The following is a 57,671-nucleotide window of genomic DNA, read 5'->3' as shown; positions in this document are numbered from 1 at the left end:
CGCCGACCAGGACCCCGGCCAGAAGCAGCGCCCCGCACCATGTTCCCCGTACGCCTCGCACCATGGACCGAGCATGCCGGGTACGGGGCGTCCCGCGCAGCCGGACGGTCAGGTTCCGTCCCGCACGATTCCGGTGAGCGGGCCCCGGTAGCGCCAGTCCAGCGAGTCGTACAGCGCGAGTCCGTCCGTGGTCGCGGCGAGCACCCCGGTCTCCGCGCCCGCCTGGGCGGCGGCCGCCTCCAGGGTGCGCATGACGTTCGCGCCGAGGCCGCGCCGCCGGTGCTCGGGGGCCGTCTCGATCTGGTCGGCGACGGCGGTGGAGCCGGTCGGGGCGATCTGGCCGCGCGCGGCGAGGGCGCCGTCGGGGGCGACGATCCGGACCCGGATGACGCCGTCCCGGACCTCGGTGGTCCGCGCGTACCCCTCCGGCGGTGCGGGCCGGGCGCCGGGGTCGAGCGGCTTGACCATCATGAAGCCCGGGTCGTCGGGGACCGTCCATCCGTCGGTGATCCACGCGCCCGCGTCCTCGGGGCCCGCCATGATCTTGAGCCAGCTGTACGGGGCGGTGAGCCGGGCGCAGAGAGCGCGGACCGAGGCCTCGTCGGGGGTCGGAAGGACGTGCCGCACGACGTGCCGGGGCAGTCCCACGTCGATCCGGTAGCCCCAGGTCTCGGTGACGGCGGCGGGGGTCCCCCGGGAGACGGTCCAGCCCGACACCCACGCTGACGTAATGGCTGCTATATCCATGGAGGTATTACATCTGCTGGACGGGGCTTCGGGGGAGAGTGATCGCTCAGAGCGAACGAGCGTCCGGGAACATTCATGGGCTCACATGCATTGAGTCGGCATAGCTCAACTTGACTGCCGAAGGGGAGATCATGGCTTCTGACTCCAAGCCGTCCGTGCCGCTCACTCTGCCTGTGCTGCCGCTCGACGACGAGGTCGTGCTGCCCGGAATGGTGGTGCCGCTCGACCTGTCCGACAACGACGTACGGGCCGCCGTCGAGGCCGCCCAGGCCGCCGCGCGACCCGGAGCGGGCAAGCCGCGGGTGCTGCTCGTGCCCCGCGTCGACGGGACCTACGCCGCGACCGGCGTCCTGGGCACCGTCGAGCAGGTCGGACGACTCTCCGACGGCGACCCCGGCGCCCTCATCCGCGGCATCGGCCGCGTGCGCATCGGTGCCGGTACGACCGGGCCCGGCGCGGCCCTGTGGGTCGAGGGCAGCACCGTCGAGGAGACCCTGCCCGACCCGCTGCCCGGCCAGGTCAGCGACCTGGTCAAGGAGTACAAGGCGCTCGCCACCAGCTGGCTCAAGAAGCGCGGTGCCTGGCAGGTCGTGGACCGGGTCCAGCAGATCGACGGCGTCGGCGCCCTCGCCGACAACTCCGGCTACTCGCCCTTCCTCACCGTCGAGCAGAAGGTCGCGATCCTGGAGACCGCCGACCCGGTCGCCCGCCTCAAGCTCGCCACCGCCCAGCTCCGCGAGCACCTCGCCGAGCAGGACGTCGCAGAGACCATCGCCAAGGACGTCCAGGAGGGCGTCGACAAGCAGCAGCGCGAGTTCCTGCTCCGCCGCCAGCTCGAAGCCGTCCGCAAGGAGCTCCGCGACCTCAACGGCGAGTCCGCCAAGGACGCAGCCGACGAGTCCGACGACTACCGCGCCCGCGTGGAGGCCGCCGACCTGCCGGAGAAGGTCCGAGAGGCCGCCCTCAAGGAGGTCGAGAAGCTGGAGCGGTCCAGTGACCAGTCCCCCGAGGGCTCCTGGATCCGCACCTGGCTGGACACCGTCCTCGAACTCCCGTGGAACGAGCGGACGGAGGACCGGTACGACATCCGCGGCGCCCGCGCCGTCCTCGACGCCGAGCACGCGGGCCTGGACGACGTGAAGGAGCGGATCACCGAATACCTGGCCGTGCGCAAGCGGCGCTCCGAGCGCGGCCTCGGCGTGGTCGGCGGCCGCCGCGGCGGAGCCGTACTCGCCCTCGTCGGCCCGCCCGGCGTCGGCAAGACCTCGCTCGGCGAGTCCGTCGCGCACGCGATGGGACGCGAGTTCGTCCGGGTCGCCCTCGGCGGCGTACGGGACGAGGCGGAGATCCGCGGTCACCGCAGGACCTACGTCGGCGCCCTGCCCGGCCGGATCGTCCGCGCCATCAAGGAGGCCGGGTCCATGAACCCGGTGGTCCTGCTCGACGAGATCGACAAGGTCGGCTCCGACTTCCGCGGCGACCCCGCGGCGGCCCTCCTCGAAGTCCTCGACCCGGCGCAGAACCACACCTTCCGCGACCACTACCTGGAGGTCGAACTCGACCTCTCCGACGTCGTCTTCCTGGCCACCGCCAACGTCCTCGAAGCCATCCCGGAGGCACTGCTCGACCGCATGGAGCTGGTCAGGCTCGACGGCTACACGGAGGACGAGAAGGTCGTCATCGCCCGCGACCACCTGCTGCCCCGGCAGCTGGAGCGCGCGGGCCTGGAGCCCGGCGAGGTCGTCCTGGAGGACGCGAGCCTGCGCAAGCTGGCCGGCGAGTACACCCGCGAGGCGGGCGTACGCACCCTGGAGCGGTCCGTCTCCCGGCTGCTCCGCAAGATCGCGGCCCAGCACGAACTGGGCGACCGGGAACTGCCGTTCACGGTCGGTCCCGACGGCCTGCGCGAGCTCATCGGACGGCCGCACCACGTGCCGGAGTCGGCCCAGGACCCGGCGGAGCGCCGCACCGCCGTCCCCGGTGTCGCCACCGGGCTCGCCGTGACCGGCGCGGGCGGTGACGTCCTCTTCGTCGAGGCGTCCCTGGCCGACCCGGAGACCGGCGCCGCCGGACTGACCCTCACCGGTCAGCTCGGCGACGTGATGAAGGAATCGGCGCAGATCGCGCTCTCCTTCCTCCGCTCGCACGGCGCGGAGCTGGAACTGCCCGTCACCGGACTCAAGGACCGGGGCGTGCACATCCACTTCCCGGCGGGCGCGGTCCCCAAGGACGGCCCGAGCGCGGGCGTCACGATGACGACCGCCCTCGCCTCCCTGCTGAGCGGGCGCCTTGTCCGTACGGACGTGGCCATGACCGGCGAGGTCTCCCTCACCGGCCGGGTCCTCCCGATCGGCGGCGTGAAGCAGAAGCTCCTCGCCGCGCACCGGGCGGGCATCACCACGGTCGTGATCCCCAAGCGGAACGAGGCCGACCTGGACGACGTCCCGGCCGAGATCCTGGAGAAGCTGGAGGTCCACCCGGTGACGGACGTCCGCCAGGTCCTGGAGATCGCCCTGTCGCCGGCGGCGGTGCCGGTGGGAGTGGCGGCGGCGTAACTCCCGTACGACGGAGAGACGGAGCGGGGTGCCCTCGACGGGGCACCCCGCTCCGTCATGTCCTGCGCGTGCGCATACCCGCAGGTAATTCGTCACCCGGATGTCAGCCAGGGGTGTCATGCTCGTACGCATGAACGAAGACGCCTTCTGGGCTCTCATCGACGAGTTGAGCCGCCGCCCCGGTGACCTGGACGACCGGACGGAGTGGCTGCGCACGGAGCTGCTCCGGCGCCCGCCCGCCGAGAGCGTGGAGTTCCAGGTGCGCCTTGAGGACGCCTGCGAGGTCGCGGGCACGCGAGCGGTCTTCCGGGCGGCGAACCGGATCGAGAGCGGAGACTGCACGGACGACGGCTTCCACTACTTCACCCTCTGGCTGGTCGGGCAGGGGCGGAAGGTGTACGAGTCGGTGGTCGCCGACCCCGACGCGCTGGCCGACGTGCCGGGGATACGGGCCCTCGTCGGCCGGCACCGGGACGAGTGGGACGACGACGAGTGGCCCGAGTGGGACGGCCTCGACTTCGTGGCGCAGGAGGCGTACGACGAGCTGACCGGCCAGGAGGACGACGAGGGCGAGGAGTTCGCGGATGCCGTCGACGACCTCGCCGAGGAGCTCGCGGACGAGCTCTCGGGGGACTTCGAGGGGGAGTGGGAAGAGGGCGACGAGCCCCGGGGGTCTCGTCCGGAGGGGGTGGCGATACCCCGGCTCACCGCCCTCTTCCCGCTTGCGACGTCCGGCTCCTAGGAGTTTCCCGGTTCCCGAGGGGATCCTGGGACCTCCTTGAACAGGGCCTAGGAGGCGGACGAGTTCCGGCGGCGGCCCAGGAGCAGGCTGCCGCCCGCGAAGGCGGCGAGGGCGCCCGCGCCCGCGAGGGCCATGGGCAGCGGCGAGGTGGGGGTCTCGGCCGTCTCCGCGGAGAGGGCCGGGGCCTGCTCGTCGCCGCCGTGTCCCGCGTGGCTGACGGTGGAGAGGTCGGCGCCCGCCGCGATCTTCGCCTCGGTCGGGGCCTGGGCCTTCGTCGTGGTCGCCTGCGCGGCCGTACCGCCGAAGGTGACGTCCGAGCAGCTGTAGAAGGCCTCGGGGCTGTCGTTGCGCTGCCACACCTTGTAGACGATGTGGCGGCCGGTGCGGGCGGGGAGGTTGCCCGTGAAGTTGTAGTAGCCGTCGGTGGCCGTGCGGGTGGTGTTGTAGACGGCGACGGGGGTCGCGTCCAGGTCCGACCACTTCAGGGGCTGCGTGGGGTCGAAGCCCGGCTTGGTGATGTAGACGGTCATGGTGCCGGAGTGGGCGGCCGTGACCCGGACCTTGAAGTCGAAGGCGCCCGCGGCGACCGCCGTGGCCGGCCAGTCGGTGCGCGCCCAGTCGAGCGCCCGGTACTTCTCTCGGTTCGCCGAGCAGAGCTTGCCGTCCGGGATGAGGGCCTGGTGCTGTCCGGCGGCGTTGGCGATGTTGACCTCGTTCCAGTCGTAGAGCGGCTGGGTGCCGGAGTCGGCGACGAGGTCCTTGCACACCTGCGACTTGGGGGTCTCGGGGCCCTCCGCGTAACAGGCGGCGACGCGGCTCACGGGGTTGAAGACGGCACCGTGGGCGCTCGCGGTGGTGGGGGTGAGGCTGACGAGGGCGGCTGCGGCGGACAGGGCGGCGACGCCGGTGGCGGTACGGCGGGAGGACGGCATGCGGGGGCTCTCTCTCGTGGGGGAGGACGGAACGAGCAACGCGCGCTGAGCGCACGGAAGTTGAATCCCGGGCGATCGCCGTAGAGCTTCGCATTGGTCCATACCAATAGGCAAGGGGATGGGTCGGAAAAGCCGAAGCGGCCCCCGGGGTGCCGCACACCCGGGGGCCGCCCTGCGCTGTCGGGGCGTCAGCCGTTCGCGAGCGCCTGCACCCGCGAGAGGTCGCCGTTGAAGTGGTTGTGGTCGCCGACCGTCGGGCCGGAGGAGGTGTACTGCCACATCGTGTAGTACTGCCAGCCGGCCGGGAGTTCGCCCACCGTCGCGGCGTACCGCGCGATCCACAGCGGGTTGGTCGTGGCGAAGGCGGAGGAGTTGCCGGTGCACTGGGTCCACCAGCTGGTCGCCGTGTAGATGACGGCGTCCCGCCCGGTCCTGGCCTTGTACCGGTTCACGAAGTCGCGGATCCAGGCCACCATCCCGGCCTGGGTCTTGCCGTAGCAGGTCGCGCCGTACGGGTTCCACTCGATGTCGAGCACCCCCGGCAGGGTCCGGCCGTCCGGCGACCAGCCGCCGCCGTTGTTGACGAAGTAGTCGGCCTGGGCCGCGCCGGTCGTCGTGTCCGGGGTCGCGAAGTGGTACGTGCCCCGGATCATGCCGACGTTGTACGAGCCGGTGTACTGCTGGTTGAAGTAGGTGTTCTTGTAGTAGGTGCCCTCCGTCGCCTTGACGTAGGCCCACTTGACGCCGCTGTTCCACAGGGTGGACCAGGCGACGTTGCCCTGGTGGCTGGAGACGTCCACGCCTTCGGTCTGGACGGCCCGGGTGGAGACGCCGCCGGGGGAGGAGCCCTGTCCGTCGTGGGCGAGGACGCCCATGCCCATGCTGGCGGAGCCGCGCGCGGGCAGCTGTCGGGCGGCCGGGTCCTGGGTGGCGCCGGCGGACGCGGCGAGGGGGAGGAGGAGGGCCAGGGCCGCGAGCGCGGCACCGGCGAGGGTCGTTCCGGATCTGTGCACACGCATTGCGTGCCTCCGAAAGGATCGGTGGGGGGAGCGAGGTCGGCGGTCCTGGCGCAGGCCGAGCTGTCCTGGCACCGAAAGGGTCCTGGTGTGGACATGTCAGCAAGGCTGCCGGAGACGACGCTACGCACGTAGACCCGGCCCATGGAAGGGGGCCTGGTTACCGCCGTTGGTCTACGCCTGCGAAATACTGGAGGAGCTGCGGCGATGGCCTCGGCCGAAAGAAACTTTCAGCGACTGGAAGTGGCGCGAAAACCGTCGCCAAGTCGCCGGGGAACGCCTGAGAGGTGCTGACGTGCACACAAGCCGTACGGGAAGTGAAGGCGGGGGCGCCCAGCCCGCCGGCGCGGATCCGCACGCCCAGCCCGCCGGTGCGGAACCGCGCACCTCGCCCGCCGTCGGTGCGGAACCGGACACCTCGCCCGCCGGCACGGAAGCGCACAGCCCGGCCGCCGCCGGTGCCGAACCGCACACCTCGCCCGCCTCCGTCGACCGGGAGTTCCTCGCGCTCGAACGCGAACTCGCCGTCTTCCTGCGCCGCGCCCGCGCCCAGTCCGGTGAGATGGCCCGTGAGGTCCACCCCGAACTGGAGCCCGCCGCCTACGGCCTGTTCGTACGCCTCGACGACGCCGGGCCCCAGCGGGCCACCGAACTCGCCGGGTACTTCGGGGTCGGCAAGGCGACCATGAGCCGCCAGCTCCGGGCCCTCGAAGACCTCGGGCTCGTCGCCCGCGACCCCGACCCCGCCGACGGGCGCGCCTCGCTGGTCCGGCTCACCGAGGAGGGCCGCGACCGCTTCCGGCACGTGCGGGACGCCCGGCGCGAGCGGTACGTCCGCAAGCTGGCCGACTGGGACCGTGCCGAGGTCGCCGAACTCGCCCGCCTCCTGAACCACTTCAACGTCAGATCCGAGGGCTGAGGCCGCGCGGAGCGGGCCCGGGACCCCGAGGACGGGTGCTCAGCGGTCCCGCAGCTCCACCAGCACCGCCGTCGCGTCGTCGTGCGGTTTCCAGCGGCGCGTCCCGCCCGCCGCCCGGTCCGCCTCCTCAAGGACCCGCACCCGGCGGATCAGGCCCAGCGGCCCCTCCTCGCGCAGGACGCCGAAGCAGTCCGTCCAGTCGCCCATGGCGAACAGCTCCACCCAGCGGCTCGCCCCGTCCGTGAGCGCGGCCAGGGACCGTACCTCCGCGCGCGGGCTCGTCCCGGTCACCGCCCGCTCCGCGACCGCCGGGTCGGCCGCCGCGGTGAAGAAGCCGCCCTCCTGGTTCCGCAGCCGGTCCGTCGCCGCGTGGGAGCGCAGGATCTCGTCCGGGACGCGGTCGAGCCGGTCGTCGAGCACGGCCCGTACGGCCCCGTCCGGGGACTCCAGGAGGAGTACGGAGTCGGAGAGGACGAGGTGTTCGACCGAGGTCTCGTCCCAGCGGGCGAGCACGACGGTCGCCTGAGGCGTACGTGCGTGAGAAAGGTCACAGGTGTCCCGGTGGGCGTCCGCGGTGCGCCGGATTGCCAGCGACAGGATCTCGGACAGGGGCATGTCCGGGCGGGAAGCGGACAGTTCGGTCAAAGCCCCACCGAGGCGGGCGGTGAACCACGGCACGGTGTGCACACAACCGTCATCACCGGCGGGCGGGGTGACGCCGTCGAGGAGGACGACGGTCCCGCCGCCGCCCGAGGCGGGCAGAGCTGCGGCCACCCAGTCCTCGTTGGGGCGTTCGGGGCTGCCGGGGAGGGAGGCGACATCGCTGCGCATGACGACCAGTGTGCCCGGACCGGTGACAACTCTTCACCGGACCTGCAAATGCCCGGAAATGGCCTGTACCAACCCTGGGGGAGCGGCGCGCGAGGCGGAGCGGCCGCCTCCGGGGAGCTGCGGGCGGGCATCCTGCCAAAGCCCGCCCGGAAGATCCAACCGGGGGCCCTTCGGAGCCCTGGGGACCGGCCCTGAGAAGTTGTTCGCCAACTCATGAGTGTTGTTCACTCGTTCGGGTGGCGGAGCGGCCGATGCGCGCCCCCTTCCCAGAAGCGCTGGAATGGTCGGAAGCCATACCAGGGGTGGGGGCGCTCCATGTGACCGGCCGTCACCTCTGCTTTGTGGGCGGACGAGTCAAGAATGCGAGCACCGGTGCAGATGAAGCGGCCTCGGAGCAAGAACGGCACGCGGAGCCAGACCCCCGGTGCAGCGTCGACCCCGGACGACGGGGCCGCCACGGCACCCACCGGCAACGCCGCCACCGGCCACCCCGTGCAGCCCCAGGCCCCGGCACAGCCCAAGCCCCCCGCCGGCCGCCCCAAGCGGGTCCGCAACCGTCTCGTCGCCGGCGTCGCGCTCGTCGGCATCACGGTCATCGTCGCCGGAGCCCCCGCGATCCTCGCCGCCTCCGCCGAGCTCAACGACTCCCAGAGCCTGGTCACCCTCGCCGAACTCGACCGGCAGGCCGTCACGCTGGCCCACTCCCTCGCCGACGAGCGCGACGAGGTCGTCGCCTACATCGCCGCCGGCCGCGACGCCCAGAGCGGCAAGAACAAGCGCCAGATCACCAGCACCCGGTCCACCCGCGTCGACCGCCAGATAGACGAGATCCGGCCCGCCGCCTCCGCCGAGCTCCGCCGCGACCTCGCCGGCGTCCCCTCCGTCCGCCGTACCGCCCTCACCGGCAAGGGCACGGCCCTGGAGGCCCACCGGGCCTACTCGGAGGTCATCGCCAAGCTCCAGGCCCTCGCCGACGAGCTCGCCGACAAGACCCCGGCCCGCGCCTCCGACACCGCGCTCACCGAGGCCACCCGCGCCCCCGCCGCCCTCGGCCGCGCCGTCGAACAGGCCTCCGCCACCCGCGGCCTGCTCCTCGCCGCGCTCTCCGTGCCGCAGCCCGAGCCCACCGGGGACGTCCACTACGACCCCGAGACCGGCACCTACGTCCCCGACGTGCCCGAGGGCGCCGCCGAGGCCGACCGCGCCCGCGACACCCTCACCGCCGCCGCCCAGCAGGCCCGGGTCCGAGAACTCGCCGCCCTCGGCGACTTCGACCAGGCCGCCGGAGCCGCCGCCCGCGACTCCCTCGCCGCCACCGTGGCCGGCCCCGACGTCAAGAGCGCCGAGCGGTCGCTCGCCACCCTCACCGACCAGCCCCGGCTGACGGACACCGAGCGCGAGACCGATCCGGCAGGCGTCGAAGCCGCCCTCTCCGCCCGCATCGAGCAGATGCGCGGTGTCGAATCCGCCCTCGCCGCCGAGCAGGTCGAACGCCTCGGCGCGCTCCGCGACGACGACGTCACCGCCCTCGAACTGCGCATCGCCTTCCTCGGCGGCTGTCTGCTCGTCGCGGTCGGCATCTCCACCTACGTCGCCCGCACCCTCACCAGGCCGCTCGCCGTCCTCCGCATCGGCGCCGCCCGGCTCGCCGCCGCCCCCGCGCCGCACACCGAGGAGCCGGTCCGCTTCACCGGCCGCAACGACGAGTTCGCGCAGGTCGTCCGCTCCCTCAACACCCTGCGCGGCAAGCTCTCCGACCTCGCCGCGCAGAACGAGCGCCTCACCGAGCGCCTCACCGACGGCCAGGCCGACCTCACCGCCGCCAAGGAGGCCCTCGGAGCCGAGCTCGCCACCCAGCGGGCCGAGCTCCAGGGCCAGGTCGCGCTCCTCACCGCCGACCTCGAAGGACTCCGCGGCACCGTCCACCACACCTTCGTCAACCTCTCGCTGCGCAGCCTCGGGCTCGTCGAGCGGCAGCTCGGCGTCATCGAGAAGCTGGAGGAGCGCGAGCAGGACCCGGACCGCCTCGCGACCCTCTTCAAGCTCGACCACATGGCGACCGTCATGCGCCGCCACAGCGAGAACCTCCTCGTCCTCGCGGGCCACGAGCACGTCCACGGCCACCCCGGGCCCGTCCCGCTGGTCGACGTGCTGCGCGCCGCCGTCAGCGAGATCGAGCGGTACGAGCGGGTCACCATCCAGTCCCTGCCGCCGCACGCCCAGATCGCCGGCTTCGCCGCGGACGACCTGAGCCACCTCGTCGCGGAACTCCTGGAGAACGCGACCTCCTTCTCGCCGCCCGACGCCGAGGTCCAGCTCTCCGGCTGGCTCCTGGAGTCCGGTGAGGTGATGCTCTCCGTGCAGGACGCGGGCATCGGCATGACCGCCTCCCGGCTCGCCGAGCTCAACGCGCGCCTGGCCGAGGCCGACCCCGCCGCCTTCGAGGGCGAGGGACTCGGCATGCGGGTCGTCGCCCTGCTCGCCGCCCGCCACGGCGTCCGCGTCGAGCTGCGCGAGCAGCAGCCGGGCGGCACGGCGGCCGTCGTGGTCCTGCCGCAGCCCCTGCTGCCCGCCGCCCTGCCCACCACCGTGACGGAGCCCGTACGAGTGGCGGGCGCGGCCCCCACGCTCCACCTGCCCGGCTCGGCCGCGGAGGCCAACTCCAACACGCTGCCGTCCCGGACCCGCGACCCGCTCGTGGAAGCGGCGGAGCGGGCGTTCATGGCGGCGGAGGTGACCGCGGCGAGGGAACAGCAGAACGAGCCGGAGCCGGAGCCGGAGTCGCTGTACGAGCCCGAGCCGGAGCCCGCGTACGAAGAGCCCCGGCAGGCCCACGAAGAGGCCCTGCCCGCGTACGAAGAGCTCCGGCAGGCCCACGAAGAGACCGAGCCCGCGTACGAAGAGGCCGTGCCCGCTCCCGCCGCCCTCGGCGAGTCCGTCTCCGAGACCACGCTCCAGGTCCGGCTGCCCGACCCGCCGCCGGAGCCGGACGCCCACGAGCGCGCCACCGACCTGGCCGCCGCCGAGATCGTCACCGACCTGGTCACCGAGCCCGCGCCGTACGAGGAGCCCTCGGCTCCCCCCGCCCCCGAGCCGGTCTCCGACCAGCCGGTTCCCGGGCCGCGCGCCGCGCAGTGGGAGCGGGTCACCGACAAGGGCCTGCCCAAGCGCACCCCGCAGGTGGTCCGCCCGGCCGGCCCCGCCACCACTCCCCGCCAGGGCGGCGTGGACGCGGAGGCCCTGCGCCGCCGCCTCGGCGGCTTCCACCAGGGCGCCAAGGCCGGGCGACGCGACGTGGAGGCGGAGATGGACACGGCACGGACGGAAGCCGTAAGGACTGCACGTACAGAGGAGATGACGGGGGACACAGTCGAGGAGGCACGCAGTTGACTGCGACGGGAACGTTCGGACTGAGCACGGAAGCCCGCAACCTGCAATGGCTGCTGGGGAATCTGGTGGAGGAGGTGCCCGGGGTCCGCTCGGTCGCCGTCGTCTCCTCCGACGGCCTGATGCTGCTCTCGTCCGACCCGGCCACCCAGCAGAGCACGACGGCCGCCGCCGAAGCCGGCCGTCCCGACGGGCCGCGCGGCTCCAGCGCCGACCTGGCCACCATCGTCTCCGGCATCGGCAGCCTGACCATCGGCGCCGCCCGGCTGATGGACGGTGGCGGGGTCAAGCAGACCATGGTGGCGATGGAGGAGGGCAGCGTCTTCGTGATGTCGATCAGCGACGGATCGCTGCTCGGCGTGCACGCCACGCCCGACTGCGACATGAGCGTGGTGGCCTACCACATGGCGCTCTTCGTGGGCCGCGCCGGTCACGTACTCACCCCCGAAGTCCGCAGTGAGCTGCGCAAATCGATGGAGAGCACCCAGTGACGTCAGTGTTTTCGGGGTATGCGGGACATCACGCCCACCGGCTGCCCGTACGCGGAGACGGGCGCCGCCCCGCGCGCGTCCGCCCGTACTCGCTGACCGGCGGGCGTACCCGCTTCGGCCATGTCCTGCTCGTCGAGACCTTCGTGGCGGCGCTCGAAGCGCCCGCCGTGCGCAAGGTCCTGACGGACGGCGGGCCCGGCGCCCGCGGTCTGATGCCGGAGATGCGGGCCATCGTCGAGATCTGCCGCCGGATGCGGACGGTCGCGGAGATCTCGGCGCTTCTGAAGATGCCGTTGGGGGTCGTCCGGGTGCTGCTCAGTGACCTGGCCGACCAGGGAAAGATCCGTGTGTACGGGACCGGTCACGGCACCGGCCAGCCCGACCGCGCGCTCCTCGAAAGGGTGCTGAGTGGACTCCGTCGTCTCTGACGCCTCCGCCGTTTCCGATGCTGTCTCCGATGCGCCGCCGGTGGCGGGCATCCCCACGCAGCCCCAGGCCCCGCAGGGCGATCTGTTCCAGCGAGATACCGCCGAACCGGCCGCCGCGGCACCCGATGCGGAGGAAGGCGCGCAGGACTGGCAGCTCGACCACACCCGCGCCCCGATCGCGACGAAGATCGTCGTCGCGGGCGGCTTCGGCGTCGGCAAGACCACCTTCGTCCGCGCGGTCTCGGAGATCACCCCGCTGCAGACCGAGGCGCTGATGACCCGGGCCAGCGAGGACACCGACGACCTCACCGCCACCCCGGACAAGCTCACCACCACGGTGGCGATGGACTTCGGCCGGATCACGCTCGACAACGACCTGGTGCTGTACGTCTTCGGCACGCCGGGCCAGCAGCGCTTCTGGTTCATGTGGGACGACCTGGTGCGCGGGGCGATCGGCGCGATCGTGCTCGCCGACACCCGGCGGCTCACCGACTGCTTCCCGGCCCTCGACTACTTCGAGAGCTGCGGACTTCCGTACATCGTGGCCGTGAACCACTTCGAGGGCACCGAGCTGTTCGAGACGGAGGACGTCAGGGAGGCGCTCACCGTGCCCCCGCACGTACCCGTGGTGATCATGGACGCGCGCAAGCGGTACAGCGTCGTCGAGAGCCTGCTCGCGATGGTCGCGCACGCACTCGAAGCCACCCCCGAATAGATCTCCCCGTCACGCCAGGAGCACCACCCATGCGGAAGATACTCATAGTCGGCGCCGGCCAGTCCGGTCTGCAGCTCGCCCTCGGCCTCCAGTCGTCGGGGTACGAGGTCACCCTCATGTCGAACCGGACGGCGGACGAGATCCGGTCCGGCCGGGTCATGTCCACCCAGTGCATGTTCGACACCGCGCTCCAGCACGAGCGGGACCTCGGCCTCAACTTCTGGGAGTCCCAGGCCCCGCGCATCGAGGGCCTCGGCGTCTCGGTCGCCGCCCCCGACGCCGGCCGTGCGATCGACTGGGTCGGCAAGCTCGACGGGTTCGCCCAGTCCGTCGACCAGCGGGTGAAGATGGCCGGCTGGATGGAGACCTTCGCCCAGCGCGGCGGCCAGCTGGTGATCCACGGCGCGGCCGTCGGCGACCTGGACTACTTCTCCCGCAGCTACGACCTGGTGCTCGTCGCGGCGGGCAAGGGCGAGCTGGTCTCGATGTTCGGCCGGGACGACTCCCGTTCGCCGTACGACGCGCCGCAGCGCGCGCTGGCCGTCGCGTACGTCCACGGTCTCGGCCCGCGCCCCGAGCACCCGGACTTCGACGCGGTCCGCTGCAACCTGGTCCCGGGCGTCGGCGAACTGTTCGTCATGCCGACGCTGACGACGGGCGGTCGCGCCGACATCCTCTTCTGGGAGGGCATCCCCGGCGGCCCCCTCGACGCCTTCCAGGGCATCAAGGACCCGGCGGAGCACCTGTCGCTGACGCTTGAGCTGATGGAGAAGTTCACGCCCTGGGAGTACGCGCGGGCCACCAAGGTCGAACTGACCGACGCGGGCGGCACGTTGGCCGGCCGGTACGCGCCGACGGTCCGCAATCCGATCGGCCGGCTGCCCGGCGGCGGTCTGGTCCTCGGCGTCGCGGACGTGGTCGTCGCCAACGACCCGATCACCGGCCAGGGCTCCAACTCGGCGTCGAAGTGCGCGGCCGCGTACCTGGCGGCGATCGTCGAGCACGGCGACAAGCCGTTCGACGGGGAGTGGATGCAGTCCGCGTTCGACCGCTACTGGCAGACGGCCCAGCACGTCACCAAGTGGACGAACGCGATGCTGGGCGTCCCGCCGGAGCACGTCCTGAACCTGATCGGCGCGGCGGGCCAGCTCCAGCCGGTGGCCGACCGCTTCGCCAACGGATTCAACGACCCCGCGGACTTCGAGAACTTCTTCTTCGACCCGGAGAAGACGAACGCGTACCTGGCGGAGGTCGCGGGAGCCTGACCCGCCCCCCCCGATGGCCGGTGCCCGAAGCTCGGGCGCCGGCCATCGGCATGGACAGGGCCGTGAAAAGGGGTCGAGCCGCCGAGCTCCGATCCTCGATCATGTGCTCATGTCTCAGTCGAACACCCTGGCCCGTGTGGATGCCGACCTCGTCGCCGGGCGGGTCCCCATGGCGCGGCAGCGGCTGCGCGGGCTGGTCTCGTCGTTCCCGTACGACCTGACGCTGCGACGTCGGCTCGCCGAGGTGTACCGGCTGTACGGGGACGCGGCCGAGGCGGGGCGCTGGATGTACCTCGAAGAGGACCGGAGCACGGACGAGACCGCCGCCTTCGAGGACCGCTACCGGACTCCCGGTCGGCGCATGAAGGCGCTGGCATGGCGCGGGCCCGAGGCGCTGGCGGCGACCCCGGTCGCCGAGGAGCGGCTCGCGGCGGTGCGGACCGCCTGTGCCGAGCGGCTCGGACACCCGGTCGACTGGGACGACCCGGCCACCTACGCGGAGGACGCGGACGACGAGTACGTGCCGGGAGCCGAGGGGTGGACGCTCGCCGGAGTGATGGTGGGCGCCGGTGTCCTGGCGGGAGTCGTCATCATGGTGGGCGTCTGGGTGCTCGGGATCATCTCCCTCTTCTCGTAGCGCCCGGCGGCCTCCGCCCGGCGGACCGCCCACGGCGTCAGCAGGCCCGTCAGCGCGAAGAGCGCGCCGACGACGTACCAGCCGGGGCGGCCCCAGCCCACGCACAGGGCGATGACGAGGCCGGGGCCCACTGCCTCGGAGAGGCCCGCGCCGAGGCCGAAGACGCCCAGGTACTGGCCGGTGGCTTGGGGCGGGGCGAGGGCGTACGACACCTCGAAGCCGCCCGCCGAGTGCCACAGTTCGCCGACCGTGTGGACCACGACGGCCGCCAGGAGCAGGCCGACCGCCACCGCCACGGGCATCCCCGCCGAGAGCGGGACCAGCGCACAGGAGACCAGGAAGGCCGCTCCGGCGCGGCGGTAGGCGTGGGCGCCCGCGCGCGGGGAGTCGATGCCCCGGCTCGCCCGCACCTGGAGCCCCACGACGATCACCGTGTTGGCGAGCATGGTGCCCGAGACGAGCCAGTGCGGGGCGCTGGTGGACCCCACCAGCCACAGCGGGATCGCCACCGTCAGCACCTTGAACTGGATCGCCATCACCCCGTCGAGCGCGGTGAGCGCGAGATACGGCCGGTCCCGCAGCGCGATCCACCGCGGCCCCCGGGCGACGGGCGCGGGTGCCACCGGCGGCAGCAGGAAGAGCACGACGGCGGAGGCCGCGAAGGCCGACGCGTTCCCGACGACCAGGAGTTGATACGCGTCGAGCGTGCCGACCTGGACCGCCCAGCCGGCGAGCAGCGCGCCGAGGGAGATGCCGACGTTGGTCACGGCCCGCAGATAGGCCCGGAACTCCTGCGGCCGCTCGCCTCCGTAGTGTCGGACCAGCGGCGCGCGGGCGGCCAGGCCGGCCGCCTTCGCCCCGGTCGCCGTCGAGACCGTGAGGACGAACGGCCAGAATCCGTCCGCGAACACGAAGGCCCCCGTCGCCAGCGCCTGCACCAGCAGCGTGGCGACGTACACGCCCCGCGCCCCGAGGCGGTCCGCGAGGTGGCCGACCCCGATGCCCACGGCGAGGGAGAGCATGCCGGCGATGCCGAGCCCGAGTCCCACCGTGCCGGCCGAGAGGTGCACGGCCTGGGTGAAGTACAGGACTCCGGCGGTCAGGAAGAGCCCGCTGCCGACGGTGTTCACGAAGTTCGAGGCGGCGAGGGTGCGTTGGGGGCCGGTGGCCGGCAGCAGCTTGGGCATGACGAGGCTCCGCTTCCGATCCGCGACGAGCGGCAGGTAAGGACCCGTCAAGCTTGTTGCATATTACTTGCAGGAGCAAGAGGTGGGCGGGGAAAGGGACTTCAGGAGCCGTCGGGGCCGTCGGGGCCGTCGGAGTCGTGGGATCGGCCGGAGCCGCCGGGGTTGTCGTAACCCTCGTCGCCGCCCTCCCTCGCCCCCGCCGGAAGCACCGGCGGGGTGTACGCGGCCAGGGCCTCCCCGTCCGGGTCGGGGCGGACGGCCCCGAGCAGCGGGTTCGCCGCGATCGGGGAGACCTTCACCTTGCCGCCGGGTCGCGGAGCCTGCACCACCAGGCCCTCGCCGAGGTAGACCGCCACATGGGTCGCGCCCGGGAAGTACACCACCAGGTCCCCGGGACGGAGTTCGGCGAGCGGCACCCGGGGCAGCGTCGCCCACTGCTCCTGGCTCGTACGCGGCAGCTCCCGGCCCGCCGACGCCCACGCCTGCTGGGTCAGCCCCGAGCAGTCGTACGTCTCCGGGCCCTCCGCGCCCCACTCGTACGGCTTGCCGATCTGGCCGACGGCGAACCGCAGCGCCGCCGCACCCGCCCCGGACGGGGTGCGCCGGCCGTCCAGGACGCCCGAGTCGAGCAGTTCGCGCTGCGCCCCCGCCGTCTGGACCCGCTCCAGCTCGGTGAGCCGGGCCAGTTGCCCGGGGGAGAGTCCGGCGAGCAGCTTCTCGACCTCCGCGAGCCGGGCCCGCACCTCGTCGCGCCGGGTGCGCTGCGCGGCGGCGAGGGTCTGCTGCCGGTCGAGCGCCTTGCGGGAGGCGCTCGCCAGCGTGCCGGCCTGCCGCTCGGCCTTCTCCAGTCGAGGCACGGCCGTGGCCCGGTCGCGGGAGGCCCGCGCCATCAGATGCCCCTGGTCGAGCGCCGACTGGGGGTCCGGCGAGAAGAGCAGACGTAGATAGGAGGAGAACTCGGACCTGCCCTGGTACTGCTCCCGGGCGATCCGGCCGGCCGCGGCCCGCCCCTGGGCCAGCGCGGTACGGGCGGCGGTGAGCCGGGCGGTGACCTTCTTGGTGTCGGCGGTCTGGAGCCTCAGTGCCTCCTCGGCGGCGTTGAACCGCTCGGTCGCCTCCTCGGTCTGCCGGTAGAGCGTCCGCATCCGGGTGAGCAGCGCGGTGACGGAGTCGCCGCCGGCGGGAGGGAGGGCGGAGGCGTCGTCGGCGGAGGAGGACTCCGAGGCTTCGGGGGGCGCGGGGGATGCGGAGGGTGCGGGGCCGGCCGGAGTGGCTTCCGGGTCGGCCGGTCCCACGGCTTTCGCGGACGGGTCGGGCGGGTCGACAGGGTCGGCCGGGTATGCCGGGTCGGCCGGTTCCTCGGGCTTCGCGGCCGGACCCACCGGCTTCGCGGCCGGGTCGACCGGTTCCACCGGCTCCGCGGCCGGGTCGGCCCAGGCGATGGGCGCCTCCGCGGGGGGATCGGCCGGGGGCTCCGGCGCGGCCGTGGCACCCGCCGGGGCGACCCCCGTGAGTGCCGTCGCCGCGGCGAGTGCCCCCGCGCAGACCGTACGCAGCAGCCTTCGCGACACGTCACCACCTCCACGGAGATGATGACGTGCCAATTCATCCGATTACCGTACGAGAAGGGGCGCGTCCGGCGGGCTCACCCGTTCGGCTCACGGTCCTCGGGAAGGGGCGCGCCGCCGCTCGGCTTCGACCAAGGCCACTTCAGCTCCCGCCGCTCACGGCCCTCGGGGGCGTACTCGTAGACCCAGCCGCGCTGGATCCCCAGCCGCTTCGTGTGGCCCGCGGGCTCGCGCCGGTACGCGTGCAGGGTGGGCGGGTGCCCGTTGTGGGCCGGGACCGGGACCTCGTACCACTTCGGCGGGTGCCCGGTCGCGCCGACCAGGATCGGCAGGACCCGGCCGTCGAGGGGGCCGCCACGGAAGAGGGTGTTCTCGCTTCTCACCTCTCCAGTGTCCCCTCCGGATGCTCGTTCAGAGCAGGTGGGCCGCCTCGCCGACCACCGGGATCACCCGTCGGGCCAGCCGTGCCACCGGTCCGTCGGGCGTCTCCTGGGCGAGCAGTCGCGTGACGACCCGCGCCGTCTCCTCGTCGCTGGCCGTACTGGCCGCGAGGAGGGCGACGAGATGGTCCACGAGCCATTCCCGCAGCTCCCGGGCCGGGGGTCGCTTGTCCTCGTCGAGCCAGATGAGCGAGGCGGCCTCCACGGCGGCGATCCACGTCCTGACCAGCATGCTGAGCCGGGGTCCCGGCCGCTCCACGCCCAGGTGGACGAGGATCTGCTCGGCGGCGGCCCGCCGCACCTCGTCGACGATCGCGGTGGTCCGGGAGGTCTCGGCGACACTGCCGCCGCGCAGCAGGGCGCTGAACCCGGCGTCGTGCTCGTCGACGAAGGTCAGATAGCGGTCGAGGACCCGGCCGAGCCGCTCGGTGGGCGGACCGACCGGCGGCTCGGTGAAGCAGTGGTTCAGGGCGTCGGCGGAGGAGCGGAGGGCGGCCTCGTACAGCTGCTGCTTGCCGCCGGGGAAGTAGCGGTAGACGAGGGGGCGGGAGACGCCGGCCGCCTCGGCGACGTCGTCGAGGGAGACGTCCTCGGGCGTCCGGTGGGCGAAGAGGCCCTGGGCGGCTTCGAGGAGCTGGCCGCGGCGCGCCTCGACGCTGAGCCTGCGGTACGCGGGGGTGGCGGCGCCTGTCATGCCCGCAGCGTATCCGTGCACCCCCGAACCCCCACCCACGGCGCCCGCCGCCCGCCCTTGTGGGCGGGCGGGTGCGGGGCGCGTCAGGGGAGCAGGCCCGAGGACTTCCACAGGCGGCGGCCCGCACCCCGCAGCACCCCGATGTCGTCGAGGAAGTCCGTCAGGCGTCGCGCGCCCGACTGCATCACCTCGCGCCGGTGCCCACTCGCCCGCACCTGCGCGACCGCCTCCCGCCGGTCCAGGCCCACCGCCTCGTACACCTGCGGGTTGACGAAGCAGGTGGAGAAGACCCGGGCCGCCTCGCCGCAGCTCAGCCGGGTGAACTCCTGCTCCCAGCGCGGAGCGGTCACCATCTGGCGGCGCAGCTCCTCGCGGGCGTACCGCACATGGCGTGCCTCCTCGACCACATGGATGCGGGTCACCCCGCGTACTAGGGTCTGCACCCGCTCGTCGGGGAACGTCAGCCGCTGCATCCAGTCGAGGATCTCCTCGCCGAGCAGGGTGGCGGCGAAGGAGCCGGGGGTGGTGGAGACGGTCTTCAGGAGGCGTGCGAGGTTGTGGTAGAGCCTCGGCACCGGGTACGCGGGCGTGCCGCTCTGCCGGATCAGCCGCGCGAACATCATCGAGTGCCGGCACTCGTCCGCTATCTCGGTGAGCGCGTAGCGGACGTGATGGCTGGTCAGTGACTTGTCGTAGATGTGCCGGACGAGCAGCTGCATCAGGATGATCTCGAACCAGATGCCGAGCGAGGCGAGCGCCGCCGCCTCGTGGCGCGAGAGCGCGATCCGCTGCTCCTCGGACATCCGGCGCCAGAGCGGGGTGTCGTAGAGGGAGACGAGCTCGGGCGGCCAGAACCACTTGCCGTCCTCGAACGGCGCGTCCCAGTCGAGCTCGCTGTCCGGATCGTAGGAGTGCTTGCGGGAGGACTCCAGGAGGCGTTCGGCGACTTGTTCACGGTCGCGCAGCGGCCCCAGGGCGTCCCGGAGGAGGCTGAAGTCGGGCTCGGTGGTGAAGGGGGTCATGGTCGCGCACCTCGCTGGGCTCGCCGTCGGGAGGTCAAGGGGGACACCGCTTATCAGACTGCCCGTCAGTAAGCCCGTCAATCCCCTGCGCACGACAGCACACGACAGCGCACGACAGTGCTGGACCGTGCGCGACTTGTTGACGATCCGTCTACCACCGTGTGAGCCTGCTGGAAACGGACGGAAGGAGTCGTCAGTGTCGACGCACGACCTTTACGTGAAAGCCCCCGCCGCACCCGGCCGGGAGATTCCCGCCACCGGTGCCGCCCGCTTCTCCTGGGAGTACGAGGACGGGCGTGAGCGCCTCCTCGCCCTCTACCAGAAGGGCAAGGACAAGCAGTGGGACGGTGCCACCCGGATCGACTGGGACCTGGAGGTCGACCCGTACGACCCCCTCGGCACGCCCGACGACGTCCTGACCCTCCACGGCACCCGCCACTGGGCCCTGATGACGGAGAAGGACAAGGGCGACCTGCGCCGGCACTACGCCTCCTGGCAGTTCAGCCAGTTCCTCCACGGCGAGCAGGGCGCCATGGTCTGCGCCGCCCGGATCGTCGAGTCCGTCCCCGACCTGGACGCCAAGTTCTACTCGGCCACCCAGACCATGGACGAGGCCCGGCACGCCGAGATCTACGGCCGCTTCCTCCACGACAAGATCGGCATGCTCTACCCGATCAACGACAACCTGCAGAGCCTGCTCGACGACACCCTCCGCGACTCCCGCTGGGACATGCCCTACCTCGGCATGCAGGTCCTCATCGAGGGCCTCGCCCTCGCCGCCTTCGGCATGATCCGCGACACCACCGACAAGCCGCTGCCCAAGCAGATCCTCGCGTACGTGATGCAGGACGAGGCCCGGCACGTGGCCTTCGGACGGATGGCCCTGCGCGACTACTACGGGCAGCTGTCGGACGCCGAACTCCGCGAGCGCGAGGAGTTCGTGATCGAGGGCTGCTATCTGATGCGCGACCGGCTGCGCGGCGTCGAGGTCCTGGAGAACTTCGGCATCCCGCGGAAGGAGGCGGAGGAGCTGAGCGAGCACAACGAGTTCCTGCATCTCTTCCGCAAGCTGCTCTTCAGCCGCATCGTCCCCTGCGTCAAGGACATCGGACTCTGGGGCCCACGCCTCCAGAAGGCCTACCTCGACATGGGCGTCTTCGATCTCGGCGACTCCAACCTCGACCTGCTGATGACCCAGGACGAGGAGATCGCGGAGGCCCTGGATCGCGAGCGCTTCGCGAAGGAGGAGCAGGAGCGGGTGGCCGAGGTCGGCGAAGCCATCGCGGCGGCCGCGGCGGAGGAGTAGGCGAGCGAGCGGAGCGCGCGACCCGGAGGAACGGATGTCGTACCGGTGACGTAGCGTGCCCGTCATGACCATGCCGCCCTCGCCGAGCCAGCCCTCCCACAACCCGTACGGCGGGCCCGTACCGCCCCCGCAGCAGCCCGGGTCGTTCGGGGCTCCGCAGGGATTCCCCCCGCAGGGTGTCCCGCCGCACGGTGTTCCGCCTCAGTACCCGGGGCCGGGCGCCGGCGCCTGGGGGCAGCCGCCCATGGGGCCGCCGCCGAAGAAGAAGCTGTCGGCCGGGGCGGTCGTCGCCATCGTCCTCGGATCCCTGGTCCTGGTCGGCGGTCTCGGGTACGGGGTGAAGGCCGGGCTCGACGGCGCCGGCGTCACCGGCTCCTTCCCGGAGGCGACGCACAAGCTCGTCGTCCCGCAGACGCTCCTCGACGGCGAGTTCACCCGGGTCGCCGACCTCTCCGAGACCCAGGGCAAGGAGATCGAGGACGCCCCCGACTTCACCGTGAAGGACGCCAAGGCGGCGGTCGGGCAGTACAGCGGCAAGGACGAGTCCGCCCTCGTCGTCTCCGGAATGTACGGACGCATCAAGAGCGGTGAGGCCACCCGTGCGTCCATCCTCAGGGGCGCGGCCACGGAGAAGGACTCCACGCTCGTCGTCCGGCCCAAGGACTTCACCCCCGCCGGGTACGGCGTGACCGTCAGATGCCAGGTCACCACGTCGAAGGACACCCTCGGCACGACCACGCTCCCCATGTGCGCCTGGGGCGACGACAACACGGCGGCCGCCGTGGCCCTGGTCACCTCCGAGTCGGCCACCACCGACCCGGCGGACATCGACCTGGCCGAGCTGGCCGAGACCACGGCCAAGATCCGCGCGGAGATCCGCAAGCCGATCGGCTGACCCTTCCGGAAGGCCCCGGGGGCGGCACCCGAAGGTGGCTACCCCCGGGCCTCCGCCTCCAGCCGCAGCGCCTCCTCCATCACCGACTTCGCGATCGGGGCCGCGCTGCCACCCCCGCTGATGTCCGTACGGGAGGCCTCCGCGTCCTCGACGACCACCGCCACCGCGACCGCCGGCTGGGCCGCGTCCTCGGCCTGGGCCCAGGCGATGAACCAGGCGTACGGGGTGCCGGTGTTGCCGAATCCGTGCTGGGCCGTGCCCGTCTTGCCGCCGACCCGGGCCCCGGGGATCGCCGCGTTCGTCCCCGTACCGTCCTCGACGGCCTTCACCATCAGCCGCTGGAGCTGCATGGCCGTCGAGGGGCTCATCGCCTGCCGGTGACTGCGGCGGCCCGTACGGTCGATCGTCGTCCCGCCCGAGGTCGTCGTGCGGTCGACGAGGTACGGGTGGGCGATCTCGCCGTTGTTGGCGACCGCCGACGCCACCATCGCCATCTGGAGCGGTGTCGCCGTCGTGTCGAACTGCCCGATCGAGGAGAGCGCCAGCTGGTCCGCGCTCATCTCCCGGTCGAAGTTGGACTTCGCCACCCAGGACGGCACCCGCAGCCCCGTGTCGTTGAAGCCGAACCTCTCCACCGTGTCGAGCATCCCGTCCAGGCCGACCTCCACCCCGAGGCCGGCCATCACGGTGTTGCACGACCACTGGATCGCGTACGCGAGGGACGCGTCGGCGCAGCCCGTCGCCTCGTTCGGCAGCACCTGGCGGGTGCCGGGCAGCACGAAGGGGTCCGGGGTGTCCGTCGGCGCGTCCACGTCCCGTACCGCCCCCGCGTCGAGCGCCGCCGCGGCCGTCACGATCTTGAACGTGGAACCCGGCGGGTACGTCTGCCGCAGCGCCCGGTTCAGCATCGGCTGGTTCGGCGAGGTGTTGAGCCGCTTCCAGGCGTCCGTGACCGAACGCCCCGTACCGGAGAGGACCCCCGGGTCGTACGAGGGCGAGCTGACCAGCGCCAGGATCCGGCCGCTGTACGGCTCTACCGCGACGACCGCGCCCCGCTTCCCGTCGAGCCCCCGGAAGGCCGCCTCCTGCATGGAGGAGCGGATCGTCGTCACGACGTCACCGCCGGGCTGCCGGCCCCGGGTGAGGTCGTTCCAGAGGGGCAGCGGCGCCAGCATCGGATCGGTGCCCGCCAGGATCGCGTCCTCGGCGTGCTCGACGAGGGTCGTGCCGTACGTCTGCGAGGAGTAGCCGGTCAGCGGCGCGTACAACGGGCCCTGGGGGTAGGTCCGTTCCCAGCGCAGCTGCTGCCCGCTGTCCCGGGAGCCCGTCACCGGCTTCCCGTCGACGACGATCTCGCCGCGCGGCTGCGCGTAGCGGTTGATCGCGATCCGCCGGTTGGCCGGGTTGTCGTCGAGCGACTCGGCCTCGAAGACCATCACGCGCGCGGAGTTGACGAGCAGCGCCACGAGGAGGACGAGACAGAGCGCGGCGGCCCGCCGGGCGTACCGGATCATCTGGTTCCCCTCGGGGAGTACGGCCGGATCACGTGCTTCCCCCCACGTCGTACGGCCGGATCACGAGGCGCCCTCCTTCACCGGCGCGAGCGTCCCCGTGTCGGCGTCGTCCGGTTGCGGTGCGCGCGCCGAGTCGCTGACGCGGATGAGGAGCGCCACGATCACCCAGTTGGTGACGACCGACGAACCTCCCTGCGCCAGGAACGGCATCGCCATGCCGGTCAGGGGGATCAGGCCCATCACCCCGCCCGCGATCACGAAGACCTGGAGCGCCACGATCGAGGCGAGCCCGATCGCGAGGAGCCGCCCGAAGGGGTCCCGCAGCGACAGACCGGCGCGGTAGCCGCGGGCGACGAGGAGCGCGTACAGCAGGAAGAGCGCGGTCAGGCCGACGAGCCCCAGCTCCTCGCCGGCCGTGGCCAGGATGAAGTCGGACTTGGTGGCGAACCCGATGAGGACGGAATGGCCGAGACCGAGCCCCGAGCCGAGCATCCCCCCGGCGGCGAAGGAGAACAGCGACTGCGCGAGCTGCCCCGGCCCGTCCCCGGCCCGGATCGAGGCGAAGGGGTCGAGCCAGTCCTGCACCCGGCTGTGGACGTGCGGTTCGAGCGAGCCGACGAGGAAGGCCCCGGCGGAGGCGAGGACGAGCCCGACCGCGATCCAGCCGGTCCGGCCGGTCGCCACGTACAGCATGATCACGAAGAGGCCGAAGAAGAGCAGCGAGGTGCCCAGGTCCCGTTCGAGGACGAGCACGCCGACGCTCAGCAGCCAGATCGCCACGATCGGCCCGAGCACCCGCCCGGTCGGGAACTGGAACTTCCAGATCCGTCGGCCGGTGTACGCGAGCGCGTTGCGGTTGGCGGCGAGGTACGCGGCGAAGAAGACCGCGAGCAGGATCTTGGCGAACTCGCCCGGCTGGAAGGAGAGGCCGCCGACCCGGATCCAGATCTTGGCGCCGTTCACGGCCGGGAAGAAGATCGGCAGGATCATCAGGGCGAGCGCGGCGGCCACCGACACGTACGCGTAGCCCTGGAGCGCGCGATGGTCGCGGAGCAGCAGCACGACCACGATGAACAGCGCCACCCCCAGCGTCGACCAGACCAGCTGCGTCGCCGCCGCGTGGTCGTTCGGCGTCTCCAGGTCGAGGCGGTAGATCAGCACCAGGCCGAGGCCGTTGAGCAGGACCGCGATCGGCAGCAGCAGCGGATCGGCGTACGGGGCGCGGAACCGGACCGCGAGATGGGCGACGAGCGCGAGCAGACCGAGTCCGGCCCCGTAGCGGGCGGCGTCCGGCGGTACGGCCCCGCTCCGGGCGAGGCCGACCTCCGCGTAGCCGTACACGGAGATGAGGACGGCGCAGACCAGGAGGGAGAGTTCCACGCCGCGCCGCTTCGGCATGCGTACCCCGGGCGGGGGAGCGTCCGTGCGCGGTGCGGTCATGGCCGCAACGTAGCAAGCGGTATGCCCTATGTCCCTTTTGTGTGACGGTGTGCCGTGGCGCGCCTCAGCCCTCGGGTGCCGCGTCCGTGAAGCGCACGTACTCGGGCAGCCGCAGCCGGGCCTCGGCGCCACCCCCTTCGGCACCGGTGAAGAACAGCTCGGCGCCGATCACCTCCGCCTGCCCCACCGCGATCGTCAGCCCCAGGCCGTGCCCCTTGCCGCCGCTCTCGGTACGGAACCGCTGCGGCCCCGACTCCAGGAGGTACGCCGGATAACCGGGCCCGTGGTCCCGTACGGACACCACCGGCCCGTCCACCGTCAGGACCACCGGCGGGGCCCCGTGCTTGTGCGCGTTGGCGATCAGATTGCCGAGTACCCGCTCCAGGCGCCGCCGGTCCGTCTCCACCGTCGCGTCCCGTACGACCCGCACCTCCGTCTCCGTGCCCGAGGCGCGCACCACCCGCTCGGCGAGCGGACCGAGCTCGTGCACGGCCAGGTCGACGGTCTCGTTGCGGGCGTCGAGCCGCGAGATCTCCAGGAGGTCCTCGGTGAGCCCGCGCATCGCCCGCACCCGGTCCCGTACGAGCTCGGAGGGGCGGCCCTCCGGCAGCAGCTCGGCCGCCGCCGAGAGCCCGGTGAGCGGGGTCCGCAGCTCGTGCGCCACGTCGGCGGTGAACCGCTGCTCGCTCTGCAGCTTGCTCTGCAGCGAGGACGCCATCGTGTCGAGCGCCCCGGACACCGTGGCCACCTCGTCCTGGGGACGCGAGGGGTCCTTCGTCCGGGGGTCGTCCACGCGCGCGTCGAGATCACCGGCGCTGATCCGGCGGGCCACCTGGGCGGTGAGGTGCAGCCGCCGGGTGACCCGGGTGACGGCGAAGGCGCCGACGATCAGGGTCGCCCCGATCGCGAGGACGGAGGAGCCGAGGATCGAGCGGTCGAGCGCGTCGATCGTCTCGGCGCTCTGCGTGTAGTCGACGCGTACGGCGAGGGCGCGGCCGTCCGCCGGGCCCGCCGCCCACATCGTCGGCCGCCCCCGGTCGTCGGCGACGATCGTGCCGCGCTCGCCCCCGACGGCGAGCGCCCGGAGGGAGTCGGGGAGCCCGGGCGGGTCGACCCCGGCGAACCGGGGGAGCGGCTCGCCGGCCTCGTAGAGCCGGGTGACGTCGGTGAGCCGCGCGAGGGCCTTCTCGCGGGAGTCGTTGACGGTCTGGCCGGTCACCGACACATGGACGAGGGTGCCGAGCAACGCGGCGAGGGCGCAGCACATCACCCCGATGAAGACCGCGGCCTTCCAGGTGAGGGTCGCGGTCCAGGCGGGCAGGCGGGGCGCCCTCACGGGCTCGGCCTGGCGGGGACGGGCAGGGGAACGGTCGCGTCCGGGGGAGTGACCCCGTCCACGGGCACGTCCGGGAGCGCGGGCGCGTCCGTGGGTGCCGGGGCCGGCGTGGGAGTGGGCGTCGGGCTGACCAGGCGGGGCGCGGGCACGGTCGACGGCCCGCTGCCACCGGGCTTCACCCGGACGATCTCGTCCCGGGTGGGCAGCATGCTGTGCTGCTGCTCGTCCCAGGACCAGGCGGTGCGGTACTCGTATCCGGGGATGCCCGCCGAGCTGACCCGCATGATCAGGTCCCGGCCGGCCAGCTCCACGCTGATGACCTGGTCGACGGTGGACATGATGCGGGTGAGCCCGCCGTTCTCGGCGAGGTAGACCCGGACGCCGACCTGCTGGTCGGGCATGCGGATCCCGACGATCAGCTCGTCCCGGCCGTTGCCGGTGAGGTCGCGGTAGTACGGCCGCATGACCGGACAGGCGGCGGGCGTGGTGCCGCAGGCCCGGATGGCGCGGGCGGTCTCCTCGTAGAGACCGTCGCCGCCGCTGTACGTGTCGGGGTGGGCGCGCACCTCGGCCTCGACGACCGCGACGGCGTCGACGGAGCGGACGTCGTTGTCGGAGACCTTGATGCCGGGGACCCGCTCGGTGTCGGACTCCCCGTAGTCGATCGGCGGATCGGTGGCGGGCGGCAGATCGGGCCAGAGCCGCACGGGGCCGACCGCGGTGGGCGCGACCCCGGCACTCTTGAGCCCGCCCTCGCCGCCGCCACCGCCGCAGCCGACGGCGCCGCCGAGTATGAGGGCACACAGGACACCGGCGGCGAGCTGCACTCCGCGCGGTCTCACACTGCTCCTCGTTCGGGTCGGTCGGGGGCCGGACGGTCGGGCGCCCGGGCGGGCCCGGTCCGGGCCCGCTCCCAGTAGACCTTATTCGGAGAGAAGTCCTTTTTGTCCACTTGGGTGGCGGGCTCTGCCCACTCCCGCGGGCGGCCGAAGCGCGACACCCACTGTCCCACCGTTCCGGAACCACCGGCCCCACCAGCCCCACCGGACCCATCGCCCGGAATCCGTCGGCCCACCCCTGGTGGTGTCCGGCGCGGGGATCGGCCCACCCCTGGTGGTGTCCGGCGCGGGGATCGGCCCACCCCTGGTGGTGTCCGGCGCGGGGATCGGCGCGACCCTAGAACGCGCCCCGCTCCATCCTCGCCAGAGCCGCCCGGCACACGGTCAGCAGCTTCTCGTCGAGGTGGATGTCATGGCTGCCCGAGGCGCCCTCGCGGGCGTTGTGACGCCGCCGACGGGTCAGCTCGGTGAGGATCACCAACTGTGCCTCCGAGGCCGCCGGGCCCATCTCCGCCAGGCATTCGGCCACGTCCACGCGCGCGTGCCGGTTCTCCTCCCAGGCCGCGAGCAGCACCGGAAGGGTCGTCGCCGTGTCCCCGGACACCCGCCACAGGGCCGCGGCGCTGCGGACCCGCACCCACAGGTCCCGGGCCCCGAGACCCGGCAGGAGGGCGGAGGCCATCGAGGCGGCGGCCGGGCCGATCTCACCGAGGGCCTGGGCGGCGGAGCACCAGTCCGCGCCCGAGGCGCCCGGCCGCAGCCACCGCTCCAGGGCCGGCAGGACCTCTCCCAGGTCGCCCTCGGCCGCCCACAGGGCGCGCGCCGCCGTCGTGGCGACCGTGGCCGATTCGGCGGTCAGGAGTCCGCGCATGTCCGGTACGGCCTTGTGCGCCGCGGGCCCGAACGCGGCGAGGGTCCGCAGTGCGGCCTCGCGCACCCAGTCGCGCCGGTTCGACGGCGCCCCGCGCAGCACCCGCAGGACCTCCGGCACGGCCTGGGCGCCCCGCACGGCCGCGAGGGCGTACAGCAGGGGCGCCGCCCGGTCGTAGAGCCGCTCGTCGAGCTCGACCTCGGCGAGCCGGCGCCGCAGCAGCGGCGCGAGCATCGCGGCGGAGGGCCCGAGTCCGTCCATGGCGTACAGCAGCTCGCGCCGCACCTCGGGCTCCTCAAGGGCGCGGGCGAGCAGCGGGACGGCGCGGGTGTCGCCCGCGCGCGCGAGCGCGAGGAGAGCCCCGTCGCGCCCGGACCGCCCGACGAAGCCGTGCTGCGGGCCGCTGCCGCCGCAGCCGCCCTGCCCGGCCTTCCTGGACCCGGCCTGCCCTGCCTGTCCTGCCTGCTTGACCGACCCAGACCCAGACCCCGACCCCGACCCCGACCCCGCGCCCTGCCCGGGCCCAAGGGCCTGCCCGGGACCCACGCCCGTCGGGCCCCCGGCGAGGCGGGCGGCGAGCGCGTCGGCGGCGGGCGCGCCCAGCTCGAAGAGCCGCTCGAGGAACGAGGTCGCGGCCTCCCGGAGCCGCGGCTCCGGGTCGTGGAGCTGCGCGCCGACCAGCCGGACGACCTCCTCGTACCGCCCGCGCCAGATCCGTATCAACCCGCCGCACAGCCAGATCGCGTCCGAACGCTGCCCCCAGTCGGGGCTGCGCAGCTGCGCGAGGATCAGCGCGATGCGGTCGTCGACCCGGTCGTCGAGTGCCGCGTGCAGGGTCCGCAGCAGCTCCTCCGTCCAGGGGGCGGGACGCCCGGCGGCATGCTCCTCCAGGAGCTCGCGGACCTGGCCGATGAGGGTCGGGGTGGCGCCGCGCTCGGTTCCGGGGGCCACCGGCCCCTGTGCCGAGGCCCTGATCTCCTCCAGGAGTCCCGTCACCCACGGCACGATGTCGTCCGGGATGTCGCCGGGCGCGCAGCGCGCCCGCTGGGCGAGGGCCGCGAGCCGGAGCCCGGGGTCCTGGGCGGCGCGGGCGAGCCAGCCGAGCCAGTCGACGGTCTCGGCGCGCAGCGACGCGTGCCGCAGGGCGATCCGCCCCACGGCGGCGACCAGGGCGAGCCGTACCTCGGTGTCCCGCTCGACGGTGAGCCGCTCGCGCAGCAGGGTCAGCGCCCGCGCGGGCTCGGGGTGCAGCGAGGCGAGCGCGCAGGGTGCGGCGAGCCGCACCTCGGGGTCGGGGTCCGAGACGAGCCCCAGGAAGACGTCGGAGCCCGCGGCGATCGCGGCGGCGGCCATCGCGTAGTTGGCGGCGGGGATGAACTCCCCGTCGTCGGGGTCGAGTTCGTCCAGTTCGTCGTCGTCGTCGAGTTCTATCCCGCCGATGCTGGTGAGCAGCTCGACGATGCAGCCCCGGTCCTGGACGGCGGGGTCGGCGACGAGTTCGAGGAGGAAGGGGATGCAGGCGAGGGTGGAGTCGTAGACGTCGCCCTGATGGTGCACGGCCCCGTACATGCCGTCGAGGGCCGTCTCCCGTTCGGCGGGATCGGCGGAGGCGAGTCCGCGGAGCAGCTCCGGCACGTCGTCCGCGGGGCCGTACGCGTGCCCCAACGAGGCCCAGTCGACCTCCTCGATCCCCGTCAGCATTTGCCAGGCCGCCTTCCCCGTGAGCCCTGTTGCCAGGCAGCAAGTGTGCACCACGTGACGGACAGCAAGGCCTTACCGACAACACCCGGCGCGCGCAGACCCCGAGTTGCGGCCTCTTTGCGCCATGTACGGTGCGGAGCAGGGCAGTTGCACTCAGTGCACGGCCCGGGGGCGACGCCGGCGACGGCTCGGCCCTCCGACCGGACCCCGGAGGCGGCGGCTCGGCACTCCGCCCCGACCCGCCGGGGCATCGGCTGTCGCCGCCGTCCGACCCGCCGGGGGTTCGGCTCACCCCTCCGACCGGACCCGGACGAAGGTCGCGTTCTCCTGCCGCTGCCGCACCGCGAGCTGCCGCAGTTCGACGGGGAGCGGCGGGTCCACCCATCGCACCGGCCCGTGTTCGGGGTCCCGGGCGAGCGGCCCGGCGCGGTCGCCCGCCAGCGCGCCGACCTCGCGCGACTGCGCGGGGGTGAGCCGGGGCGAGGTGGTGACCGTACGCCCGTCGGGGAGGCGTACGACCAGGGCCCGGGGCCGGTCGGGCGGGCCGATGACACCGAGCAGCACGCCGTCGCTCGTCTCCATGTGCCGGATCTTCCGCCAGGCCCAGGTGGAGCCCGCCCGATAGGTGGAGGTCAGGGCCTTCGCGACGATCCCCTCGACCCCCGCGTCCCGCAGGTCGCGGAACCAGCCGCGCGCGATCTCCTCGTCCAGGGTGGCGAGCACCCGTTGGAGCGGCGGCTCGGCATCGAGCAGGGCCGTACCGAGCAGCTCCCACCGGTCACGGAGCGGCAGGCCCCGTACGTCGCGCCCCGGGACGGCGAGCAGGTCGAAGGCGATGTACGAGACCGGAACCCCGGCGCGGGCCCGGTCGGCGGGCGAACGGAGCAGGTCGGTGAAGCTCAGCCGCCCCTCCCGGTAGGCGCACAGCTCGCCGTCGAGGACGATCCCCGGCGGCAGCTGATCCCGCAGGTGCGCGGCGATCCCGGGGAACTCGGGAGCCAGGTCGCGGCGGGACCGGGACTGGAGGAAGACCTTCCCGTCGCCGAGGACGAAGGCGAGCGCCCGGAAACCGTCCAGCTTGAGCGAGTACTGCAGCTCCCGGGGCGGCTCTCCCTGGACGGGGATCTCGTCGGCGGACCGGGGCCGCATGACGTCGAGGGGAGGAAGGAGCACGACGTCGCCGTGCCCGCGGGAGCGGGTCTCGTCCGGCGCTCGGCCCGGAGTGCCACCGAACGCCGCCCCGCCACCCCGGCTCGGGGTCGGGCCCGGGGTCCGGCCCGGTGCTCGGCCCGGGGCTCGGTCACTCCCGCCGGAGGCCCGGCCACCCCCGTTCGGGGCTCCTCCGCCCGTGCCCGGGGCCCCGTCACCGCCGCCCGGGCCGGGCGCCGCGCCCCCGCCCCGGGCGCGCGCCGGGCCCCCGCTCACGGCATGTCCCCCGCCCGCTCGGGCGCGAAAAGGGGCGCCAGGAGGTCCCCGTACCGCTCAAGACGTGGCGCGATGTCGTCCATGAGGAGGACGAGGGCATCGGGGTCGGCGGCGGGTCCGGCGCACTCCTCGACCTCTTCCCACGTGACGGGTGCGGAGACCATGGGGAGGGGCCGTGCCCGCAGGGTGTAGGGGGTGGCGGTGGTCTTGGCGGCGGCGTTCTGGCTGTGGTCGACGAAGACCTTCCCGGTCCGCAGGGCCCGGGCCATCCGGTGCACGACGAGCCGCGGCAGCGCGGCCTCCGCCTCGACGGCGAGCGTGCGCGCGTACGCCGACACCAGCGGGGACGGCGTGGGCACCACAGGGACGAGCAGGTGCAGCCCCTTGGAGCCGGAGGTCTTGGCGAAGGCCTCCAGCCCGTCCGCGGCGAGCCGCTCGCGCAGGTGAAGGGCGACCCGGCAGCACTCGACGACCGTCGCGGGGGGCCCGGGGTCCAGGTCGAACACGAGCCGGTCGGCGACGGCGGGGGAGGAGGCCCGCCACTGGGGCGTGTGGAACTCGACGACGAGGTTCGCGGCCCACATCAGGGAGGCGAGGTCCTCGACGACCACCTGCCGGGCCCGGGGGTCCTCGGAGCGGGGTACGGGGGCGGTCCTCACCCAGGAGGGTGTGCCGGGCGGCGGATTCTTGGTGAAGAAGAGCTGCCCGTCGGGACCGTCCGGATAGCGCAGGAACGACACCGGGCGATCGCGCAGATGCGGGAGGATCGCGGCCCCGACGGTCGCGTAGTAGTGGAGCAGCTCGCCCTTGGTGGTTCCGGTGACCGGGTGGAGCACCTTGTCCAGGTTGCTGAGCGCCAGGCGCCGCCCCTCCACCTCCGTGAGAGGCGTCATACGATGAGAATCCCACGATTCGCGACAAATCGGCGATGACGAAACGTCCTGATCCGACCCGAAGGGAACACCCGTGCGATCCATCTGGAACGGCGCCATATCCTTCGGCCTGGTCAGCATCCCGATCAAGCTGGTGAACGCCACCGAGAGCCGGTCCGTCTCCTTCCGTCAGATCCACACCGAGGACGGCGGCCGGGTCCGCTACAAGAAGGTGTGCGAGCTCGACGGCGAAGAGGTCCCCCAGGCGGAGATCGGCAAGGCGTACGAGGACGCGGACGGGACCATGATCCCGATCACCGAGGAGGACCTGGCCGCACTGCCGCTCCCCACGGCGAAGACGATCGAGATCGTCGCCTTCGTGCCGGCCGGCGACATCGACCCGCTGCAGATGGACGCCGCGTACTACCTCTCGGCGAACGGCGTCCCCGCGGCCAAGCCGTACACCCTGCTCCGCGAGGCGCTGAAGCGCAGCGAGAAGGTGGCCGTGGCGAAGTACGCCCTCAGGGGGCGGGAACGCCTCGGGATGCTCCGGGTCGTGGACGACGTGATCGCCATGCACGGCCTGCTCTGGCCGGACGAGATCCGCGCGCCGGAGGGCGTGGCCCCGGAGAACCCGGTGAGCGTACGGGACGCCGAACTCGACCTGGCGGACGCCCTGATGGCCACCCTGGGCGAGGTCGACATGAGCACCCTCCACGACGACTACCGCACGGCGGTGGAGGAGATGATCGCGGCCAAGGCGGAGGGCGGCGAGGGCGTCGCGCCCCCGACGGAGGGCGAGGAGTCCGGCGGTGGCCAGGTCATCGACCTGATGGCGGCCCTGGAGAACAGCGTCAGGGCGGCGAAGGAGGCCCGGGGTGAGACGCGGGAGGTCGCGGAGGTCACCCCCCTGAAGCCGCGCGCCGGTACCCCGAAGGCGACGGACACGAAGAAGTCGACGGCGAAGACGGCGGCGAAGAAGACGACGGCCGCCACCCACAAGTCGACGTCGGCGAAGAAGACGACGGCGAAGACCCCGACGAAGTCGACGGCGAAGTCGACGGCGAAGACGGCCAGGTCGACGACCGCCAAGTCGACGACCGCCAAGAAGACTCCGGCCGGAAAGACCCCGGCCAAGAAGGCGACTCCACGCAAGCGCACCGCCTGAAGCGGCTCACGAAGGGCCGCGAAACGGCCGAACTCACCGAACTCACCGAAGCCCCCCGGAATCCGTTCCGGGGGGCTTCTCGCTGCCTGCCCCCGCCCCCGCTCCAGGGCATCGAGGAGCGAGCCAACTAGCCGAATATCGGACACAGTTCACTGCCCTTCGGACAACAGATGGTCAAATTCTTGTTGCAGACCTGTCAAACGGCCTCCTTCGCTGGCACGCTCACAGCCGCACCACCCCCACACCCCCCACGATCCCCACCCCCCACCCCCCCCACGCTTTTCAGCGAAGGAGCCCGCGTGACCCGCCAGCAGTCCTCGCACCGCCGTACCGCCGTCACCACCGCCCTGATCGCATCGGCCGCCATGGTCGTCGTCGGAGTCCAGACCGGATCCGCCAGCGCCGATGCCCAGCGTGAGGCCGGCGCCACCGCGCTCGTGCTCTCCGGTTCCCAGCGCGCCGCCGCCGTCCAGGAGGCCCAGGCCGGAGCCGTCGAGACGGCCAGGGCCATCGGCCTCGGCGGCCGGGAGAAGCTCGTCGTCCGGGACGTCGTCAAGGACGCCGACGGCGCCGTGCACACGCGCTACGAGCGCACCTACGAGGGCCTTCCCGTCCTCGGTGGCGACCTCGTCGTGCACCGGAAGAAGAACGGCTCGCGCGCCACCACGAAGGCGACCGACGCCCGGATATCCGTGGCGAGCACGGCCGCCGCGGTCACGGCCACGACCGCCGGCAAGTCCGCCGCGGCGTCCTCCGACGCGCGGTCCGCCGCCCCCGCCTCGTCCCGCAAGGTGATCTGGGCGGCCACCGGCAAGCCGGTCCTCGCCTGGGAGACGACCGTCACGGGCGTCCAGGCCGACGGCACCCCGAGCCGCCGCCACGTCATCACCGACGCGACCTCGGGCAAGGAGCTGTACTCCTACGAGGCGATCGAGACGGGCACCGGCAACACCCAGTACAGCGGCAGCGTCACTCTCGGCACCGCCCCCTCGTTCACGCTCACGGACACCGCGCGCGGTGGCCACAAGACGTACGACCTGAACGGCGGCACCAACGGCACCGGCTCGCTCCTCACCAACAGCACCGACACCTGGGGCAACGGCCTGGCCACCAACCGGGAGACCGCCGCCGCCGACGCCCACTACGGCGCCGCCGTCACCTGGGACTTCTACAAGAACGAGCTCGGCCGCAACGGCATCCGCGGTGACGGCGTCGCCGCCTACTCCCGCGTCCACTACGGCAACGCGTACGTCAACGCCTTCTGGGACGACTCCTGCTTCTGCATGACGTACGGCGACGGGACGGGCAACCTCAAGCCGCTGACCTCCCTCGACGTCGCGGGCCACGAGATGTCCCACGGCCTGACCGCCTCCACCGCCAACCTGCGCTACAGCAGGGAGTCGGGCGGCCTCAACGAGGCCACCTCCGACATCTTCGGCACCTCGGTCGAGTTCTACGCGGCCAACACCACGGACGCCGGCGACTACCTCATCGGCGAGAAGATCGACATCCGCGGCAACGGCACCCCGCTCCGCTACATGGACAAGCCGAGCCGCGACGGCAACTCCGCCGACTACTGGTCCAGCAAGGTCGGCCGCCTCGACGTCCACTACTCCTCGGGCCCGGCCAACCACTTCTTCTTCCTGCTGTCCGAGGGCAGCGGCGCCAAGACGATCAACGGCGTGTCCTACAACTCCCCGACCAGCGACGGCTCCACCCTCACGGGCATCGGCCGGACCAAGGCCTACAAGATCTGGTACAAGGCCCTCTCCACCTACATGACCTCCTCCACCGACTACGCCGGCGCCCGCACGGCCACCCTCTCCGCGGCCACCGACCTGTACGGCGCGGGCAGCGCCGAGTACACGGCGGTCGCGAAGGCGTGGACGGCGATCAACGTCAAGTAACGCCGGGTCGATCAACATCGAGTAACACCAGGTCGATCAACGTCGAGTAACACCAGGGTCGATCAACATCGAGTAACACCGGGGCGCCCGGCGGGAACGAACCGCCGGGCGCCCACTCGGTCGCGGTGAAGGCTGCCGTCCCCGTCCCTCAGACGGTGGCCTGCTCGGGGAGGAAGGGGCTGGGCGCGCCGTGCCAGGAGACGCGCAAGGCGTCCCTCGCCCGCGTGCAGGCGACGAACAGCAGGCTCAGTTCGCCCATGAGGTCCTCCCGGTACTGCTGGGGGTCGACCTCCTCCGGTGTGAGGGCACCGTTCATCGGCACGACCGCGTCGTTCACACCGGCGACCGCCATGCAGCGGAATTCGAGTCCCTTCATGCGATGCATGGTCCCGACCCGGACTCCGTCACCGGCTGCCGCCGACGCCCCCAGGACGAGCGAGGGAATCCCCGCCTGGTCCAAGGCATGGGCGATGTCCCTGCCCAGCTGGACGTACCGCACGGCGACGCCGATCTCGTGCGGCGCGATCCCCGTCCCGGTCCACTCCGAGATCCGGGTGACCAGGCCCGAGATCTCCGCCGACTTGTCGGCTGCGCCCCCGAGTTCCGGCATCGCGCCCCGGTACGCGGACCGGTAACCGACGAGTGAGTCCTGCCCGCCGTCCATGTCGTCCACGAGGGCGTCCGCGAGGAGTCGGGTCGACCAGGTCAGGATCTCCTTCGTCGTGCGGTAGTTGATGCGCAGCCGGGTGGACCGGCCGGCCACCGAGATGCCGAGACCGCGCAGCGACACCCGGTTGCCGTAGATCCGCTGGTGGGTGTCGCCCGCGATGAAGAGGTCGTCCGGCCCCGGGGCGACCAGAGCGCGCAGCATGCCCCACTGGGCGGGGTGGAGATCCTGTGCCTCATCGATCACCACATGGCAGAACGGGCGGTCCCCGCCTCGGTCCTGGAGGATGCGTGCGGCCTCCGCGCACACCTGCAGGAACGTCCATTCGTCGGCCCGGCGCAGCTCCTGCGTGAACGCCTCGACGGCGCGCCACACCTGGGCACGCCTGAGAGGGCCGAGCGGGGTTCCGCGGCCGGCGCGGGATGCCTTCAGATAGGCCTCCGGTGTCCGGATGTCCTGGGCCAGGATGACGTGCCGCCACTCCTGGTCGAGGAACACATCGGTGAAATCGACCTCCACCCTTTGGGCCGCCCGGCCCCAGCGCGTGAGGATCTCCTTCTGCGCGGCCACCAGCGCCGGCGGTGCTCCGCGATCCTCCCGGACGATCCGGTTGGCCAGCGCGTCCACGTTGACGACCCGGACCTTCGCCCGCAGCGCGGGCTCGGGGATCAGGAGTTCGAGGTTGCTGAGCAGGTCGGCAGCGAGGTCGCGGGTGAAGGTGGTGAGCAGGATCGACTCGTCGGGGGCGTCCGCCGGCAACTGCCGGGCGAGATGCAGGGCGCGATGCAGCGCGACCACCGTCTTACCGGTGCCGGGACCCCCGGTGACGCGCGCCGGCCCCGTGTATGAGGAACGGTAGGCGAGCTTGCGCTGGCTCGGATGGAGGAAGATCCGCCAGGCGTCGAAGGGCCGGGACAGGATGTCCGTCAGCTCGTCGGCGCCGGAGACGAGCGCGATCCGCCCCTGGGACCGCGCCATGGCCGCGGAGAAGTCGTCCCGCTCGGGTCGGACCGAGGCAGGCTCGGCCCGTGGCGCCGGGTCCGTGCGCGGGGCCGCGGAGGGCTGCTCCAGCTGTACGGCGACGATCTCGCGCCACACGTCCTCCGGCTTCATCCCCGCGGCAAGCCCGGCCAGCACGTCGTACTGCTGCTCGGGGAGGACCTTGTGCAGGGCGTCGAGATGGGCCTCGGTGCCGAGGTGCCGTACCAAAGGAAGCAGATCGGGGTCGATGCCCAGCTTGATCAGGTCCTTGTCGGCGACTCCTCCGAACAACCGCTCGGCCTCCGCGGGCGTGCCGGGCCGGTGGCCGGCGAGACCGTCGACGCCGGCGGTCGCGCGTTCGAGAGCGACGTCGTCGCGCAACTCGATCCCCTGCGTGGCCGAGTTGACGGTCGCCCGGTGCTTGACGGCCCAGGCGATGGCGTCGTCGTGAGGCATGACCTTGAGCAGGAGGAAGCTGTCGCCCACCTCCGGAGCCAGCACCACACCGCGCATGAACTGGTTGATGCGGATGGTCCGGATGCGCGAGTCGCGGGACTTCTCCAGCTTCTCCAGGTGCAGGCCCGCGTGCCGGTGCTCCCGGAACTTGTCGAAGACCTCGTGCACACGTTTCTGGACGGGCCTTTCCAACTTGGCGAATTCCAGGAGGAAGTCCTTGTGGATCCCCAGTGTCGCCATCGCGCGCCCCCGGCCGTACGGTTGTCGGTTCCGCTGATCACCGTACCCGGGTACGGCACAATGGCGGGCCGACGGGGCAAGAGTCGGGGAGGGGACGCGCGTGCACGCGCAGGAGACGACGTTCAGCAAACTGGTCCACGGCGAGACGCAGTTCCAGGTCCCGCTGTACCAACGCACCTACACCTGGCAGCGCGACGAGCTGCGGCAGCTGTGGGACGACGTGTCGGAGCTCGTCGAGGACAAGCTGGAGGGCAGGGCCCCGGCGGCTCACTTCCTCGGGTCGGTGGTGCTCGCGCCGGAGCGCGTCGCGGCGGGCGGGATGCAGCGCTGGCTCGTCGTGGACGGCCAGCAGCGGCTGACCACGCTGATGCTCGCCTTCACCGCGCTGCGGGACGTCCACCGGGCTCGGGAGCGGGACAAGAAGGCGGCCCGCATCCACGACCTCATCCTGGTCAACGGCTACCAGGACGGGAACGACCACTACCGGCTGCTGCCGACCCAGGCCGACCGCGAGGCGTTCGTCGCCTGCGTGGAATCGCTCCCCACCGCCGGCGGCCCGGGCAACATCGGCGGCGCGTACCGCTTCTTCCTCGCCGCCCTGACCGAGGGCGAGGAGAGCGCCGGCGAGGAATGGGTCGGCGCCGTGGAGTCCGTACTCAGGGACTACCTCTCCATCGTGTCGATCACCGCCGCCGAGGGCGACAACGTCTACCGGATCTTCGAGTCCATCAACAACACGGGTGTCGGCCTCAGCCAGAGCGACCTCCTGCGCAACTACCTCTTCATGTGTCTCCCCAAGCGCGGCGAAGCCGTCTACCGCAACCTGTGGCTCCCCATGCAGGAGCTGCTGGGCCCGACCAGACTGGAACTGCTGGTCTGGCTCGACCTGGTCGTCGGCGGCGACAACCGGGCCAAGCAGAGCGAGATCTACCGGGACCAGAAGAAGCGCCTCGAACCGCTGAGCTCCGACGAGGAGGCGCTGGAGGCGGAGGTCTCCCGACTGCACGTGCGGGCCGGCCGCCTCATGCGGATCGTCGAGCCGTGGCGGGAGAGCGACCCGGGCCTGCGCGAGGTCCTGGAACGGCTCGCCCGCTGGGGCGGCCAGACCCACTACCCGCTGGCGCTGCTCCTGCTCGACCGGCTGGACGAGGGCGGCTGCGCCCCCGGCGAAGCGGCCACCGCCCTCGCGTACGCCGAGAGCTACATGGTGCGACGCCTGTTCGCTGGCAACTCCACCACCGGCAACAACCGCACCTTCATGGAACTGCCCAAGGAGGTGGAGAAGGAGCTCGACAACGGGAGCTCGCTCGCGGACGCGGTGCGCCACGCCCTTTCCGCCAAGACGGGAACGCGTGTCTGGCCCCCCGATGCCGTGATGCGGGAGTCGATCCGCAGCCGCCCCTTCTACAAGTCGGGCCGATCGAACCAGCGCTTCGAGATCCTGCGCCGCTTCGAGGAGAGCTACGACGCCAGCGAGCCGGTCGACTACGCCAAGGCGAAGCTCACCGTGGAGCACGTGCTGCCGCAGCAGCCCGCCCAGCAGTGGTTCGACCTCCTCGCGGAGGAGTCCGGAGAGGGTGAGAGCCCGGAGGAGCTGCACATCCAACTGGTGCACACGCTCGGCAACCTGACGCTCTCCGGCGACAACGCGCGCCTGTCGAACCACCCCTTCCGCCGCAAGCAGCAGATCCTGGATTCCAGCGCGCTGCGGATGAACCAGCGGATCGCGGCCCAGGACCGCTGGGGGCGGACCGAGATCCTCTCGCGCGCCGAGGAACTCACCGACCGAGCGCTGGAGTTGTGGCCGGGCCCCATCGACGGCGTGATCCACACCGACGCCGAATGGGCCGGCTGGGGTGAGCTGCGCCAAGCGCTGCTGAACATGCCGGCGGGCACCTGGACGACCTACGGAGACCTCGCCGCCCTCATCGGCACCCACGCCGTCGCGGTCGGCAGCCATGTGAGCACCAGGCCCGCGCTGCACGGGGCCTATCGCGTGCTGATGGCCGACGGAAAGATCTCGCCCGGCTTCCGCTGGCCGGAGGGGCGAGAGGGCCCGGCCGATCCGCGGGAGGTCCTGGAGTCCGAAGGCGTGCCCTTCGACGAGTGGGGCCGCGCCCGCCGCTCGCACCGCCTGACAGCGGCGGACCTCGCGACGCTGGTGGGCAAGGACGACTTCGAGAACGAGCCCCCCGCTCAGGGTCCCGAGGGCTCCGGGGGCTCGGGCGGCACCGGGAGCTCCAAGACCGACGGGGAGACCGCGGCAGCCCGTTTCGAGACGCTGTTGCGCGACAACCAGACGCCCGACACGGTGGCGGGCGTGCTCGACTGCCTGAGGTTCTGGGAGGAACTGGGCGGCTCCCTCGACCACGGGAAGAAGAGCGAGACCAGCTGCTTCCCCATGCTGTCCTTGGGCGGAGCCAGAGCCCGTTCGCTGTGGCCTCTCGCCCTGTACCCGGTGACGGGCACCGCCGAGGTGGTCTTCCAGCACCTGAAGCGCCGACCGCCCTTCGACGACGAGCTGCTGCGACGCGAGCTGATGGCACGCCTGAACCGTGTGGAGGGCATCGACCTCGCGGAGGCGAAGCTGGACCTGCGCCCCTCGTTCCCTCTGGAAGCCTTCGCCGACCACGGTGCGGAGCTCCGTGACGTCCTGGAGTGGTTCGTCCACACGGTCGCGCTCGCCGAGGCCCGCCGCCCGATCGACGACGTGCCGGGGGCGCCCGAGTGAACCAGGCCGAGACGACCTGACGCGGTCGGGCCCCGGCCCGTTCGCCCCCCGACGGAGGATCGCTGCCCGGCCGCTCTGCCGGGCAGCGATCGGCATGCCCGTACGACGACGGCTCCACCGCACGGCGCCTACGCGAAGTGCCTCGACGGCCGCACGGACGACGTCTGGAACGGGGGAGTCCACCCTGGCGGCCAGTTCGTCGCGCATCCGGGCGGGGGCCGTACATCCGAGCCGTCGTACACGCACCACGGCACGCGGCCGGTCAGTTCCAGCCCGTCCAGGGTCACGCGCGGACCGTGGACGGCGTCAGCCGCAACGCAGAAGAGCCGGCCAGCGCCGTCGACGTACGCGCAGACGGCGGGTACCGCTGCCTGAAAGCCGAGTTGGAGGCCGTGGACCGGCCGAGACACGGACCCGACCTGCGTCGACGCGAACAGCCCACGCCCCCTGACGGGCAGCGGCTCAGCACGGCACACGCCTGCACATACAACAAGACCCCGCGCTCAGCGTTTCCGCTGATCACGGGGTCTGTGTGGCACTTCCTGCGAAGTGCCCCCGGCAGGATTCGAACCTGCACACACGGCTCCGGAGGGCATGACTGTGCAGCGACAGACCCTGCCGCTGAGCTGCAGAGACATCCAATCTAGCTCTCTCATGCGCCAGGCTCACGCGTTGCTCACGCGCAGCGGGGCACTGCCTAGCGTGGAACGATCCTGGAGAAACCCTGAAACCGCGGCGATCTCTCGGCTAGCGTCCATCCATGTTGTATCGCTCGCGCCGTCTCGAAGCGCTTCTGGGTGGTCCTTTGGACGCCATCAGCTATGAGGACATTGCTGCTCTAGTCGACAACCCAGAGGCGGCGGAGGCAGAAGATCTGGACTACAAGCGGGAGCTGCCGGCCGCCGACGACAAGGGCAAGGAAGAGTTGGCGAAGGACGTTGCTGCCTTCGCCAACCACATTGGCGGAGTGCTCATAGTCGGCATGGCCGAGGCACAGGGCGTCCCGTCGAAGGTCATGGACTGCGACATCTCCGACGCCCACCAGCGCCACCTACAGCAGGTCGTCGCCCGTAACACGGCTCCGGCTGTGCGCTTCGACATGCGTGCCCTCCACAAGCCGGGGGAGCCGGGGCAAGGGTTCTTGCTACTCGCGGTCCCTCGTAGTCCGTATGGGCCGCATGCCGTAACTGCGCCGCCTACAAAGCGGAGCGAGACAACCTTGCGCTATCCGCGCCGCGGTGCGAGTAAGACCGAGTGGCTGACAGAAACTGATGTGGCTACCGCCTACCACCGCAGGTTCAGCGATGCCTCGCATCGTGGACGACGCCTCGCCGTCGTTGAGCAGGAACTCCTCCACACTCTCCCAGCGAGCAACGTTGCTCACCTGATCGTGACGGTGTGTCCGGAAGTGCCCGGCGACATGCAGATCACTCGCGACTCATACGGTCGTTACAAGGAGGAGCTGCTTTCTGGGGGACGCCTCCTGGGGGAGGCTGCCTCTGTATTTGACGAGGTGCGGATCGGTTCTCGCCGTCTTGTGGCCAGTGGTGGCGATCCGCGAAGCTACTGGTACAACCAATGCGAGTTGCACCGAGACGGATCCGGAAGTTGGGCCATGCGTATTGGTGGCCGTATGTCAATCGTTGACGGTGTCGAGTTCTGGTGGACTGATCCCGACACTGTCGTTTACGAGCTTCTTTCTGCCCTTCACGGGCTCGGAGTCCACGCCCGAGATAGGTCTGGTTCAACCGGGACTGCGGTTATTAAGGCGGCGCTCGTCGATGCCCCTCATTCGCACCCTAGTGGTCCGTCGAAGCCTCAGATGACCCCTATGCCGCCTTTTCGAATCGATCGCTATAACACTCAACTTGGGACGCGGTCCCCGCTGAGTACTCAATTCTGTGCCTATGCAGACAGTCAATCTGCGGCTCTCCTGGACGACCTTGCTGATGGGGGAACTGGCCTCGTTCAGGCGGGTGCGTTGGTGGCGGATGAACTGTTCCATGCATTCGGAATTGCTGAAGCCTCGCCCGTCACAAGGGATGGCGAGATCCGATCGGAGGAGTGGTCGCCGGAGCTCAGGAGGAACATTTGTCGATGGGCTGAAGCTCACCAGATCAGTGTGCTCGGGTCGAGGTGAGGGTGGAACAGCGGATCTCTTGCATCGTGTGGCGTATCCTGCGCATATGGGCTCGGTTCAATCGGGGACACCGCAGGCGCTCATGGGTGTACCGCCAGCAAAGTCTGAATCAATTGCGGGCATCTCTCCGCAAGCTAGGCCTCGATGATCTTTCGACGCCAGGAATCCGGACAGCTTTCAGGACGTGGAGATATCCAGCAGGCTCCACGCTCATTGCTGTTCTCTCGGTCTGGCTTCTAAGTAAAGTGATTGGGTTAGTTGCGCGACTAATTCATGACGCATCCGTTAAGTGGAAGTTCGAGACTCTCGAAAGGGTGATGAAACACTATTTCTGGGTGCTCAGTCAAGGTAATTCCCCTCTCGGGGTATTGAACCTTCTTGATTTCGCGCTTCTGGTTTCTTTGGGTCTCTTTACTCTTGGGGTTCCATTCATCTGGTTGGCGCATCGGTGGCCTGACTATCGCCTCAGGATCGTTCAGGAGGTCATCCTTTGTGTACGGCTTTGCGCCAGGGCTGAGTGCGCCGGTATCGGTCGACGTCCATCAATCGTGCGGTCGCTTGATCGGAGCTGTCGTCAGATTGAGCGACTGATCCTGCGGTCGCATCGAACGATCGGATCCGTCCCCCGGCGTAGCACTAGGCGAACTCCGATTAAGCAGCATGCGGGGCTGGTTGCTGGTGTGATTCGGCAGCGGCTTCAGCGGCTGGATTCAGAACCTGACGTTGCTTTTCGCGAGTTGGCGCGTGCTCTGACTTTAATTGCCGAGAATTATTCATCCGGGCGCGCAGGGGCATTGCTTTCTGATGAGATGCTGGCGGGAGTTCACCCGGTTTCTCGATTTGTCAGTGCTTGGAGGGAATCCGCTCATGTCGCCTTGGCTATTGTTGCGGCGATGGTGGCAGCGACCGCTGCTTCGCTTGCACTTCCTGCGCTCGGTGTAAAGGATGACGTCATTCCCTGGCTGACTCTCGGATTTGCAGTGCTGGCTGCAGTCCTCGTTGCTGGGTGGAGGAGGGTGTCCGGAATCTTGGGGTCGCTCCCCGTGTAGGGGTAGGTGGTGAGACCCTTGAGCTAAGGGTTCACTGGCGAGAGGGGGCGGAGTGGCAGCAGCCAGCCCGCGTGGAACTTACCTAGTCATCTCTGAGATCTTGCGGAAGGGGATCAAGGAAGGTGAGTTCGTTGAGGTGCTGCCGTCCGAGGCGGATCTCGTTGACGCGCACGGGGTCTCCCGCAACACGATCCGTCGAGCCCTTCACCTTCTCGAAGGGGAGGGCCTCCTTGAGTCAGCGCCGGGGGTCGGCTGGCGTGTTTCGCGAGAGGGCGGCGCCCCCCGGACCCTCGCTGAGCGCATGGCTGACCTGATCGGTGAGGATTCGCTAGTGGTTGGCGATGCCTACCCGTCTGAAGCAAGCCTCTGCAAGCGCTTCGGCGCCTCTCGGACGGCTGTGCGCCGTGTGCTTGCGCAGATGGAGGGGATCGGCCTGCTCGACACGGTGCATGGCAAGGGGCGGACCGTGCGCGCACTCCCGGGATCTCCTGAACGGCCGTAGCCTTGCCGTTTATGGGGCTTACTGAGTGGGCGTACTCGCTCTCCGAATCGATGTTGTCCGAGCCGCTGCCACGTCGTTGGGCGCACTCCCTCGGCGTTGCCAAGCGGGCTCGGTCCCTGAGCCCGATCCTCGGTGGTGACGCCGAGCTGCTGGAGGCCGCGGCCGTTCTGCACGACGTCGGGTACTCGCCGGCCATCGCGACCACCGGCTTCCACCCGCTCGACGGGGCTCGGTTCCTTCGAGAGCAAGAGGGTGCCGACGAGCGCGTGGTGCGGCTCGTAGCGCATCACTCCTGTGCGCTCCTAGAGGCTGAGGAGCGAGGGCTCCGGCATGAGCTTGAGACTGAGTTCGCGCTTGAGCGGCCCGAGCTTGTGGACGCGCTGATCGTCTCCGACATGACGACGACGCCCGACGGTGGGCACACCACTCCAGTCGCTCGGCTGGACGAGATCGTGCAGCGGTACGGGCCGGACACCATCGTGGGGCGGTTCATTCAGCGCGCGGCGCCCGAGATCTACGCCGCCAACGAGCGGGTGGAGCGTCGTATGGCAGCTGCCGCGGCCGGCGCTCAGCCGAGGTAGGGCTCCCGTCGCGACTCGTCCAGGCCGTGCTGGATGCGCAGCCTCATGGACGGGTGGATGTCCAGGTCATCGAGGTCCGCTGGGTTCACCCAGCGGACCTCCTTCGATTCGCTGCTCGTGCGAAGGGACCCGCCGACCGGGTGGGCTCGGAAGCAGATGGAGAACTGCTGACGGACCTCTCCGTCGTCGTACGCCAGGACGTGATCCGGGTCCGTGTAGAGGCCGACGATGTTGTCCACCTCCACCTCGATCCCCGTCTCTTCCCGGACCTCCCGGACCGCGGTGTCACTGATTCGCTCACCGATGTCATGCCCCCCGCCAGGAAGAGCCCACAGGTCGTTGTCGGTCTTGTGGATGAGGAGGAGCCGTCCCTCGCCGTCGCGTACGACGACCGTCACGGACGGCACCACCGAGTTGGCCTTTGGAGCGGCGGGGTCGCGGAAGTAGTCGATACGGCTCATGCGTCCGAGCCTCCCAGGTCAGTGGGCGAGGTGATGGGGCGGGCGCTCTCCCAGACCCGTTCGATGCTCTCGGCGTAAGCGTCGAAGAGCTCGCCGCCGGCCACCCGCTGGATGTGCAATACCGGCGCCATGTACGCGCCGACGCCGTACAGGTGCCCGTTCGCGAGCATCTGGTCATCCGCGCGATAGAGGGAGTTGTAGAGCGTGGTGGAGTGGAGGCGGAACTCCACGCCGGGGAGTCCGAAGAGTGGCGCATAGTTGACCAGGGCATTTCGGATCTTGCCTGCCATGGCCCCGCCGATCCCCTCGTCGGCTCCGCGCACTGCCACCGCAGCTGAGTCGGGGTCGCCGAGCATGAACCGGACCGGGATGCCGGCGGCCGACTTTTCCTTGACGACCTGGTGGAAGGCCGCGTCCTCGGTGAGCCAGAACCCCGAATAGACCAGGACGTCGAAGGACCGCTGAGCGCCGGCGTAGAGCTGCGTCCAGAGCCGATTCGGCACGACCGAGCGGTGAGGGTAGAGCTTGATCAGCTCGGCGTTGCCCGCCTCGGTGACCTCCGCGGACGTCCGTTCCTCAGCCCATAAGTAAGACATCTCGCGTTGGAGGAGCGAGGCCGTCGCGTACTTGAATCGGCGGTACGGCTGGCGCTTGGGGTCATTGATCCAGCGCTCGACTGTCTTCGCCGATACCCCGAGCCGCTCGGCGACCTGATCGAGCGTCATGCCGCTTTCGATGATGGCGCCGCGCAGTCGTTCGTTGGCCATGCCGCACTCTCCCACCCGTGGGACGACTTGGGACGACTTCACCGTAGCCAAGTCGTCCCGCAGCCGTACATGCGTGGAGTCCAGCGTCTGCCCTGATCAGGCCAAGCTTGAGACATCGAGCGGGGCGGGTTCACGAACTCCTTGAAAACCAAGGGACTTGACGACCCCAACCCGTCTCTCCATGATGAGGAACAGGTAATACATGTACCTCATCGGGCTTCGGTCCGAAGAGAGGTGCTGTCTGCAAGCACAGGGCGGGGACGCTGCAATCCCGCTAAAGGCCAGGTGGAACAGGGTTTCGGCCCGTACTGGCGAGGTGGCCCGGCGACCGCGAGCAACGGCCGGAGGGTGGGGACACAGGTCCCCCTTGCAGTGCTTCATCCGATCCAACCGACCGAGGGGGTCTCCATGTATCGACGAAGACTCTGGGCGTCGCCCGTGCTCGACCGGCACGGCGGCCACGCCTACCGCGTCCCCTGATCCGCTGCTTCGACGCACCGGGATAGCCGGTGACTCGCGGACGTCAGGTCACCTGCGCAGCGGCTGCTGCGGCCGGTTGCCTCCCTCGCCCGTCCGGGCCCCGCACGGGGTGCCGTACGGGCGAGGCAGGGGGAGCCGGAGAGATTCCGACCCCGCCGCGCTGGGGTGGCTGCCTCTCACCACGGACCGAGGCCACCCAGCGCCCCTTCGACAAGTTCAGGAGCGATCAGCCATGCGTACATTCATCGGCGGCCATCAGGCCGTCAGCGCCAACGACTTCGTGGAACTCGCCCTCGGCACCCCGGTGGAGCTGTGGCTCGGGGTGGAGGGCGAGAGCGAGGAGGAGCGCGCGGCTCGTCTGGACGCGGCTCGGGACATCCTCGCGGACAACCCGAACCTGCCGGACGAGGTGAGCCGAGTCGCCGCCGAGGCGATCGAGGCGTTCGCGCCGGAGCTGTTCAACGTCATCCCGCTGGTACGGCCGGCGGCCCGCCGCCCCCGTTCCCGGAAGGGAGCGGCGGCATGAGCGCCCGGGTGCCCTGGGGCCCGGAGCTGGTTCTCGTCTGGCTCGGCTCGCTGATCGCGGTGGGCAGCGCCGGGGGCGCTGTTGCGGCTCATCAGGCGTGGCTGTTCGCCGCGGCGGTTCTCGGGTTCCTCATCCAGCACATCGGCTGGGCGGTTCGGAACCGGAAGCTCTTCGGCGGTGTGCGATGACGATCGCGATCACCAACGAACGGTCGGCGGTGCCGCCGCTGACCCGCCCCGAGATGGGCCTCGCCGGTATCGGCGCGCTCGCCGCGGCTGGCGTCGGAGCCCTCGGGCTCATCTCCTCCTTCGATGCCGTGTCGGCCGCCGCGCTGCGGTGGGGCTTCGGCGAGCCGTGGATGCTGCCGGTCGGCATCGACGTGGCCATTCCGGTGTTCACGGTGGCCAACCTCCTGCTGATCCGGATGGACATGGCCCTCGCGTGGGTGCGATTCGTGCCCTGGGTCCTGACACTGATCACCTGCGGCCTGAACGTGGCCGCCGGGCACGGCATGTGGGCCAAGCTCGCGCACGGCACGATGCCGCTGCTGTGGGTGGTGTTCTCCGAGATCGGCGCCCACATCTACGCCGTACGGATCGGGGCCGCGACCGGGCGCCGAATGGACAAGATCCGGGCCTCGCGGTGGCTGCTGGCCTTTCCCTCCACGTTCTCGCTGTGGCGACGGATGACGCTGTGGGAGATCACCTCGTACGCCGACGCGCTCTCCCGCGAGAAGGAGCGGCAGCTCGCCCGCGCCGACCTGCGCGAGACCTACGGCTGGCGGTGGCGGTCGAAGACCCCGCGCCGCGAGCGTGTCCTCCTGCGGCTCGGGGAGCTTGCCCCCGACGGGCCTGTGGAGGAGCCGGAGCAGGAGCTTGCCGTGCCGCCCGTGCCGCCGCCGACCGAGGAGCAGGACGAGCCGAAGCCGCGCAAGCGCACCACCCGTCAGAAGCCCAAGGGGGCAAAGCCGCCGCGTTCCGCGGCGGAGCTGCTGGCCGAGGCCCGCGAGCTGACCGCCGACTGGCCGCTGGCGGGGATCAACGCCGAGGCGATCCGGACCGCACTGCACTGTTCGGCAGCCAACTCTCGCGTTCTGCGGGACAAGTTGCTCGCCGAGCGGGCCAGCCGTCCGGATCTCCACTCCGTCGACACGAACGACGCCAGCGACACGGACGAGTCCGCTCAGACGGCCGAGGAGGTCGCCGCATGAACACCCTTGCCACGATCCTCGCCGCAACCGGCCCGCTCGCGGCCGGATGGTCCGGCCACGTGCTGTGGCTGCGCCGTCGTCTCCGCACCGCCCGGCGCGACCCGCTGACCGGGCTGCGGACCCGAGAGGGCTTCACCCGCCGGGCCGCTGCGCTCCTGCGTGACGACAGGGCGGTGGTCGTCCTCGCGGACGTCGACCACTTCAAGCAGATCAACGACCGCCACGGCCACGCGGCCGGCGACACCCTCTTGAAGGCCACCGCCGACCGGCTCGCCCACTACGTCGGCCCGAACGGTGTCGCCGGGCGCCTCGGCGGCGACGAGTTCGCGGCTGTCGTCCTGGACACCGACGGAACGGTCGCGGACCTGCTCGCCGTCCTCCACGGGGTACTGGCTCGTCCTGCCGACAAGGCCAACCCGCACGTGGCCACCACGGTGTCCCTCGGCTGGGTCCGCGCCGTCGACTTCCCCGGCGAGGACCTCTCCGCGCTCCTCGGCCGGGCCGATGAGGCCATGTACGCGGCCAAGCAGAGCCGCGCCGGGATCAAGGGGGCCCGGCTGGGTCGGCTGCTCTCGGCGGTCGCCGGCCGCCGGTCGGGACGCCGAGGTGCCCCGACCGGGGCACCGGCGGTGGGGGCGGCGGCATGACGCCGGGCCCGCTCGCCGCCGCCGACCTCTTCCACACCGTGATGGAGGCCGCACAGCACCGCTGCCAGTGCGCCGGCGCATGCGGACAGCCCCACACGAAGGGCGAGGGGCGCTGTACCCGCGAGCACGGCCGCCACGCGGGCAAGCACAGTGGCCCGATCCGCCTCATGGCCGCCGCGGCCGACCCGCTCACCACCGAGCTCGCCGCCGCGGCACTGCCCGCGAGCGAGCTGCGCGCCTGGTGCCCGCCCTGCTTCGCCGCCGCCCGCCGAACCGCCCAGCGTGCCGCCGCGGCGCCCGGCGCCGACCAGGGCGGCCTGTTCGACCTGTGAGTCACGGGGTCCGGTCACGACCGACCAAAGCAGCGGCCGGATCCCGCCATCCCTCTCAAGAGAAGGAAGAGTCTCAGTGAAGCACCCCGACGACGAGAACGACTTCTTCGACCGACTTGAAGCCGACATGGCCACCACCGGGTCGCCCGACTCTGGGGCCGATGTGGTCGACCTCGACAAGGCACGATCCGCCCGCACCGAGTCGGCAAACTCCACCGCCGACGCGTCGCCCGACTCCCCCACGGACGAGTCGGCCGACGAGTCGGGTGACCCGTCGGCCCGCCGGTTGGTCGACGGTCCGGCGCTCGCCGGGCCCGGATACCTCGGCCGACTCGCGGGCGCGAAGCGGCGACGGATCGTCCCCGCGTGGCTGCGGTCGACGGCCGAACTCAAGACCGCCGCCCGCTGGGTCGCCAGCCACTACACCCACCTCGCCGGGTACCACGCGCTCCGCTCCCCGGTCTATGCCGGGCGCCTCGCGCTCCAGGCCCCGCGCGGGGCTGCGAAGTTCGTCGGCGGCACGATGCGCTGGGTCGCCGACCGCGAGGGCGAGCCCGTCCGACTCGCCGCTGTCCGACGCGAGGACGCGGCGGAGTACCTCAAGCTGTCGCGGCAGCGCGACGGCCGCGTCCGGCTCCGGGCCCTGGTCGCCACCCTCGCCACGCTGATCGGCATGGGCGCCGCGCTCGCCCTCTACGTCCTCGCCCCCGGCTGGCTCCAGGTCGTCTCGGTCGGCGCGCTGCTGCTCGCCCTCGGGTCGGCCGGCGGCCAGGCAGACGCTCCGGTCATCAACCGGGCCGTGGAGGTCACCAAGGCGCCCAAGCTCACCAGCGACATCGTCCTCCGCGCGCTGGGGGCGCTCGGCATCCCGGCGATCAACCAGGCACAGGGCAAGGGCCGGGACGGCTTCACGTTCACCGCCCCGATCACCCGCGACGGGCCCGGCTGGCGTGCAGAGGGCGACCTCCCGTACGGCGTGACCGTCACGGACGTGATCGAGCGCCGCGACAAGCTCGCCTCCGGTCTGCGCCGCCCGCTGGGCTGCGTCTGGCCCGAAGCCGTGCCGGAGGAGCACACCGGCCACCTGGTGCTGTGGGTCGGCGACCAGGACATGTCGACCGCGCGGAAGCCCGTGTGGCCGCTGCTCAAGAGCGGGGCCACGGACCTGTTCAAGCCGGTCGCCTTCGGCACCGACCAGCGCGGACGCTGGGTGGAGATGACGCTCATGTACATCGCCGCCGTCATCGGCGCGATCCCCCGCATGGGCAAGACGTTCCTCCTGCGCCTGCTGCTCCTGATCGCCGCCCTCGACCCGCGGGCCGAGCTGCACACCTACGACCTCAAGGGCACCGGCGACCTCGACCCGGTCGGCGAGCGCGTCTCGCACCGCCACCGCGCCGGAGACGACGAAGAGGACATCGAGTACGCCCTCGCCGACCTGCGGGAACTGCGGGACGAGCTTCGACGCCGGGCGAAGATGATCCGCTCCCTGCCCCGGGACATCTGCCCGGAGTCGAAGGTCACCAGCGAACTGGCCAACATGAAGAACCTGGGACTCCACCCGATCGTCGTCGGCGTGGACGAATGCCAGGTCTGGTTCGAACACCCCAAGCACGGCGCGGAGTTCGAGGAGATCTGCACCGACCTGGTCAAGCGCGGCCCCGCCACCGGCATCGTGCTGCTGCTCGCCACCCAGCGCCCCGACGCCAAGGCTCTGCCGACCGGCATCAGCGCGAACGCGTCGGCCAGGTTCTGCCTCAAGGTCATGGGCCAGCTGGAGAACGACATGGTCCTCGGCACGTCCTCGTACAAGCGAGGCGTGCGGGCCACGATGTTCTCCTGGAAGGACAAGGGCATCCACTACTTCGTCGGCGAAGGAGCGGACGCCCGGATCGTCTCCTCCGTCTACGTCGACGCCCCCACCGCCGAGACCATCGGCCTGCGGGCCCGCAAGCTCCGCGAACAGGCCGGCACCCTCTCCGGCCACGCGCTGGGGGAGTCGTTCGAGACCGCCGAGACCAGCGCGTACGACCTGCTGCGCGACATCCTCGCCGTCGTCCCCGCCGAAGAGCCCAAGGTCTGGTCCGAAGTCGTCGTGGCCCGGCTCGCCGAGCTGCGCCCCGACGTCTACGGCGGCTGGGACCCCGAGGGACTGGCCGCCGCCCTCAAGCCGCACGGCATCTCCACCACCCAGGTGTGGGGCAAGACCGAGAGCGGCAAGGGCGCCAACCGGCGCGGCATCGAGCGCTCCCGCATCTCCGCTGCCATCGCGGACCGTGACGGAAACCGGGACGCGAGCTGACGCGGATCGCCGCTAGACCTAGCAGCAAGCCCCGCTAGGTCTAGCGGCACCGCTAGCACCCCATACCGCATCTGATCAGCACGCTAGTTCCTAGCGGGCTGACCTGCGCATACCCGGAAACCCACCGGAGAGGTCCCCGATGACCCCCTTCCTCGCCGCTAGCGCACTCCTGTTCGTCATCACACTCGGTTACGTCGCTCTGTGTGCGGCCTCGCCGTTCGGCAACTGCCGCAAGTGCAACGGACTCGGCTTCGCCCTCAAGACGGACCGCAAGGGCAAGCCCAAGCGCGGCAAGACCTGCCGCCGCTGCAAGGGCGACGGCATCCGCATACGCGTCGGACGCCACCTGTTCAACATCGCCGCCCGCGTCCACCGCGACGGCACCCGCTGACCCCGCAACGACAGGAGCCTGACATGAACTTCGAGATCTCCGCCGTCCTGCTCTTCGGCGCTGCGTCCGTCTTCGCCGTGAAGAGCAAGTCCTCCGGGGCCGGCGCCGCCATCGTGCTCTTCCTCTTCGGGTTCTTCGCCGCCGGGACCGGGGCGTACGAGCCGATCGCCAACCTCGTCCAGTCCTCCGCCACGGCCCTCTCCGACCTCGCCAACTAGCCGAAGGAGCCCGCGATGAACGAGCCGATCACCGTCCCGCACTGGCTCACCACGGCCACGCCGAAGGTGGCCCCCGCCCTCGCCACGTCCACGGTCCTGGTCCTCGGCCGGATCTGGAACGCCAACGGTGCCGAACACTCCGTCGGCAACGCCGCCCTCATGGTGGTCCTCGCCGCCGGAGCCGCCACGGCCGGCGCCTTCGCCGCGGCCGGTCACCGCGGGGACAGCACGCTCGCCGGAACCGCGTTCGCGACCTCGGGCGGTCTCGCCTTCGCCGGGGTCGCCGGATACGCCGACGGACTGTCCCTGCCGCTCCTGCTGTGGGTGCTCGCCACCGCCGTCGCCTACGGGCTCGCCGCCCGCTACTGGCGCACCGATCGCCGCGCCACCGTCGCTCACGAGCGGCACACGGCCGAGCGGCGCGAGGACCACGCCCACATCGAGCGCGTGGAAGCCCTGCGCGCCGGAGCCCAGATCGAGGCCGCCCGCACCGGCGCCCTCTACGCCGAGCAGCTCGCCACCGCCCTCCTCACGCGCGCGGCCCTGCCCGGCTTCGACCCGCATGCCCTCACCCGCGCCGGACTGCCCGAACTCCCCGCCATCGAGACCACCAAGGAGCACTGACCCATGTTCGAGATCCGCGTCATCTGCGACCCCGACGACACCGACCGGGTGACCGCCGCGCTCGGCGGCACCTTTGCCACGGGCGCCGTACGCCAGTACGCGACCCGCGACGGCAAGCGCGAGCGTCTCTACCTCACCGCCGACCTGCGGGCCGAACGGTGGCCGACGCCCGAGGAGGCTTACGCGCTCGCCCCGAGCATCATCAGCGAGATCGGCTGGACCGCCGGCACCGCGGCCGACAAGCCGTTCGGCAAGGGTCTCGGCCGCGAGTTCTGGCTCCGCAAGGCCGCGCTCCTCGACCGCATCGCGCTGAGCGACGAGAGCGAGCGCGTACGGAGCGACGCGGCGGAGATGGCCACCGAGGCGGCCCGCCGCCTCATGGACAGCGACGACACCGCGGTCATCTGTGACCCCCGCGCCTACGCCCGCCAGCAGTACGAGCGGTGGCTCAGGCAGAAGTAGCTGTGCCCGGGGCGGTCGCCTCTCACCACAAGACCGCGACCGCCCCGGCTCTCCGTCCCTTCGACAGAAACAGGAGAAACCCCAGCATGACACCTGAGCCTGCCCATGGGCAGTACGCCCCCGTGGTGCCGCTGCACAGCGTGCCCGACGGCACGGAGCGGATGGCACCGCACGACCGGGAAGCCGAACAGGCCGTCGTCGGCGCACTCATGCTCGCGCCCGGCGTCATCGGCGACGTGAACGGCTCGATGGACCCGGCCGACCACTACGTGCCCGCCCACGAGACGATCCACCGCGCGATCCTCGCCCTGCACGCCCAGGGCCAGCCCGTGGACCCGATCACCCTCGGGCACCACCTGGAGCAGACCGGCGAACTCGTCAGCGCGGGCGGCCGGCCCTACCTCCACACCCTCATCCAGGCCGTGCCCTCCACGGCCAACGCCACCTACTACGCCGAGATCGTCCACGACCTCGCCCGGCGCCGCCGGAGCATCGAGGTAGGCACCCGCATCGTCCAGGCCGGCATGTCGGCCGAGGCCACCGAGGACGACCTCCGCGAGGCTCTCGCGCTCGGCGCCGCGACCGTCCCGGCCGCGTGGCCGGAACCGATCCCGCTGGACCGGCAGCCGAAGCTGCCGCCGTTCCCCGTCGATGCCCTCCCCGGCTGGGTCTCGGACTTCGTCGTTGCGCTCGCCGAGGAGACCCAGACGCCGGTGGACCTCGCGGGCGCCCTCGCTCTCTCCGTCCTCGCGACCGCGGCCGGAGGCCGGGCCGTCGTCCAGGTGCGCGGGCGGTGGCGCGAGCCCACGAACCTCTTCGTTGTCGTCGCCCTCGGCCCGGCCAACCGGAAGTCCGCCGTCTTCGCAGCCATGACCGCCCCGCTCTACGAGGCGGAGAACACGCTCGTGGAGGGCTCCCACCTCACGATCGTGGAGGCCGAGGTCACCGCCCGCATGGCCCGCGAGGCCGCCGACAAGGCTGCCGCTCAAGCCGCCAAGGCGGAGGGCCCCGAGCGGGACAACCTGGTGGCCGAGGCAATCGGCCTCGCCCAGACCGCCGAGTCCCTGACTGTGCCGCCGCGCCCGCGGCTCCTCGCGGACGACGCCACCCCCGAGACCGTCACCACTCTGCTCGCCGAGCAGGGTGGCAGGCTCGCGGTCATGTCCGCCGAGGGCGGCATCTTCGACATCATCGCCGGGCGGTACTCCGGCGTCCCCAACATGGAGGTCTTCCTCAAGGGCCACGCCGGCGACCGGCTGCGCGTCGACCGCCGGACCCGTCAGGAGTTCATCGAGGCCCCCGCGCTCACCATGGGGCTCGCCGTCCAGCCCAGCGTCTTGGAGGACATCGGCAAGAACCGCGGCTTCGACGGCCGCGGCCTGCTCGCCCGCTTCCTCTACTGCCTGCCGGAATCCCTGGTCGGCTACCGGAAGATCGACCCGGACCCCGTCCCGCCCGCCGTTGGTGCGACGTACGAGCGGAACGTTTTCGCTCTCACGCTCAAGCTCGCGGACTGGACCGATCCCCTCGTGGTTCAGGTGGGCCCCGAGGCCGATGCCGCCCTGGTCGCGTACGCCGAGCGCATCGAGCCGCAGCTCCGGGCTAAGGGCGGACGCCTCGGGCACATCGGCAAGTGGGCAGGCAAGGTCATCGGCGCCACGGCCCGCATCGCCGGGCTGCTCCACCTGGCCGACCACATCGACGGCGGCACCAACAAGCCCATCAGCGCGGCGACCATGCAGTCCGCGATCGAGTTGGCGGACTACTTCACCGCCCACGCTTTGAGCGTCTTCGATCTCATGGGGGCGGACGCCACCCTCGCCCGCGCCCGTACCCTCCTGTCGGTCCTGGAAGACAACGGCTGGGAGAGCGTCAGCCGACGCGACCTGTTCAGCAAGGTCTCGCGCTCCGCCTTCCCCACGGTCGCCGAGCTGGAGCCCGCCGCCGCCGTCCTGGAGGACCACGGCTACATCCGGATCGAGACCCCGCCCCGGACCGGCAAGCGAGGCCGTCCCCCGGCGCCCCGCTACTTCATCCACCCCTGCGCCCGAGGGGCTCGGGCGTGAGCCACCGCGTGCTCTCCTGCCTTGGCCCCTTGCCGCGTAAATCGCAGAATCCGCAGAAGACCCCGGCCGCCCCCGCCCACCTGCGGCGGCGGCCCCTCGGCGTCGTCGCCGCAGAAGTCCCTGAAACATCCGCACTAATGGGCACTCGGCTCCTGGGTCGTCCCGCCGTACTCATCGGCACCGGTTTCTGTGGCGATTCCCGAGACTTTTGCGGCAGCCACCGCCGCACCCCCAATGCCGCAGGTCAGACCTCAGATCCGCTGCAATTTGCGGCCTCCGCGGTTTTTGCGGCGCCCGTCAGTCCCGTACTGCTCAGCCAGATGAGGAGGACCCGAGCCCATGGCGCGTGACGAGATGCTCACCATCGACCAGGTCGTGGAGGAGATCGGAGTACCCCGCGCGACCTTCTACAGGTGGCGTCAGCTGAAAAAGGGCCCCAGGTCGATCAAGCTCCCGAACGGCTCCGTCCGCATCCGCCGCTCCGAGCTGGAGCGCTGGATCGAGACCCTGGAGGACGCAGCGTGACCCACCGCAAGACCAGCACGACGACGGGCGCCCACAACAGTGGGCGCCCGCCCGTTTCCGAAGCCGCCACACTCTCCACCGACGTCAGGGTGTGGAAGGTCAGCCAGGTACGCAGCAAGAAGGCTCCGTACCAACTCCGTTGGAAGGTCGCCGGCCGGGTGAAGACGGCCAGCTTCGCCACGGTCACCCTCGCCGAGAGCCGCCGCTCCGAACTGTGGCAGGCGATGCGAAAGGGCGAAGCTTTCGATGCCGAGACCGGGCTCCCGGAGTCCGAACTCCGGGCCGCGGCCGCGAAGGAGAACCAGCGCCCCGACCCGTCGTGGTGGGAGTTCAGCCGCGAGTACATGGCGAGCCGCTGGCGCACGGCGGCGGCCAAGACGCGGGAAGGCCTCGCCGACAGTCTCGCTACGGTGGCGCTCGCGATGGCGGAGGCTGGGAAGAAGGCGCCGCAGCCGGAGGAGATCCGACTCGCGATGCGGTGGGCGGTCGTTCCGGCGCACGATGAGGAGGACCCGCCGCGCGAGCTGGCTGTGGCCTGCCAGTGGCTTCAGCACCGTTCGCTCCGGCTGTCGGCCCTCATGGACCCGAAGGTGGTCCGGGATGTGCAGTACCGGCTTTCCTTCAAGCTGGACGACACTCCGGCGGCGGGGGAGACGTACAAGCGCCGGCGTCGCGGCTTTAACACGGCGATGGAGTATGCGATCGAGTGCGGGTATCTGGAGGAGAACCCGCTCCACGGACTCAAGCGCTCTGGTCCCACGAAGGGCGACGTCGTCGACCCCCGAGTTCTGGTGAACCCCGTCCAGGGTGCCGAGCTGCTGACGGCGGTCTCGTACGTAGGCTCCGTCCACCGCAACCGCGGTCGCCGCCTGGTCGCGTTCTTTGCCTGCCAGCTCTACGCGGCGATGAGGCCGGCCGAGGCCGTCGGTCTCAGAGAGAAGGACTGCCACCTCCCCGACACCGGATGGGGAACCCTCACGCTGAGGGAGACCCGCCCGGTGTCCGGAAAGAGGTGGACGGACTCGGGGGAACGCCACGATAAGCGCGGTCTCAAGTCCCGGGCGCCGAAGGCGGATCGCCCGGTCCCGATCCCGCCCCTCCTGGTCATGATGCTCCGCGCCCACATAGCGGAGTTCGGCGTGGCAAAGGATGGCCGGCTCTTCGCAAATGAGCGTGGCGGGGTCCTCGGGACCTCCAGCTACTGGAGGGTCTGGCAGGAGGCCCGCCCGCTCGCTCTCCCATCCGAAAAGGTCGACTCCCCATTGGCGCACAGGCCGTACGACCTCAGGCACACGTGCATCACGAACTGGCTCAATGCCGGAGTTCCGGTGGCTGAGGTCGCCCGCCGGGCGGGAAACTCGCCGGAGGTTATTCACCGTAGGTACGAGGGCTGCCTTGACGGCCAAGAGGATCGATACAACAGGAAGATCGACGAGGGTATGGGTTGGGTGGCACGCTGAATCGATGGCGATCTCAATGACCGTGATAGAGCTAGGTGGCTAGAGAGAATGGGGCCTCTGCTGTGAAACGGCCTCCGGTGGCTGTTCCAGCTGAAGCTCCTTCTTTCTTTGCTCTTCTCGAATTCTTTCGAGCTCTTCTGCGAAGGCCGAAGATGCTTCGTCGGGTGCAAGATTTCTGTAGCGCCGAATCCTGAGGCTGTAAGCCTGCACTTCCTGATCTATCGAGTCCGCGGTCTGCTGAAGATTTAGGCTGCGTTCACGAAACTTAAAGTAGGCAATGACTCCGGCCGAGATGCTTACTAGGGCGCTTAGGCCGACAGCGATCCAGCTCCAGATGCCCTGCTCGGCAGCGGCTGTCGTGCTGACGGATGTGAGGATAGACCCGACGATCACTGTGAGTTGGAATAGATTGTGGCGGCTGCGATACCTCTCCGCGCTCTTCCTGTACTCGTCGCGAAGATCCGGAATGGAGCGATAATACTCCTGGAATGGTTGAGACGTGGCTGCTTCAGTTTCCGTGGCGACTTCGAGAGATCTCCGTTCTGCTTGAGCTTGTAGCAGCTCGACGGTCTTGGCGCGCTCGAAGGACCGGTTGACATTCCAGAATGCCACGGAAAGGAGGATCGATATGATCGTTACGATCGTCCCGAGAGTGTTCAGTGCGGGTCGCCCGCTGCCCGGCTTGGAGAAGTCGATCAGCATATTTCCGGCTACGATTGCGCCGATCAAGAGAGGGTTACCAAGGCCGATCCAGGCAAGGGCCCATCTTTTGGAGAAGTGCGTAGCCGAAACTTCGGCTTCCAGTTCAATAATGCGCTGGTCGATAGTCAGTAGTGGCGATGAGCTGGCCATGGTCCCCCCGGCGTGCACGTCAACGGCCTGAGCAGGGAAGGGTAGTGGAGGGCTGCCCCCTGCGCGGGTGTTGCGTCGGGAGCGTGTAGTGGGTGGGGTGGTCACGCGCCACTCACGCGCGACCAGTGCCAGACAACGAAGAAGGGCCGGA

At 71.1% G+C, this 57,671-nt stretch carries 50 protein-coding genes and 1 pseudogene (1 of these 51 only partly in view); 30 read left to right on the top strand and 21 right to left on the bottom strand.

Annotated features, from left to right (window positions below; genetic code table 11):
• Together OG259_RS14075 and OG259_RS14070 are read right to left on the bottom strand one after the other, a co-directional pair.
• A protein-coding gene (locus tag OG259_RS14075) for a hypothetical protein (protein WP_328942581.1) crosses the window boundary here: on the bottom strand, positions 1-64 show its 5' end (the start). Its footprint begins 581 nt before the window's first position; only the first 64 of its 645 coding nucleotides appear in the window; its start codon is at positions 62-64; its stop codon lies beyond the left edge, outside the window.
• A 44-nt stretch (positions 65-108) separates the two neighbouring features.
• Positions 109-747 carry a GNAT family N-acetyltransferase gene (locus tag OG259_RS14070; protein WP_328942580.1) on the bottom strand — a complete coding sequence of 213 codons (639 nt, stop codon included), beginning with the start codon at positions 745-747 and terminating at the stop codon, positions 109-111.
• A gap of 131 nt (positions 748-878) precedes the next feature.
• Here OG259_RS14070 and lon point away from each other — a divergent pair, with 131 nt between their 5' ends.
• Complete coding sequence (gene lon / locus OG259_RS14065) at positions 879-3,302, top strand: endopeptidase La (protein WP_328942579.1); 2,424 nt, start codon at positions 879-881, stop codon at positions 3,300-3,302.
• Positions 3,303-3,432: 130 nt separating this feature from the next.
• The gene (locus OG259_RS14060) at positions 3,433-4,044 is read left to right on the top strand and encodes a DUF4240 domain-containing protein (protein ID WP_328942578.1); all 612 of its coding nucleotides are present in this window, start codon (positions 3,433-3,435) and stop codon (positions 4,042-4,044) included.
• 47 nt (positions 4,045-4,091) lie between these two features.
• Here the strand turns inward: OG259_RS14060 and OG259_RS14055 are convergent, their stop codons facing one another.
• Both OG259_RS14055 and OG259_RS14050 read right to left on the bottom strand, forming a co-directional pair.
• Positions 4,092-4,976, bottom strand: coding sequence for a lytic polysaccharide monooxygenase auxiliary activity family 9 protein (locus OG259_RS14055; protein ID WP_328942577.1), 885 nt, complete (start codon positions 4,974-4,976; stop codon positions 4,092-4,094).
• A 188-nt stretch (positions 4,977-5,164) separates the two neighbouring features.
• Positions 5,165-5,995 carry a lysozyme gene (locus OG259_RS14050; RefSeq protein ID WP_328942576.1) on the bottom strand — a complete coding sequence of 277 codons (831 nt, stop codon included), beginning with the start codon at positions 5,993-5,995 and terminating at the stop codon, positions 5,165-5,167.
• Between the two features lie 529 nt (positions 5,996-6,524).
• On the opposite strand from OG259_RS14050, the gene OG259_RS14045 reads away from it, so the two are divergent.
• Positions 6,525-6,911: a MarR family winged helix-turn-helix transcriptional regulator gene (locus tag OG259_RS14045; RefSeq protein WP_328947085.1), complete on the top strand. Its 387-nt coding sequence runs from the start codon at positions 6,525-6,527 to the stop codon at positions 6,909-6,911.
• 39 nt (positions 6,912-6,950) lie between these two features.
• On the opposite strand, the gene OG259_RS14040 is transcribed toward OG259_RS14045, so the two are convergent.
• Positions 6,951-7,742, bottom strand: a complete 792-nt coding sequence (locus OG259_RS14040; RefSeq protein WP_328942575.1) for a hypothetical protein — start codon at positions 7,740-7,742, stop codon at positions 6,951-6,953.
• 360 nt (positions 7,743-8,102) lie between these two features.
• Here OG259_RS14040 and OG259_RS14035 point away from each other — a divergent pair, with 360 nt between their 5' ends.
• From OG259_RS14035 to OG259_RS14010, 6 genes are all read left to right on the top strand, one after another.
• Positions 8,103-11,132, top strand: a complete 3,030-nt coding sequence (locus OG259_RS14035; RefSeq protein ID WP_328942574.1) for a sensor histidine kinase — start codon at positions 8,103-8,105, stop codon at positions 11,130-11,132.
• Positions 11,129-11,620 carry a roadblock/LC7 domain-containing protein gene (locus OG259_RS14030; protein WP_266896625.1) on the top strand — a complete coding sequence of 164 codons (492 nt, stop codon included), beginning with the start codon at positions 11,129-11,131 and terminating at the stop codon, positions 11,618-11,620. Before OG259_RS14035 ends, OG259_RS14030 begins: the two co-directional genes overlap by 4 nt.
• Positions 11,617-12,048 carry a DUF742 domain-containing protein gene (locus OG259_RS14025; protein ID WP_328942573.1) on the top strand — a complete coding sequence of 144 codons (432 nt, stop codon included), beginning with the start codon at positions 11,617-11,619 and terminating at the stop codon, positions 12,046-12,048. The genes OG259_RS14030 and OG259_RS14025 overlap by 4 nt, the downstream gene beginning before the upstream one ends.
• Before the next feature lie 82 nt (positions 12,049-12,130).
• Positions 12,131-12,763: a GTP-binding protein gene (locus tag OG259_RS14020; RefSeq protein ID WP_443052127.1), complete on the top strand. Its 633-nt coding sequence runs from the start codon at positions 12,131-12,133 to the stop codon at positions 12,761-12,763.
• Positions 12,764-12,792: 29 nt separating this feature from the next.
• Positions 12,793-14,028 carry a styrene monooxygenase/indole monooxygenase family protein gene (locus OG259_RS14015; RefSeq protein WP_328942571.1) on the top strand — a complete coding sequence of 412 codons (1,236 nt, stop codon included), beginning with the start codon at positions 12,793-12,795 and terminating at the stop codon, positions 14,026-14,028.
• Between the two features lie 109 nt (positions 14,029-14,137).
• Positions 14,138-14,665 (top strand): DUF6584 family protein, encoded by a 528-nt coding sequence (locus OG259_RS14010; protein WP_328942570.1) that lies wholly within the window; start codon positions 14,138-14,140, stop codon positions 14,663-14,665.
• A 275-nt stretch (positions 14,666-14,940) separates the two neighbouring features.
• Here OG259_RS14010 and OG259_RS14005 read toward each other — a convergent pair.
• From OG259_RS14005 to OG259_RS13985, 5 genes and pseudogenes are all read right to left on the bottom strand, one after another.
• A pseudogene (locus tag OG259_RS14005) lies at positions 14,941-15,852 on the bottom strand (MFS transporter); the annotation flags it as partial.
• A gap of 101 nt (positions 15,853-15,953) precedes the next feature.
• Positions 15,954-17,423, bottom strand: a complete 1,470-nt coding sequence (locus OG259_RS14000) for a C40 family peptidase (RefSeq protein WP_328942569.1) — start codon at positions 17,421-17,423, stop codon at positions 15,954-15,956.
• A gap of 74 nt (positions 17,424-17,497) precedes the next feature.
• Positions 17,498-17,803, bottom strand: a complete 306-nt coding sequence (locus OG259_RS13995; protein WP_328942568.1) for a hypothetical protein — start codon at positions 17,801-17,803, stop codon at positions 17,498-17,500.
• A 28-nt stretch (positions 17,804-17,831) separates the two neighbouring features.
• A complete protein-coding gene (locus OG259_RS13990; RefSeq protein ID WP_328942567.1) occupies positions 17,832-18,554 on the bottom strand; it encodes a TetR/AcrR family transcriptional regulator in 723 nt (240 codons plus the stop codon).
• Between the two features lie 83 nt (positions 18,555-18,637).
• A complete protein-coding gene (locus OG259_RS13985) occupies positions 18,638-19,576 on the bottom strand; it encodes an AurF N-oxygenase family protein (RefSeq protein ID WP_328942566.1) in 939 nt (312 codons plus the stop codon).
• A gap of 196 nt (positions 19,577-19,772) precedes the next feature.
• Here OG259_RS13985 and OG259_RS13980 point away from each other — a divergent pair, with 196 nt between their 5' ends.
• Positions 19,773-20,882, top strand: a complete 1,110-nt coding sequence (locus OG259_RS13980) for a ferritin-like domain-containing protein (RefSeq protein ID WP_328942565.1) — start codon at positions 19,773-19,775, stop codon at positions 20,880-20,882.
• Between the two features lie 64 nt (positions 20,883-20,946).
• On the top strand, positions 20,947-21,777 hold the full coding sequence (locus OG259_RS13975; RefSeq protein WP_328942564.1) for a hypothetical protein: 831 nt from the start codon (positions 20,947-20,949) through the stop codon (positions 21,775-21,777).
• A 38-nt stretch (positions 21,778-21,815) separates the two neighbouring features.
• Here the strand turns inward: OG259_RS13975 and OG259_RS13970 are convergent, their stop codons facing one another.
• From OG259_RS13970 to ligD, 7 genes are all read right to left on the bottom strand, one after another.
• Positions 21,816-23,291, bottom strand: coding sequence for a penicillin-binding transpeptidase domain-containing protein (locus tag OG259_RS13970; protein ID WP_328942563.1), 1,476 nt, complete (start codon positions 23,289-23,291; stop codon positions 21,816-21,818).
• A 60-nt stretch (positions 23,292-23,351) separates the two neighbouring features.
• The gene (locus tag OG259_RS13965) at positions 23,352-24,731 is read right to left on the bottom strand and encodes an FtsW/RodA/SpoVE family cell cycle protein (RefSeq protein WP_328942562.1); all 1,380 of its coding nucleotides are present in this window, start codon (positions 24,729-24,731) and stop codon (positions 23,352-23,354) included.
• A gap of 64 nt (positions 24,732-24,795) precedes the next feature.
• Positions 24,796-26,067: a HAMP domain-containing sensor histidine kinase gene (locus tag OG259_RS13960; RefSeq protein ID WP_328942561.1), complete on the bottom strand. Its 1,272-nt coding sequence runs from the start codon at positions 26,065-26,067 to the stop codon at positions 24,796-24,798.
• On the bottom strand, positions 26,064-26,909 hold the full coding sequence (locus tag OG259_RS13955) for a hypothetical protein (protein ID WP_328942560.1): 846 nt from the start codon (positions 26,907-26,909) through the stop codon (positions 26,064-26,066). Before OG259_RS13955 ends, OG259_RS13960 begins: the two co-directional genes overlap by 4 nt.
• A gap of 334 nt (positions 26,910-27,243) precedes the next feature.
• Positions 27,244-29,478, bottom strand: a complete 2,235-nt coding sequence (locus OG259_RS13950) for a PBS lyase (RefSeq protein ID WP_328942559.1) — start codon at positions 29,476-29,478, stop codon at positions 27,244-27,246.
• A 288-nt stretch (positions 29,479-29,766) separates the two neighbouring features.
• The gene (locus OG259_RS13945) at positions 29,767-30,651 is read right to left on the bottom strand and encodes an ATP-dependent DNA ligase (RefSeq protein ID WP_328942558.1); all 885 of its coding nucleotides are present in this window, start codon (positions 30,649-30,651) and stop codon (positions 29,767-29,769) included.
• A gap of 248 nt (positions 30,652-30,899) precedes the next feature.
• Positions 30,900-31,796 (bottom strand): non-homologous end-joining DNA ligase, encoded by an 897-nt coding sequence (gene ligD, locus OG259_RS13940; RefSeq protein WP_328942557.1) that lies wholly within the window; start codon positions 31,794-31,796, stop codon positions 30,900-30,902.
• Positions 31,797-31,869: 73 nt separating this feature from the next.
• Between ligD and ku the strand changes: the two genes are divergently transcribed.
• Together ku and OG259_RS13930 are read left to right on the top strand one after the other, a co-directional pair.
• Complete coding sequence (ku, locus tag OG259_RS13935) at positions 31,870-32,943, top strand: non-homologous end joining protein Ku (protein WP_328942556.1); 1,074 nt, start codon at positions 31,870-31,872, stop codon at positions 32,941-32,943.
• A gap of 299 nt (positions 32,944-33,242) precedes the next feature.
• The gene (locus OG259_RS13930; RefSeq protein ID WP_443051963.1) at positions 33,243-34,850 is read left to right on the top strand and encodes a M4 family metallopeptidase; all 1,608 of its coding nucleotides are present in this window, start codon (positions 33,243-33,245) and stop codon (positions 34,848-34,850) included.
• 148 nt (positions 34,851-34,998) lie between these two features.
• On the opposite strand, the gene OG259_RS13925 is transcribed toward OG259_RS13930, so the two are convergent.
• A complete protein-coding gene (locus OG259_RS13925; RefSeq protein WP_328942555.1) occupies positions 34,999-37,194 on the bottom strand; it encodes a UvrD-helicase domain-containing protein in 2,196 nt (731 codons plus the stop codon).
• 100 nt (positions 37,195-37,294) lie between these two features.
• Between OG259_RS13925 and OG259_RS13920 the strand changes: the two genes are divergently transcribed.
• The 4 genes from OG259_RS13920 to OG259_RS13905 all read left to right on the top strand — a co-directional run bounded on the left by OG259_RS13920 (position 37,295) and on the right by OG259_RS13905 (position 44,197).
• Positions 37,295-39,925, top strand: a complete 2,631-nt coding sequence (locus OG259_RS13920) for a GmrSD restriction endonuclease domain-containing protein (protein WP_328942554.1) — start codon at positions 37,295-37,297, stop codon at positions 39,923-39,925.
• A 760-nt stretch (positions 39,926-40,685) separates the two neighbouring features.
• Positions 40,686-42,065 carry an AlbA family DNA-binding domain-containing protein gene (locus OG259_RS13915; RefSeq protein WP_328942553.1) on the top strand — a complete coding sequence of 460 codons (1,380 nt, stop codon included), beginning with the start codon at positions 40,686-40,688 and terminating at the stop codon, positions 42,063-42,065.
• A gap of 1,101 nt (positions 42,066-43,166) precedes the next feature.
• Positions 43,167-43,616: a GntR family transcriptional regulator gene (locus OG259_RS13910; RefSeq protein WP_328942552.1), complete on the top strand. Its 450-nt coding sequence runs from the start codon at positions 43,167-43,169 to the stop codon at positions 43,614-43,616.
• Between the two features lie 11 nt (positions 43,617-43,627).
• On the top strand, positions 43,628-44,197 hold the full coding sequence (locus OG259_RS13905; RefSeq protein ID WP_328942551.1) for an HD domain-containing protein: 570 nt from the start codon (positions 43,628-43,630) through the stop codon (positions 44,195-44,197).
• Here the strand turns inward: OG259_RS13905 and OG259_RS13900 are convergent.
• A complete protein-coding gene (locus OG259_RS13900) occupies positions 44,185-44,658 on the bottom strand; it encodes an NUDIX hydrolase (protein ID WP_328942550.1) in 474 nt (157 codons plus the stop codon). The genes OG259_RS13905 and OG259_RS13900 overlap by 13 nt on opposite strands.
• Positions 44,655-45,425 (bottom strand): helix-turn-helix domain-containing protein, encoded by a 771-nt coding sequence (locus tag OG259_RS13895; RefSeq protein ID WP_328942549.1) that lies wholly within the window; start codon positions 45,423-45,425, stop codon positions 44,655-44,657. The genes OG259_RS13900 and OG259_RS13895 overlap by 4 nt, the downstream gene beginning before the upstream one ends.
• Before the next feature lie 712 nt (positions 45,426-46,137).
• Here OG259_RS13895 and OG259_RS13890 point away from each other — a divergent pair.
• From OG259_RS13890 to OG259_RS13830, 13 genes are all read left to right on the top strand, one after another.
• Entirely contained in the window at positions 46,138-46,431 is a 294-nt protein-coding gene (locus OG259_RS13890) for a hypothetical protein (protein ID WP_328942548.1), read from the top strand.
• Complete coding sequence (locus tag OG259_RS13885) at positions 46,428-46,619, top strand: hypothetical protein (RefSeq protein WP_328942547.1); 192 nt, start codon at positions 46,428-46,430, stop codon at positions 46,617-46,619. Before OG259_RS13890 ends, OG259_RS13885 begins: the two co-directional genes overlap by 4 nt.
• The gene (locus OG259_RS13880) at positions 46,616-47,641 is read left to right on the top strand and encodes a DUF2637 domain-containing protein (RefSeq protein ID WP_328942546.1); all 1,026 of its coding nucleotides are present in this window, start codon (positions 46,616-46,618) and stop codon (positions 47,639-47,641) included. Before OG259_RS13885 ends, OG259_RS13880 begins: the two co-directional genes overlap by 4 nt.
• Positions 47,638-48,288, top strand: a complete 651-nt coding sequence (locus OG259_RS13875; protein WP_328942545.1) for a GGDEF domain-containing protein — start codon at positions 47,638-47,640, stop codon at positions 48,286-48,288. The genes OG259_RS13880 and OG259_RS13875 overlap by 4 nt, the downstream gene beginning before the upstream one ends.
• The gene (locus OG259_RS13870) at positions 48,285-48,620 is read left to right on the top strand and encodes a hypothetical protein (RefSeq protein ID WP_328942544.1); all 336 of its coding nucleotides are present in this window, start codon (positions 48,285-48,287) and stop codon (positions 48,618-48,620) included. The genes OG259_RS13875 and OG259_RS13870 overlap by 4 nt, the downstream gene beginning before the upstream one ends.
• 76 nt (positions 48,621-48,696) lie before the next feature.
• Positions 48,697-50,922, top strand: a complete 2,226-nt coding sequence (locus OG259_RS13865; protein ID WP_328942543.1) for a cell division protein FtsK — start codon at positions 48,697-48,699, stop codon at positions 50,920-50,922.
• Between the two features lie 139 nt (positions 50,923-51,061).
• Positions 51,062-51,313: a hypothetical protein gene (locus tag OG259_RS13860; protein ID WP_328942542.1), complete on the top strand. Its 252-nt coding sequence runs from the start codon at positions 51,062-51,064 to the stop codon at positions 51,311-51,313.
• A gap of 23 nt (positions 51,314-51,336) precedes the next feature.
• On the top strand, positions 51,337-51,531 hold the full coding sequence (locus tag OG259_RS13855) for a hypothetical protein (RefSeq protein WP_328942541.1): 195 nt from the start codon (positions 51,337-51,339) through the stop codon (positions 51,529-51,531).
• 15 nt (positions 51,532-51,546) lie between these two features.
• The gene (locus OG259_RS13850) at positions 51,547-52,155 is read left to right on the top strand and encodes a hypothetical protein (protein WP_328942540.1); all 609 of its coding nucleotides are present in this window, start codon (positions 51,547-51,549) and stop codon (positions 52,153-52,155) included.
• A gap of 3 nt (positions 52,156-52,158) precedes the next feature.
• A complete protein-coding gene (locus tag OG259_RS13845) occupies positions 52,159-52,617 on the top strand; it encodes a hypothetical protein (protein ID WP_328942539.1) in 459 nt (152 codons plus the stop codon).
• 86 nt (positions 52,618-52,703) lie between these two features.
• The gene (locus OG259_RS13840; RefSeq protein WP_328942538.1) at positions 52,704-54,683 is read left to right on the top strand and encodes a DUF3987 domain-containing protein; all 1,980 of its coding nucleotides are present in this window, start codon (positions 52,704-52,706) and stop codon (positions 54,681-54,683) included.
• Between the two features lie 354 nt (positions 54,684-55,037).
• On the top strand, positions 55,038-55,208 hold the full coding sequence (locus OG259_RS13835; RefSeq protein ID WP_376317246.1) for a helix-turn-helix transcriptional regulator: 171 nt from the start codon (positions 55,038-55,040) through the stop codon (positions 55,206-55,208).
• Entirely contained in the window at positions 55,205-56,668 is a 1,464-nt protein-coding gene (locus OG259_RS13830; RefSeq protein ID WP_328942536.1) for a tyrosine-type recombinase/integrase, read from the top strand. The genes OG259_RS13835 and OG259_RS13830 overlap by 4 nt, the downstream gene beginning before the upstream one ends.
• Positions 56,669-56,707: 39 nt before the next feature.
• Here the strand turns inward: OG259_RS13830 and OG259_RS13825 are convergent, their stop codons facing one another.
• On the bottom strand, positions 56,708-57,520 hold the full coding sequence (locus tag OG259_RS13825) for a DUF4231 domain-containing protein (RefSeq protein WP_328942535.1): 813 nt from the start codon (positions 57,518-57,520) through the stop codon (positions 56,708-56,710).
• Positions 57,521-57,671 lie beyond the last annotated feature (151 nt).

It is taken from the genome of Streptomyces sp. NBC_00250 (genome assembly GCF_036192275.1).
In the GTDB taxonomy this organism is placed as follows: Bacteria; Actinomycetota; Actinomycetes; order Streptomycetales; family Streptomycetaceae; genus Streptomyces.
Note: the sequence above shows the minus strand (reverse complement) of the source record. Positions and strands in the feature narration are given on the sequence as shown.

Coding starts and splice junctions, on each gene's coding strand:
- OG259_RS13970 (WP_328942563.1), bottom strand. CDS start 23,291: ATGATCCGGTACGCCCGGCGGGCCGCCGCGCTCTGTCTCGTCCTCCTC.
- OG259_RS13860 (WP_328942542.1), top strand. CDS start 51,062: ATGACCCCCTTCCTCGCCGCTAGCGCACTCCTGTTCGTCATCACACTC.
- OG259_RS13975 (WP_328942564.1), top strand. CDS start 20,947: ATGACCATGCCGCCCTCGCCGAGCCAGCCCTCCCACAACCCGTACGGC.
- OG259_RS13845 (WP_328942539.1), top strand. CDS start 52,159: ATGTTCGAGATCCGCGTCATCTGCGACCCCGACGACACCGACCGGGTG.
- OG259_RS14060 (WP_328942578.1), top strand. CDS start 3,433: ATGAACGAAGACGCCTTCTGGGCTCTCATCGACGAGTTGAGCCGCCGC.
- OG259_RS13870 (WP_328942544.1), top strand. CDS start 48,285: ATGACGCCGGGCCCGCTCGCCGCCGCCGACCTCTTCCACACCGTGATG.
- OG259_RS14050 (WP_328942576.1), bottom strand. CDS start 5,995: ATGCGTGTGCACAGATCCGGAACGACCCTCGCCGGTGCCGCGCTCGCG.
- OG259_RS13840 (WP_328942538.1), top strand. CDS start 52,704: ATGACACCTGAGCCTGCCCATGGGCAGTACGCCCCCGTGGTGCCGCTG.
- OG259_RS13950 (WP_328942559.1), bottom strand. CDS start 29,478: ATGCTGACGGGGATCGAGGAGGTCGACTGGGCCTCGTTGGGGCACGCG.
- OG259_RS14055 (WP_328942577.1), bottom strand. CDS start 4,976: ATGCCGTCCTCCCGCCGTACCGCCACCGGCGTCGCCGCCCTGTCCGCC.
- OG259_RS13875 (WP_328942545.1), top strand. CDS start 47,638: ATGAACACCCTTGCCACGATCCTCGCCGCAACCGGCCCGCTCGCGGCC.
- OG259_RS13890 (WP_328942548.1), top strand. CDS start 46,138: ATGCGTACATTCATCGGCGGCCATCAGGCCGTCAGCGCCAACGACTTC.
- OG259_RS14035 (WP_328942574.1), top strand. CDS start 8,103: ATGCGAGCACCGGTGCAGATGAAGCGGCCTCGGAGCAAGAACGGCACG.
- OG259_RS13905 (WP_328942551.1), top strand. CDS start 43,628: ATGGGGCTTACTGAGTGGGCGTACTCGCTCTCCGAATCGATGTTGTCC.
- OG259_RS14015 (WP_328942571.1), top strand. CDS start 12,793: ATGCGGAAGATACTCATAGTCGGCGCCGGCCAGTCCGGTCTGCAGCTC.
- OG259_RS13880 (WP_328942546.1), top strand. CDS start 46,616: ATGACGATCGCGATCACCAACGAACGGTCGGCGGTGCCGCCGCTGACC.
- OG259_RS13850 (WP_328942540.1), top strand. CDS start 51,547: ATGAACGAGCCGATCACCGTCCCGCACTGGCTCACCACGGCCACGCCG.
- OG259_RS13985 (WP_328942566.1), bottom strand. CDS start 19,576: ATGACCCCCTTCACCACCGAGCCCGACTTCAGCCTCCTCCGGGACGCC.
- OG259_RS13885 (WP_328942547.1), top strand. CDS start 46,428: ATGAGCGCCCGGGTGCCCTGGGGCCCGGAGCTGGTTCTCGTCTGGCTC.
- OG259_RS13900 (WP_328942550.1), bottom strand. CDS start 44,658: ATGAGCCGTATCGACTACTTCCGCGACCCCGCCGCTCCAAAGGCCAAC.
- lon (WP_328942579.1), top strand. CDS start 879: ATGGCTTCTGACTCCAAGCCGTCCGTGCCGCTCACTCTGCCTGTGCTG.
- OG259_RS13825 (WP_328942535.1), bottom strand. CDS start 57,520: ATGGCCAGCTCATCGCCACTACTGACTATCGACCAGCGCATTATTGAA.
- OG259_RS14040 (WP_328942575.1), bottom strand. CDS start 7,742: ATGCGCAGCGATGTCGCCTCCCTCCCCGGCAGCCCCGAACGCCCCAAC.
- OG259_RS13965 (WP_328942562.1), bottom strand. CDS start 24,731: ATGACCGCACCGCGCACGGACGCTCCCCCGCCCGGGGTACGCATGCCG.
- OG259_RS13855 (WP_328942541.1), top strand. CDS start 51,337: ATGAACTTCGAGATCTCCGCCGTCCTGCTCTTCGGCGCTGCGTCCGTC.
- OG259_RS13990 (WP_328942567.1), bottom strand. CDS start 18,554: ATGACAGGCGCCGCCACCCCCGCGTACCGCAGGCTCAGCGTCGAGGCG.
- OG259_RS14070 (WP_328942580.1), bottom strand. CDS start 747: ATGGATATAGCAGCCATTACGTCAGCGTGGGTGTCGGGCTGGACCGTC.
- OG259_RS13915 (WP_328942553.1), top strand. CDS start 40,686: ATGTTGTATCGCTCGCGCCGTCTCGAAGCGCTTCTGGGTGGTCCTTTG.
- ligD (WP_328942557.1), bottom strand. CDS start 31,796: ATGACGCCTCTCACGGAGGTGGAGGGGCGGCGCCTGGCGCTCAGCAAC.
- OG259_RS13925 (WP_328942555.1), bottom strand. CDS start 37,194: ATGGCGACACTGGGGATCCACAAGGACTTCCTCCTGGAATTCGCCAAG.
- OG259_RS13835 (WP_376317246.1), top strand. CDS start 55,038: ATGCTCACCATCGACCAGGTCGTGGAGGAGATCGGAGTACCCCGCGCG.
- OG259_RS14010 (WP_328942570.1), top strand. CDS start 14,138: ATGTCTCAGTCGAACACCCTGGCCCGTGTGGATGCCGACCTCGTCGCC.
- OG259_RS13895 (WP_328942549.1), bottom strand. CDS start 45,425: ATGGCCAACGAACGACTGCGCGGCGCCATCATCGAAAGCGGCATGACG.